Annotated in this window: 49 protein-coding genes and 1 pseudogene (1 of these 50 running past the window's edge); 34 read left to right on the forward strand and 16 right to left on the reverse strand. The window is 67.8% G+C overall.

Annotation, left to right across the window (positions count from 1 at the left end):
* Positions 1-90: 90 nt before the first annotated feature.
* Complete coding sequence (locus AAEX60_RS05995) at positions 91-552, forward strand: regulatory protein RecX (RefSeq protein ID WP_342101892.1); 462 nt, start codon at positions 91-93, stop codon at positions 550-552.
* Positions 553-604: 52 nt separating this feature from the next.
* The gene (rny, locus tag AAEX60_RS06000) at positions 605-2,242 is read left to right on the forward strand and encodes a ribonuclease Y (protein ID WP_342101893.1); all 1,638 of its coding nucleotides are present in this window, start codon (positions 605-607) and stop codon (positions 2,240-2,242) included.
* A gap of 13 nt (positions 2,243-2,255) precedes the next feature.
* Here rny and AAEX60_RS06005 read toward each other — a convergent pair whose 3' ends face one another.
* On the reverse strand, positions 2,256-3,173 hold the full coding sequence (locus tag AAEX60_RS06005; protein WP_342101895.1) for an aldose 1-epimerase family protein: 918 nt from the start codon (positions 3,171-3,173) through the stop codon (positions 2,256-2,258).
* A 76-nt stretch (positions 3,174-3,249) separates the two neighbouring features.
* Between AAEX60_RS06005 and miaB the strand changes: the two genes are divergently transcribed.
* Both miaB and AAEX60_RS06015 read left to right on the forward strand, forming a co-directional pair.
* The gene (miaB, locus tag AAEX60_RS06010) at positions 3,250-4,749 is read left to right on the forward strand and encodes a tRNA (N6-isopentenyl adenosine(37)-C2)-methylthiotransferase MiaB (RefSeq protein ID WP_342101897.1); all 1,500 of its coding nucleotides are present in this window, start codon (positions 3,250-3,252) and stop codon (positions 4,747-4,749) included.
* A 51-nt stretch (positions 4,750-4,800) separates the two neighbouring features.
* Positions 4,801-6,381 carry a glycoside hydrolase family 10 protein gene (locus AAEX60_RS06015; RefSeq protein WP_342101899.1) on the forward strand — a complete coding sequence of 527 codons (1,581 nt, stop codon included), beginning with the start codon at positions 4,801-4,803 and terminating at the stop codon, positions 6,379-6,381.
* 94 nt (positions 6,382-6,475) lie between these two features.
* Here the strand turns inward: AAEX60_RS06015 and AAEX60_RS06020 are convergent, their stop codons facing one another.
* Positions 6,476-6,703: an antitoxin gene (locus AAEX60_RS06020; protein WP_342101900.1), complete on the reverse strand. Its 228-nt coding sequence runs from the start codon at positions 6,701-6,703 to the stop codon at positions 6,476-6,478.
* A 152-nt stretch (positions 6,704-6,855) separates the two neighbouring features.
* Between AAEX60_RS06020 and miaA the strand changes: the two genes are divergently transcribed.
* The 5 genes from miaA to AAEX60_RS06045 all read left to right on the forward strand — a co-directional run bounded on the left by miaA (position 6,856) and on the right by AAEX60_RS06045 (position 12,969).
* Complete coding sequence (gene miaA, locus AAEX60_RS06025) at positions 6,856-7,797, forward strand: tRNA (adenosine(37)-N6)-dimethylallyltransferase MiaA (protein WP_342101901.1); 942 nt, start codon at positions 6,856-6,858, stop codon at positions 7,795-7,797.
* Positions 7,794-8,627, forward strand: a complete 834-nt coding sequence (gene dapF / locus AAEX60_RS06030; protein ID WP_342101902.1) for a diaminopimelate epimerase — start codon at positions 7,794-7,796, stop codon at positions 8,625-8,627. Before miaA ends, dapF begins: the two co-directional genes overlap by 4 nt.
* Before the next feature lie 59 nt (positions 8,628-8,686).
* Positions 8,687-10,189, forward strand: coding sequence for a GTPase HflX (gene hflX, locus AAEX60_RS06035; RefSeq protein WP_342101904.1), 1,503 nt, complete (start codon positions 8,687-8,689; stop codon positions 10,187-10,189).
* A gap of 126 nt (positions 10,190-10,315) precedes the next feature.
* Positions 10,316-12,253: an ATP-dependent DNA helicase gene (locus AAEX60_RS06040; RefSeq protein ID WP_342102048.1), complete on the forward strand. Its 1,938-nt coding sequence runs from the start codon at positions 10,316-10,318 to the stop codon at positions 12,251-12,253.
* Positions 12,253-12,969, forward strand: coding sequence for a hypothetical protein (locus AAEX60_RS06045; RefSeq protein ID WP_342101906.1), 717 nt, complete (start codon positions 12,253-12,255; stop codon positions 12,967-12,969). The genes AAEX60_RS06040 and AAEX60_RS06045 overlap by 1 nt, the downstream gene beginning before the upstream one ends.
* Positions 12,970-12,981: 12 nt before the next feature.
* On the opposite strand, the gene lexA is transcribed toward AAEX60_RS06045, so the two are convergent.
* Positions 12,982-13,785 (reverse strand): transcriptional repressor LexA, encoded by an 804-nt coding sequence (lexA, locus tag AAEX60_RS06050; protein WP_446721280.1) that lies wholly within the window; start codon positions 13,783-13,785, stop codon positions 12,982-12,984.
* A 278-nt stretch (positions 13,786-14,063) separates the two neighbouring features.
* Here lexA and AAEX60_RS06055 point away from each other — a divergent pair, with 278 nt between their 5' ends.
* Positions 14,064-14,468, forward strand: coding sequence for a hypothetical protein (locus AAEX60_RS06055; RefSeq protein ID WP_342101908.1), 405 nt, complete (start codon positions 14,064-14,066; stop codon positions 14,466-14,468).
* 69 nt (positions 14,469-14,537) lie between these two features.
* Here the strand turns inward: AAEX60_RS06055 and AAEX60_RS06060 are convergent, their stop codons facing one another.
* Positions 14,538-15,305, reverse strand: a complete 768-nt coding sequence (locus AAEX60_RS06060; protein ID WP_342101910.1) for an RDD family protein — start codon at positions 15,303-15,305, stop codon at positions 14,538-14,540.
* Positions 15,306-15,409: 104 nt separating this feature from the next.
* Between AAEX60_RS06060 and AAEX60_RS06065 the strand changes: the two genes are divergently transcribed.
* The 4 genes from AAEX60_RS06065 (at position 15,410) to AAEX60_RS06080 (ending at position 20,483) form a co-directional block, all read left to right on the forward strand.
* Complete coding sequence (locus AAEX60_RS06065) at positions 15,410-15,805, forward strand: DUF2752 domain-containing protein (RefSeq protein ID WP_342101912.1); 396 nt, start codon at positions 15,410-15,412, stop codon at positions 15,803-15,805.
* 201 nt (positions 15,806-16,006) lie between these two features.
* Entirely contained in the window at positions 16,007-16,492 is a 486-nt protein-coding gene (gene nrdR / locus AAEX60_RS06070) for a transcriptional regulator NrdR (RefSeq protein ID WP_342101914.1), read from the forward strand.
* 10 nt (positions 16,493-16,502) lie between these two features.
* On the forward strand, positions 16,503-19,418 hold the full coding sequence (locus tag AAEX60_RS06075; RefSeq protein ID WP_342101916.1) for a vitamin B12-dependent ribonucleotide reductase: 2,916 nt from the start codon (positions 16,503-16,505) through the stop codon (positions 19,416-19,418).
* A gap of 447 nt (positions 19,419-19,865) precedes the next feature.
* A complete protein-coding gene (locus AAEX60_RS06080; RefSeq protein ID WP_342101918.1) occupies positions 19,866-20,483 on the forward strand; it encodes a CueP family metal-binding protein in 618 nt (205 codons plus the stop codon).
* Here the strand turns inward: AAEX60_RS06080 and AAEX60_RS06085 are convergent.
* Together AAEX60_RS06085 and AAEX60_RS06090 are read right to left on the reverse strand one after the other, a co-directional pair.
* On the reverse strand, positions 20,461-21,783 hold the full coding sequence (locus AAEX60_RS06085) for an acyltransferase family protein (protein ID WP_342101919.1): 1,323 nt from the start codon (positions 21,781-21,783) through the stop codon (positions 20,461-20,463). The genes AAEX60_RS06080 and AAEX60_RS06085 overlap by 23 nt on opposite strands.
* A 31-nt stretch (positions 21,784-21,814) precedes the next feature.
* Positions 21,815-22,339 carry a ferritin gene (locus tag AAEX60_RS06090; protein ID WP_342101920.1) on the reverse strand — a complete coding sequence of 175 codons (525 nt, stop codon included), beginning with the start codon at positions 22,337-22,339 and terminating at the stop codon, positions 21,815-21,817.
* 82 nt (positions 22,340-22,421) lie between these two features.
* On the opposite strand from AAEX60_RS06090, the gene AAEX60_RS06095 reads away from it, so the two are divergent.
* The 5 genes from AAEX60_RS06095 (at position 22,422) to hrpA (ending at position 30,088) form a co-directional block, all read left to right on the forward strand.
* Complete coding sequence (locus AAEX60_RS06095) at positions 22,422-23,369, forward strand: AEC family transporter (RefSeq protein WP_342101922.1); 948 nt, start codon at positions 22,422-22,424, stop codon at positions 23,367-23,369.
* 42 nt (positions 23,370-23,411) lie between these two features.
* Positions 23,412-24,392, forward strand: a complete 981-nt coding sequence (locus tag AAEX60_RS06100; RefSeq protein WP_342101923.1) for a T3SS (YopN, CesT) and YbjN peptide-binding chaperone 1 — start codon at positions 23,412-23,414, stop codon at positions 24,390-24,392.
* A gap of 6 nt (positions 24,393-24,398) precedes the next feature.
* Positions 24,399-24,797 carry a pyridoxamine 5'-phosphate oxidase family protein gene (locus AAEX60_RS06105; RefSeq protein WP_342101924.1) on the forward strand — a complete coding sequence of 133 codons (399 nt, stop codon included), beginning with the start codon at positions 24,399-24,401 and terminating at the stop codon, positions 24,795-24,797.
* A gap of 110 nt (positions 24,798-24,907) precedes the next feature.
* On the forward strand, positions 24,908-25,768 hold the full coding sequence (locus AAEX60_RS06110; protein WP_342101925.1) for a universal stress protein: 861 nt from the start codon (positions 24,908-24,910) through the stop codon (positions 25,766-25,768).
* 393 nt (positions 25,769-26,161) lie between these two features.
* The gene (gene hrpA / locus AAEX60_RS06115) at positions 26,162-30,088 is read left to right on the forward strand and encodes an ATP-dependent RNA helicase HrpA (protein WP_342101927.1); all 3,927 of its coding nucleotides are present in this window, start codon (positions 26,162-26,164) and stop codon (positions 30,086-30,088) included.
* Positions 30,089-30,094: 6 nt separating this feature from the next.
* Here hrpA and AAEX60_RS06120 read toward each other — a convergent pair whose 3' ends face one another.
* Positions 30,095-31,009 (reverse strand): LysR family transcriptional regulator, encoded by a 915-nt coding sequence (locus AAEX60_RS06120; RefSeq protein ID WP_342101928.1) that lies wholly within the window; start codon positions 31,007-31,009, stop codon positions 30,095-30,097.
* A gap of 70 nt (positions 31,010-31,079) precedes the next feature.
* Here AAEX60_RS06120 and AAEX60_RS06125 point away from each other — a divergent pair, with 70 nt between their 5' ends.
* From AAEX60_RS06125 to AAEX60_RS06140, 4 genes are all read left to right on the forward strand, one after another.
* Positions 31,080-32,063 (forward strand): YeiH family protein, encoded by a 984-nt coding sequence (locus AAEX60_RS06125; RefSeq protein ID WP_342101929.1) that lies wholly within the window; start codon positions 31,080-31,082, stop codon positions 32,061-32,063.
* 34 nt (positions 32,064-32,097) lie between these two features.
* Entirely contained in the window at positions 32,098-32,958 is an 861-nt protein-coding gene (locus AAEX60_RS06130; protein WP_342101932.1) for an acyl-CoA thioesterase, read from the forward strand.
* A complete protein-coding gene (locus AAEX60_RS06135; RefSeq protein WP_342101934.1) occupies positions 32,955-33,263 on the forward strand; it encodes a hypothetical protein in 309 nt (102 codons plus the stop codon). The genes AAEX60_RS06130 and AAEX60_RS06135 overlap by 4 nt, the downstream gene beginning before the upstream one ends.
* 197 nt (positions 33,264-33,460) lie before the next feature.
* Entirely contained in the window at positions 33,461-34,888 is a 1,428-nt protein-coding gene (locus AAEX60_RS06140; RefSeq protein WP_342101936.1) for an HNH endonuclease signature motif containing protein, read from the forward strand.
* A 15-nt stretch (positions 34,889-34,903) separates the two neighbouring features.
* Here the strand turns inward: AAEX60_RS06140 and AAEX60_RS06145 are convergent, their stop codons facing one another.
* Positions 34,904-35,470 (reverse strand): TetR/AcrR family transcriptional regulator, encoded by a 567-nt coding sequence (locus AAEX60_RS06145; RefSeq protein ID WP_342101937.1) that lies wholly within the window; start codon positions 35,468-35,470, stop codon positions 34,904-34,906.
* A gap of 81 nt (positions 35,471-35,551) precedes the next feature.
* Between AAEX60_RS06145 and AAEX60_RS06150 the strand changes: the two genes are divergently transcribed.
* Together AAEX60_RS06150 and AAEX60_RS06155 are read left to right on the forward strand one after the other, a co-directional pair.
* Complete coding sequence (locus tag AAEX60_RS06150) at positions 35,552-35,785, forward strand: hypothetical protein (RefSeq protein WP_342101939.1); 234 nt, start codon at positions 35,552-35,554, stop codon at positions 35,783-35,785.
* Positions 35,786-35,863: 78 nt separating this feature from the next.
* Positions 35,864-36,175: a hypothetical protein gene (locus AAEX60_RS06155; RefSeq protein WP_342101940.1), complete on the forward strand. Its 312-nt coding sequence runs from the start codon at positions 35,864-35,866 to the stop codon at positions 36,173-36,175.
* Positions 36,176-36,204: 29 nt separating this feature from the next.
* Here AAEX60_RS06155 and AAEX60_RS06160 read toward each other — a convergent pair whose 3' ends face one another.
* Together AAEX60_RS06160 and AAEX60_RS06165 are read right to left on the reverse strand one after the other, a co-directional pair.
* On the reverse strand, positions 36,205-37,125 hold the full coding sequence (locus tag AAEX60_RS06160; protein WP_342101941.1) for a sigma-70 family RNA polymerase sigma factor: 921 nt from the start codon (positions 37,123-37,125) through the stop codon (positions 36,205-36,207).
* 176 nt (positions 37,126-37,301) lie between these two features.
* Positions 37,302-39,434, reverse strand: a complete 2,133-nt coding sequence (locus tag AAEX60_RS06165) for a S9 family peptidase (RefSeq protein ID WP_342101942.1) — start codon at positions 39,432-39,434, stop codon at positions 37,302-37,304.
* 185 nt (positions 39,435-39,619) lie between these two features.
* Between AAEX60_RS06165 and AAEX60_RS06170 the strand changes: the two are divergent.
* Together AAEX60_RS06170 and AAEX60_RS06175 are read left to right on the forward strand one after the other, a co-directional pair.
* Positions 39,620-40,942 (forward strand): annotated as a pseudogene (locus AAEX60_RS06170) (RNA polymerase sigma factor); the annotation flags it as partial.
* Positions 40,942-41,457, forward strand: coding sequence for a GNAT family N-acetyltransferase (locus AAEX60_RS06175; protein ID WP_342101943.1), 516 nt, complete (start codon positions 40,942-40,944; stop codon positions 41,455-41,457). The pseudogene AAEX60_RS06170 and the gene AAEX60_RS06175, both read left to right, overlap by 1 nt.
* Before the next feature lie 28 nt (positions 41,458-41,485).
* Here AAEX60_RS06175 and AAEX60_RS06180 read toward each other — a convergent pair whose 3' ends face one another.
* The gene (locus tag AAEX60_RS06180) at positions 41,486-42,922 is read right to left on the reverse strand and encodes an FUSC family protein (RefSeq protein WP_342101945.1); all 1,437 of its coding nucleotides are present in this window, start codon (positions 42,920-42,922) and stop codon (positions 41,486-41,488) included.
* 122 nt (positions 42,923-43,044) lie between these two features.
* Between AAEX60_RS06180 and AAEX60_RS06185 the strand changes: the two genes are divergently transcribed.
* The 3 genes from AAEX60_RS06185 to AAEX60_RS06195 all read left to right on the forward strand — a co-directional run bounded on the left by AAEX60_RS06185 (position 43,045) and on the right by AAEX60_RS06195 (position 46,611).
* Positions 43,045-44,061 carry an LLM class flavin-dependent oxidoreductase gene (locus AAEX60_RS06185; RefSeq protein WP_342101946.1) on the forward strand — a complete coding sequence of 339 codons (1,017 nt, stop codon included), beginning with the start codon at positions 43,045-43,047 and terminating at the stop codon, positions 44,059-44,061.
* Positions 44,062-44,134: 73 nt separating this feature from the next.
* On the forward strand, positions 44,135-46,426 hold the full coding sequence (locus tag AAEX60_RS06190) for a carbon starvation CstA family protein (protein WP_342101947.1): 2,292 nt from the start codon (positions 44,135-44,137) through the stop codon (positions 46,424-46,426).
* On the forward strand, positions 46,423-46,611 hold the full coding sequence (locus AAEX60_RS06195) for a YbdD/YjiX family protein (protein ID WP_342101949.1): 189 nt from the start codon (positions 46,423-46,425) through the stop codon (positions 46,609-46,611). Before AAEX60_RS06190 ends, AAEX60_RS06195 begins: the two co-directional genes overlap by 4 nt.
* Before the next feature lie 74 nt (positions 46,612-46,685).
* Here the strand turns inward: AAEX60_RS06195 and AAEX60_RS06200 are convergent, their stop codons facing one another.
* On the reverse strand, positions 46,686-46,883 hold the full coding sequence (locus tag AAEX60_RS06200) for a DUF7455 domain-containing protein (RefSeq protein WP_342093103.1): 198 nt from the start codon (positions 46,881-46,883) through the stop codon (positions 46,686-46,688).
* 143 nt (positions 46,884-47,026) lie between these two features.
* Between AAEX60_RS06200 and AAEX60_RS06205 the strand changes: the two genes are divergently transcribed.
* The 3 genes from AAEX60_RS06205 (at position 47,027) to AAEX60_RS06215 (ending at position 50,029) form a co-directional block, all read left to right on the forward strand.
* On the forward strand, positions 47,027-49,135 hold the full coding sequence (locus tag AAEX60_RS06205) for a DNA gyrase/topoisomerase IV subunit B (RefSeq protein WP_342101950.1): 2,109 nt from the start codon (positions 47,027-47,029) through the stop codon (positions 49,133-49,135).
* 64 nt (positions 49,136-49,199) lie between these two features.
* Positions 49,200-49,808, forward strand: coding sequence for a hypothetical protein (locus AAEX60_RS06210; protein WP_342101951.1), 609 nt, complete (start codon positions 49,200-49,202; stop codon positions 49,806-49,808).
* The gene (locus AAEX60_RS06215; RefSeq protein ID WP_342101952.1) at positions 49,808-50,029 is read left to right on the forward strand and encodes a helix-turn-helix domain-containing protein; all 222 of its coding nucleotides are present in this window, start codon (positions 49,808-49,810) and stop codon (positions 50,027-50,029) included. The genes AAEX60_RS06210 and AAEX60_RS06215 overlap by 1 nt, the downstream gene beginning before the upstream one ends.
* A gap of 15 nt (positions 50,030-50,044) precedes the next feature.
* Here the strand turns inward: AAEX60_RS06215 and AAEX60_RS06220 are convergent, their stop codons facing one another.
* Entirely contained in the window at positions 50,045-50,509 is a 465-nt protein-coding gene (locus AAEX60_RS06220) for an SRPBCC family protein (RefSeq protein WP_342101953.1), read from the reverse strand.
* Between the two features lie 91 nt (positions 50,510-50,600).
* Here AAEX60_RS06220 and AAEX60_RS06225 point away from each other — a divergent pair, with 91 nt between their 5' ends.
* The gene (locus tag AAEX60_RS06225) at positions 50,601-51,914 is read left to right on the forward strand and encodes an MFS transporter (RefSeq protein WP_342101954.1); all 1,314 of its coding nucleotides are present in this window, start codon (positions 50,601-50,603) and stop codon (positions 51,912-51,914) included.
* Between the two features lie 5 nt (positions 51,915-51,919).
* Here the strand turns inward: AAEX60_RS06225 and AAEX60_RS06230 are convergent, their stop codons facing one another.
* The 3 genes from AAEX60_RS06230 to AAEX60_RS06240 all read right to left on the reverse strand — a co-directional run.
* Positions 51,920-54,862: an NACHT domain-containing protein gene (locus AAEX60_RS06230; RefSeq protein ID WP_342101955.1), complete on the reverse strand. Its 2,943-nt coding sequence runs from the start codon at positions 54,860-54,862 to the stop codon at positions 51,920-51,922.
* A gap of 155 nt (positions 54,863-55,017) precedes the next feature.
* Positions 55,018-55,512, reverse strand: coding sequence for a beta-class carbonic anhydrase (locus tag AAEX60_RS06235; protein ID WP_342101957.1), 495 nt, complete (start codon positions 55,510-55,512; stop codon positions 55,018-55,020).
* Positions 55,513-55,585: 73 nt separating this feature from the next.
* Positions 55,586-57,671, reverse strand: the 3' portion of a protein-coding gene (locus AAEX60_RS06240; RefSeq protein WP_446721284.1) for a DNA gyrase/topoisomerase IV subunit A. 383 nt of this gene lie beyond the right edge of the window; 2,086 of the gene's 2,469 nt are visible here — the last part of the coding sequence; the start codon falls outside the window, past its right edge; its stop codon occupies positions 55,586-55,588.

A 57,671-nucleotide genomic window follows, 5' to 3' on the forward strand; every position in this document is an offset into this window, starting at 1 on the left:
TGGGTGTTTTCTTAGGAGCCGTTTTTTTTGGGGTGGGGGGGGGGGACCCCCCCCCCCCCCCCCCCCGGGCCGGACGCGGACCCGCTGAATGTGGCGCGGGAGATCGCCCTGCGCCGGCTGACCATGCGGGACCATTCCCGGCAGGAGCTGGACGAGGCGTTGGCCGCCAAGGATGTCTCGGATGATGTCCGCGCGGAGCTGTTGGACCGCTTCGAGGAGGTGGGGCTGGTCAATGACCAGAACTTCGCCGAGCAGTGGACCCGAGCGCGGCGCTCCTCGCGCAAGCTCTCGAAGGCGGCGGTCCGCCGGGAGCTGCAGCGCAAGGGTGTGGAGCGGGAGGTGATCGAGGAAGCCCTGGAGCCGATCGACCACGACAGCGAGGTGGCGCTGGCCACCGAGCTGGCCCGCAAGAAGCTGCGCAGCGTGCAGGGGCTGGACCGGCAGGTGGCCTACCGACGGATCGCCGGTGCCCTGGCCCGCAAGGGCTATGGCCCGGGCGTCGTGGCCCAGGTGGTGCGCGACGTGCTGGACGCGGACCCGGAGGACTTCTGATCCGCTTGTCAGGCCGGGATCGGGGCAATAGCCTCGGGGCAAGGAGGAATTGATGCCCACGGTCTGGATCGCCCTGACGGTGCTGGGGATTGCCCTGTGCGCCGTGTGCGCAGTGCTGTTCGTCGTACTGCGTCGGGGTGCCGGTGCGCCCGCGCCACTCGTCGACGAGGAGTCGATCGGCGCCCGGATCACCGAGGCGGTGGCGGGCCGCGAGGACCAGATCCGCACCCTGCGGGCCCGGTTGGCGGAGCAGGGTGAGAATCAGCGGTTGGCCGCCGACGCGCAGTCGCTCACGGAGCAGGCGGATCGCAAGCTGGCCGAGGCAGAGGCGGCGCGGCAGGCCGCCGACGAGTTCGCCCGTCGCGAGCGGGCCGACCTGCGGGAACTGCGCAGCCAGTTGGAGTCCCGGGAGCGTCGGCTGGGAGAGCGCGAGGAGCGCCTGGTGGCGGAGAGCCAGACCCTGGAGACCCGTTCCAACCAGCTGGTGGCGCTGCGCGGCCAGGCCGAGGAGCTGCGGGACCAGCTGAGGACGGACCGGCGTCAGGCGGCCGACGAGTTGCAGCGGATCGCGGGGATGGACCGGGAACAGGCCCGCACCGAGGTGCTTGCCCGGGTGGAGCACGAGGCCCGGTTGGAGGCCACGGCCCTGGCCCGGGACATCGAACAGGCAGCCACCCGGGAGGCCGAGGCCCGCGCCCGGAAGATCGTCGTCACCGCCATCCAGCGCCTCGCCGCGGAGCAGACCTCCGAATCGGTGGTCAGCACCCTCGACCTGCCCAGCGACGAGATGAAGGGCCGGATCATCGGGCGCGAGGGACGCAACATCCGGCACTTCGAGCAGGTGACCGGGGTGAACGTGATGATCGACGACACCCCGGGATCGGTGCTGCTCAGCTGCTTCGATCCGGTGCGTCGGGAGGTGGCCCGGCTCACCCTCGACGAGCTGGTGGCCGACGGCCGGATCCATCCTGCCCGGATCGAGGAGGTGCACGAGCGTTCCCGGGCCCGGATCGAGCAGCGGATGCTGCGCGCCGCCGAGGACGCCCTGGCCGAGGTGGGGATCTCCGATCTGGACCCGGCGCTCCTGCCCATCATCGGTGCCCTGCGGTATCGCACCAGCTATGGCCAGAATGTGCTGCGCCACTTGGTGGAGTGCGCCCACATCGCCGGGATGATGGCCGCCGAGTTGGGGCTGGAGGTGGCCACCTGCAAGCGGGCTGCCTTCCTGCACGACATCGGCAAGGCCCTCACCCATGAGGTGGAGGGCACGCACGCCATGGTGGGGGCGGAGCTTGCCCGTCGCCATGGCGAGAGCCCGGACATCGTGCACGCCATCGAGGCCCACCACAATGAGGTGGAGCCGCGCACGGTGGAGGCGGTGCTCACCCAGGCCGCCGACGCCATCTCGGGCTCCCGCCCCGGTGCTCGACGGGAGTCGCTGGAGGCCTATGTGCAGCGGCTGGACCGGCTGGAGCAGATCGCCTCGGCACATGAGGGGGTGGACCGGGTCTTCGCGATGCAGGCCGGACGCGAGGTGCGCGTGATGGTCAGCCCCGACGTGGTCGACGACGCGGCCTCCCATGCGCTCGCCCGGGAGATCGCGCACCAGATCCAGGACGAGCTGACCTACCCCGGGCAGATCCGGGTCACCGTGGTGCGCGAGTCGCGCGCCACCGAGGTGGCGCACTGACCACCCCGTCGGGTCAGGCGGCTGGTAGCACCAGCTCGCGGCGCAGCCCCCAGTGGCAGGCGAAGGACTCGCCGGGCTGCAGCAGCACCAGGTCGTCGTGGGTGGGGCCGGGGTTGTAGGCGTCGGGGCCGACGGTCATCGGTTCGACGGCGATGCTGGCCCGGTCACCCGGGGTGTAGACCTGCACCCACCCCAGTTCCGGAGAGGCCCACAGCACGGTACGGGAATCGCCACCGGCCAGCTGCGCCTGCCACTGTCCGTCGGCCAGCACGGGGGAGGTGAAGGCGGTGTCCAGTTCCAGCCCGGCCACTGGCAGCGGGCCACGACGGTCGAAGGTGGTGCCCGCCACGTCGTGCAATGCCACTGGAAGGAGCCGCTCGTCGGACTCCAGCCGCTGCGCGAAGGGCAGCACGAGCACGCACTCATCCAACGCCACCTGCGGATCCGGCGGCAGCAGGTAGGGGTGGGCGGCATAACCAAAGGGCGCGGCAGCTGTGCCCAGGTTGCGGGCCGTGACCTCCACGCCCAGACCCGCCTCGGACAGCTGATGGGTCAGCAGCAGTTCCAGGGTGCCCGGCCAGCCCTGTTCGGGCTCCAACAGCAGGCGCTGGGTGACGTGCTCGGGAGCCTGGTCAACCAGCGTCCACATCCGGTCCTTGACCAGGCCGTGGATGGCATTGCCGCGCTCGGGCTCGTTCACCGGCAGCTGGAAGTCAGCCCCGTCCAAGCTCCACTTCCCGTCGCGGATCCGGTTGGGCCAGGGCATCAACTGCTGGCCCTGGCACCCCTGGGGCCGGGTGCTCTCGGCGAAGCTGGTCACCAGCTCCCGCCCGTCGACGGCATAGCTGCGCAGGCCTGCCCCCATCTCGGTGACGACGGCCTGCTGGCCGCCCAGGCTGAGGGTGTACTGGGTTCCGGTGGGAGCACTCATGCGGTCAGCCTAGGGCCACTGCCGGACACGGCCGGATTCCCGCTCCCCGCCGCGGGCAATCTACAGTTGTCCCACCATGTCGAATGCCTCCGCTCCCACCTCCGAACAGACCAGCCCCCGCAGCTACCAGGTGATCACCTATGGCTGCCAGATGAATGTGCATGATTCCGAGCGGATCTCCGGTCTGCTGGAGGACGCCGGTTTCGTCCGCAATGAGCGCGAAGCGGCCGACGAGGGCGGCGCCGACATCGTCGTCTTCAACACCTGCGCGGTGCGGGAGAATGCCGACAACCGGCTGTACGGCACCCTGGGGCACATGGCCGCGGTCAAGCGCACCCGGCCGGGAATGCAGATTGCCGTCGGTGGCTGCATGGCACAGAAGGATCGCGACGTGATCGTCGCCAAGGCGCCCTGGGTGGACGTGGTCTTCGGCACCCACAATGTGGGCAAGCTGCCGATCCTGCTGGAACGGGCCCGGATCGAGCAGGCCAGCCAGGTGGAGATCGTCGAGGCGCTGGAGACCTTCCCGTCCAACCTGCCCACCCGGCGGGAATCGCCCTATTCGGCGTGGGTCAGCATCAGCGTCGGCTGCAACAACACCTGCACCTTCTGCATCGTTCCCCAGCTGCGCGGCAAGGAGACCGACCGTCGCCCCGGCGACATCCTCGCCGAGATCCAGGCGCTGGTCGACGAGGGGGTTCAGGAGGTCACGCTGCTGGGTCAGAATGTGAACACCTATGGCGTGGAGTTCGGTGACCGTGGTGCCTTCGCCAAGTTGCTGCGGGCCTGCGGCCAGATCGACGGACTGGAACGGGTGCGCTTCACCAGCCCCCACCCGGCCAGCTTCACCAGCGACGTGATCGACGCCATGGCCGAGACCCCCAATGTGATGCCCAGCCTGCACATGCCCCTGCAATCCGGCTCGGACAAGGTGCTGCGCGAGATGCGGCGCAGCTACCGCATTGAGCGTTTCCTGCGGATCATCGACGAGGTGCGCGCCAAGATCCCGCACGCAGCCATCACCACCGACATCATCGTCGGCTTCCCGGGGGAGACCGACGAGGACTTCGAGGACACCCTGCGGGTCACCGAGCAGGCCCGGTTCAGCGCCGCCTTCACCTTCCAGTACTCCATCCGCCCCGGCACCCCCGCCGGCGTGATGGACAACCAGGTGCCCAAGGCCGTCGTGCAGGAGCGTTACGAGCGGCTGCTGGAGCTGGTGAACCGCACGGCCTGGGAGGAGAACCAGAACCTGGAGGGCACCGAGGTGGAGGTGATGTTCGCCGCCGGGGAGGGCAAGAAGGACGACGCCACCCACCGGATGACCGGCCGTGCCCGGGACAATCGCCTGGTGCACGTCGCCGTGCCCACCGAGCCGGAGCTCAGGCCGAGGCCCGGCGACATCGCCACCACCACCATCAGCTATGCCGCGCCCCACCACCTCAATGCCGACGGTGGGATCCGTGGCCTGCGGCGCACCCGCGGCGGCGACGCCTGGCAGGCGCGGCACGACGCCCCGCCCGCTGCGCCCGGCGTCGCATTGGGCATGCCGACGATCGGGCTGCCGAACAGTTAGCATCGGTCTCGACGCGCCGGCCCCCGACGGCGCCGATCGAGAGGACCGCAGATGACCCCCCGGCGTCGTGCCGCCCGTATCCTTCCCGCCGCCTTGCTGGCATCCCTGCTGGCCGCAGGCGGCCAACCCGCGCGGGCCGAGGCAGCGCCGGTCAGCATCCAGCCCGGTGACGTGACGCAGTGCACCGTGGACCCCAAGCTGGCCAAGCGCAGCCTGCGAGCCATGTGGATCGCCTCGGTGGGCAATCTGAACTGGCCCAGTCGTACCGGGCTGACCCCGGCCCAGTCGCAGGCCGAGCTGATTGCCCAACTGGACCTGGCCAAGCGCAATGGCTTCAATGCGGTGATCCTGCAGGTGCGGCCCACCGCCGACACCTTCTGGCCCAGCCAGCGCGAGCCCTGGTCCCAGTGGTTGACCGGCAGCCAGGGCAAGAGCCCGGGGTGGGATCCGACGGCCTTCGCGGTGCAGCAGGCGCACCGGCGCGGTCTGGAGTTGCACGCCTGGGTGAATCCCTACCGGGTGGCGCAGGACGCCACGGGCAAGAAGCTGGTCTCCACCCACCCCGCCCGTCAGCACCCCGAGTGGACCGTCTCCTACGGCGGCAAGCTCTACTACAACCCCGGGATCCCGGCGGTGCGGGCGCACGTCGTGGCCACCATCACCGAGCTGGTGGCGCGCTATCCGGTGGACGCCGTGCACTTCGACGACTACTTCTACCCCTACCCAGTCTCCGGCCAGAGCTTCAACGATGCCGCGACGTATCGTCGCTACGGCGCCGGGAAGGGCCTGGCCAGCTGGCGTCGGCAGAACATCACCGCCTTGGTCACCGACGCCCGGCGGTCCATCCAGCGCACCCGGCCGGGCACCCAGCTGGGGATCTCCCCCTTTGCGGTCTGGCGCAATGTCGGCACCGACCCGCAGGGTTCCCAGACCAAGGCCGGCGTGCAGACCTACGACGACCTGTATGCCGACACCCGCGCCTGGGTCCGGGGCGGACTGGTGGACTACCTGACGCCCCAGGTCTACTGGTCCCGGACCCTGTCCGCGGCCCGCTACGGCGTGGTGGCCCAGTGGTGGGCCCAGCAGGCCGCCGCCAGCCCGCGCACCAACATCTCGCTGGGGGAGGCCAGCTACAAGGTGGGGACCACCGTTGATTCGGCGTGGACCAAGCCGCGGGAACTCGTCTCCCACCTGGAGCTGGCCAGCACCCTGAAGGACGCCAAGGGAAGGCCACTGCTGCGCGGCCACGTCTTCTTCGACTCGTCGTCGGTTCGGGCCAACAAGCTGGACGCGCAGGGGATCGTGGCCCGCGAGTGGTACCGCAAGCCCGCGCTGACTCCCGCCACGCCATGGCTGGATCGGGTGGCGCCCGGCAAGCCCACCGTGCGTCGTCAGGGCAATGACCTGCTGATCAGGTCCCGCGGGGCCCGGCAGGTGGTGGTGTATCGGGTGGACAAGGCGGCCGGCAGCGTGAGCCGGTGTGATCTGGCCGACACCCGCAATGTGGTGGCCATCGCCAACCACACTGGCCGGTGGACCATCCCGGCCTCGCTACGGACGGCGGGCGGTACGTGGCTGGTCAGCGGCGTGGATCGCGCGTCCAACGAGTCCGCCGCGACGGTGGTGCGCTGACCCGTGCCGGGAACCAAACCCAGACAGGCAAATGGCGGGGTGGCTGCCATCGCAGCCACCCCGCCATCACCAACGGCTCAGCGAGTCCCGAGGATCACGCGTTGCCGGTACGGTCCTTGATGAAGTCCTGGCCCTGATCCACCTTGTCGGCGTACTTGGCGTCGGTCCGGCCGTCGACGAAATCGCCGGCGCGGTCGACGCCCTGGTCAACCTGGGCCTCGTGGGTGTTGGCGGCGTCGCGGGCCTTGTCGGCCAGGCCACCCTCGGTGTTGCCGGCATTGTTGCCGGACAGCGCTTCCTTGGCCTTGTCGAAGATTCCCATGGCGGTCCTCCTATGTTTGAGGGGAAAGCACCCTGCTGGGTGATTCCTGTCCCTTCATGCTGGTTCAGCCGGGGCGGGAATTCAACCGCGTCCGCTGGGGGCGGAACCGCGCCGTCTTGGGTCCCCGGGCGTGTCGCCCCCACAATGGGGGCGTGCCCCTTCCCCTCGTCGTCCTCAACGGACCCACCGCCTCCGGCAAGTCCAGCCTGGCCATCCAGGTGGCGCTGCAGCTGGGCGAGGCGGGTCACCCGAGCGAGATCGTCAACGCCGACTCGATGCTGGTCTACCGCGGGATGGACATCGGCACCGCGAAACCCACCGTCGACGAGCTGGCCCAGGTGCCGCACCATCTGGTGGACATCATGGACGTCGACCAGGCCGCCTCGGTGGCCGACTTCCAGCAGCTGGCCCGCCGCACCATTGCGGACCTGCGCTCCCGCGGGGTGGTGCCCGTGCTGGTGGGCGGCTCCGCCCTGTACGTGCACGCCATCCTGGACGAGTTCAGCTTCCCCGGCACCGACCCCGCGGTGCGCGCCCGGTGGGAGCGACGGCTGGCCGAGGTCGGTCCGGAGGCGCTGCACGCCGAACTCGCTGCCCGGGACGCGGCGGTCGCCGCCGGTATCCTGCCCGGCAATGGCCGGCGGATCGTGCGCGCCCTGGAGGTGCTGGAGCTGACCGGTGGCTTCACCCCGCAGTTGCCGCAGTGGAGTTATGCCCTGCCCGACGTGCTGCAGTTCGGCCTGCAACTGGACCGGGAACGGATGGATCGCCGGATCGACGAGCGGGTGGACCAGATGTGGGCCGACGGGCTGGTGGCCGAGGTTCGGGCCCTGGCCGAGCATGGGCTGCGCGAGGGGCTCACCGCGTCGCGTGCCCTGGGTTACCGGCAGGTGCTGCAGTTCCTGGACGGCGAACTCACCGAACACGAGGCCCGGGAGCGCACCAAGAGCGGCACCCGACGCTTCGCCCGAAAACAGCTGGCCTGGTTTCGTCGCGATCCCCGGATCACCTGGTTGGAGGCCGGCCAGCCGGAGAATCCACGGGTCGTCGTGGACCAGGCCCGGCGCGCGATGGCGAGTAGCGTGGCCCCATGAGGAAGTGGACTTTCGCCAAGGGGCACGGCACCAAGAACGACTTCGTGATCCTGTGCGACCGGCACGGCATGGTGAAGCTGGACGACGCCGACGTGCGCTACCTGTGTGACCGGCGCGGCGGCATCGGGGGCGACGGACTGCTGCGCGCCACCCTGGCCAGTTCCATCCCGGAGTGGGAGGGCGACCCGGACCTGTGGTTCATGGATTACCGCAATGCCGACGGCTCGATCGCGGAGATGTGCGGCAACGGCCTGCGGGTCTTCGTCCGCTACCTGATGGAGGAGGACCTGGCCTCCGGCGAGGAGATCACCGTCGCCACCCGGGCGGGGGTGCGCCGCGCCTGGCCGCAGCGCGATGGCCGGATCCGGACCGATCTGGGCACGGTCACCCTGGCCGAGGAGCCGGTGCAGGTGACCTCGGCCGACGGCAGCTGGCAGGCCACCGAGGTAGAGGTCGGCAACCCCCACGCGGTCTGTTTCCTCACCGCGGAGCAGGAGCTGGACCAGCTCGACCTGACGCGGGAGCCCAGCTGGAGCCCCGCCGAGCGTTACCCGAACGGGACCAATGTGGAGTTCGTCCGGGTGCTGGCGGAGCGGCACATCGCCATGCGGGTACACGAGCGGGGGGCGGGGGAGACCATGAGCTGCGGCACCGGCACCGTGGCTGCGGCGGCGGCGCACGCCCGTCGCGCCGGGCTGGGTGACGGGGAGATCCGGGTGGACGTGCCCGGCGGCTGGCTGACCGTCGAACTGGCCGGTGACCAGGCAATGCTCACCGGGCCGGCCGTGGTCGTGGCCCGCGGTCATGCCTGGCTGCCCGACTCCCTGTGATCCGCTGACACCGTAATTCGTTGGCATCGGGGCGGTGCGGGTGACAAGCTTGTCCAACGATGACTCCACGCCGTTACCCCAACCCCAGCCCCGAGCCCGACGATTTCGACGACCTCTACGAGGACCTCGACGTGGAGCCCGATGACCCCGACCCCGAGGGGGATGACCCCGAGCTGCACGACTACGACCACGACGGTCTGCAGCTCGACCTGGCCGAACGCCTCTCGCTGAAGCGCGTCGCCGGCATGTCCACCCAGGTGGAGGACATCAGTGAGGTCGAGTACCGCGACCTGCAGCTGGAACGGGTCGTGCTGATCAGCGTCTGGACCTCCGGCACGGAGCAGGACGCCGAGAATGCCATGACCGAGCTGAAGGCCCTGGCCGAGACCGCCGGTGCCCAGGTTCTGGAGGGGCTGATCCAGCGCCGCAAGTCCCCGGACCCGGCCACCTACATCGGCCGCGGCAAGGTGGACGAGCTGCGCGAGGTGGTCATCGCCACCGGCGCCGACACCGTGATCTGCGACGGTGAGCTGCAGCCCGCACAGCTGCGCAATCTGGAGGATCGGGTGAAGGTCAAGGTGATTGACCGCACCGCGCTGATCCTGGACATCTTCGCCCAGCACGCCAAGAGCGTGGAGGGCAAGACCCAGGTGGAGCTCGCCCAGCTGCAGTACCTGCGCCAGCGGCTGCGTGGTTGGGGTGGCAACCTGTCCCGCCAGGCCGGTGGCCGGGCGGCCGGCGGCGCCGGGATCGGTGGCCGTGGCCCCGGTGAGACCAAGATCGAGACGGACCGTCGGCGGATCAACACCCGGGTCGCCATCCTGCGCAAGCGGATGCGGGACCTGGACGCCACCCGGGAGAACAAGCGGGCCGACCGCAAGCGCAACCGGATCCCGTCCATCGCGATCGTCGGCTACACCAATGCCGGCAAGTCCTCCCTGCTGAACCGGATGACCGACGCCGGGGTGCTGGTGGAGAATGCCCTGTTCGCCACGCTGGACCCCACCACCCGTCGGCACACCACGCCCGACGGCCGGGTCTACACCCTCACCGACACCGTCGGCTTCGTCCGGCACCTGCCGCATGACCTGGTGGAGAGCTTCAAGTCCACCCTGGAGGAGTCCGCCCAGGCTGACCTGCTGCTGCACGTGGTGGACGGTTCCGATCCGGATCCCGTCGGGCAGGTGAATGCGGTGCGTACGGTGCTGAACGACATCGGCGCGGGCACCGTGCCGGAGCAGCTGGTGGTCAACAAGACCGACGCGGCCAGCACCGAGGCGCTGCAGGTGCTGCGCACCCGGTACCCGGAGGCGATCTTCGTCTCGGCCCGCACCGGGCAGGGCGTGGAGCAGTTGCGGGCCATCGCGGAAAGTCGGTTGCCCAGCCCGGAGGTCAGCGTCGAGGCGTTGATTCCGTACCAGCGCGGGGACCTGATGGACAAGATCCACCGCAATGGCCAGTTCATCACCCAGGAACACACCGGTGAGGGCACCCGCGTGGTGGCCCGGGTGCACCCGGAGCTGGCCGGCGAGCTGGAGCCCTTCCGGATCAACGCCGGGTAGGCTTGCTCGGTGCCCGACGCCGAGAAGCAACAGCCCGAAACCTCCTCCCGCACGCACACCTCCACCGAGGTGCTGCAGGCGGCCGTGGCGGCCATCGGCGGCACCCCGCGCGAGGGCCAGCAGCGGATGGCGGAGGCCATCGAGCAGGCGATCCAGACCGGGGAGCACCTGCTGGTGCAGGCGGGCACCGGTACCGGAAAGTCCCTGGGCTACCTGGCGCCGGCGCTGCTGCACGTGCAGGGCAGCAAGCAGCGGATCGTGATTGCCACCGCCACCCTGGCGCTGCAGGCCCAGCTGGCCAACACCGACATCCCCAATGCCCTCAAGGCCGTCGCCGCCGTGACCGGCAAGCAGCCGCAGCACGCCATCCTCAAGGGCCGCACCAACTACGCGTGCCTGCTGAAGGTCCGCGACGGGATCACCCAGGAGCAGGACACCCTGCTGGGCGGGGCGGAACTGGCCGCCAACCTCAAGGAGTCCAAGGCGGACGTCGAATCCGTGCTGGGCGCCGAGGTGCTGATGCTGCGGGATTGGGCGGAGCAGGAACTCAAGGACAAGGGGTTGGCGGACAAGGACGATGCTCCGGCGCACACCCCGCGGGCCTGGGGGCTGGTCTCCATGCCGGTCCGCGAATGCCTGGGCGCCCAGCGCTGCCCCTATGGCGCCGAGTGCTTCGTCGAGGCTTCCCGGGAAAAGGCTCGCGGATCGGACCTGGTGGTCACCAATCACGCGCTGCTGGCGATCGACGCGATGCACGGCGGCACCGCGTTGCCGGAGCACGACATCGTGATCATCGACGAGGCCCACGAGCTGGTCAGCCGGGTCACCGGCGCCGCGAGCGACGAACTCAGCCCACAGACCGTGGAGCGGGTCGCCAAACGCGCCTTGCCCTGGCTGAGCGATGACCTCGGCCTGGAGTTCCTGGAGTGCGGCGACATCCTGCGGGCCGCCCTGGAGGACACCGAGCTGGCCCGGGTGACCCAGCCGGGTTCGGCCACCACTGCCTTCGAGACCATCCGGGACGTCACGCGACGCGTGGTCTCCGGCTTGGGTGGCAAGGGGGAGAAGGGCAAGAAGGACGTCGACCCGGAGCAGCAGCAGGCCGCGAGCGCGGTCAAGGAGGTCTTCGACATCGCGGAGCGGATGGCAGCGCTGTCCGCCAATGACGTCGTCTGGGTGAGTGAACGGGAACGGTTCGGCCGGCAGGCGCAGGTGGCGCCGTTGAGCGTGGCCGGGCTGATGCGGGAGCGGGTGCTGGGCGAGGCCACCACCATCCTGACGTCGGCGACGCTGAAGATCGGGGGTGACTTCAACCAGGTGGCCGGCCAGATCGGCCTGCGCAAGACCGACCGGCTGGAGGGCGACCAGCACGACGCGGACAATCCCCTGGCGTGGCGGGCGCTGGACGTCGGCACCCCGTTCAACTACCAGCGGCAGGGCATCCTGTACTGCGCCACCGGCCTGCCCAATCCGCGGCGCGACGGGATCACCCAGGAGGCACTGACCGAGATCGCGGAGCTGGTCTGGGCCGCTGACGGCCGTACCCTGGGGTTGTTCGCCTCCCAGCGCGCCGCCGAGGTGGCCGCCGCCCATGTCCGCAAGCAGCTGCCCAGGATGACCATCCTGTGCCAGGGCGACGCGCAGCTGTCCGAACTGACCCGGCGTTTCGTCGCGGAGCCGGAGGTCTGCCTGTTCGGCACCGTCAGCCTGTGGCAGGGGATCGACGTGCCGGGCGAGACCTGCGAGTTGGTGATCATCGACAAGATTCCCTTCCCGCGCCCCGACGACCCGCTGATGCAGGCCCGGCAGCAGGCCGTAGCGGAGGCCGGCGGGAATGGCTTCATGTCCGTGGCCGCCACCCATGCCGGGCTGTTGCTGGCCCAGGGGGCCGGCCGGTTGATCCGGCGGGTGACGGACAAGGGCGTGGTGGCGGTGCTGGACCCGCGCCTGGTCACCGCCCGTTATGGCGGTTTCCTGCGGGCCTCCATGCCGGACTTCTGGATGACCCGGGACCGCGAGGTGGCGGTGCAGGCGCTGCGCCGCCTGCAGGAGGCGAGGAAGTGATGTCCGAGGTGATGGTCCGCCCCGAGGGGCACGACGACGGCCCGCCCGCCGGCAGCCACTTCCAGCGGCTGGAGCACGCCCGGGTGCGCCGGTCCACCGCCGAGCTGCAGGCCCGGATCAGAAGCCGGTTCCCGAACCGCACCCTGTGGGAGGTGTGCGGGGAACTGGTGGCGCTGGTGGACGAGGTGGCCGGCCAGGACGGGCAGAGCCAGCGTCGAGTGCGGCTGGCGAGGGTGCTGTCCCGGCTGGCGGTGCTGCTGGTGGTGGTCTTCCTGGCCGGCACCATCGGGCTGGCCGCCCTGGATGTGTTGCGAGGCGGGACCTTCCAGGCCATCGACTTCCTGCCGCTGCTGGAAACCATGATCAACAACCTGGTCTTCGGCGGGCTGGCGGTGCTCTTCCTGCTGGCCGTGCCCGAGCGGATGGAGCGCGCCCGCATCCTGCGGATCCTGCACCGCTTGCGTTCGCTGGCCCACGTGATCGACATGCACCAGCTGACCAAGATCCCGGAGCGTCACGAACTGGGCGCGGCAGACCTCAAGATCTATCTGGAGCAGTGCTCCGAGATGCTCTCCCTGGTGGGCAAGACGGGCGCCCTGTTCGCCGAGGACACCACCGACGGTGACGTGCTGGACGCGGTGGAGGGGATCGAGGCCCTCACCTCCGACATGGCCCGCAAGGTCTGGCAGAAGATCGCGATCATCCAGCCGGGCTGACCCCCGCCAGGGTCAGATCCGGCGCAGGACCGCGACCACCTTGCCGAGGATGGTGGCGTGATTGCCGTCGATGGGGGAGTAGGCCTCATTGTGCGGCAGCAGCCAGACCTGACCGGGGGTCTTCTTCAGCGTCTTCACCGTGGCCTCGTCGTCCAGCAGGGCGGCGACGATCTCACCATTGTTGGCGTCGGGCTGCTGGCGGACCACCACCCAGTCACCGTCGCAGATGGCGGCCTCCACCATCGAGTCGCCGTGTACCTCCAGCATGAAGATGGTGCCGTCACCCACCAGCTGCTTGGGCAGCGCGAAGACCTCCTCCAGATGCTCCTCGGCCAGGATCGGGCCCCCGGCGGCGATCCGGCCCACCATCGGCACGTTCACCGCGGTGGGGAAGGCGTCATTGATCCCGGTGATGTCCGACGCTTCGTGGGTGGCGGCGGGTCTGGCCTCCTGCTTGGGCAGCAGGGATTCGGGCAGGTGCAGCTCCATGGCGCGCGGCTGGCCGGGCTTGCGGTGGATGAATCCCTTGAGCTCCAGCTGCTTGAGCTGGTGGGCGACGCTGGAGGAGCTGGCCAGCCCGGCGGCATCGCCGATCTCCCGGATGCTCGGCGGGTAGCCGTGCTCGGCCAGCGAGTCCCGGATGATCTCCAGCATCCGCCGCTGCCGCCCGCTCAGCCCGTCGACGTCGACCGGGCCGTCGGGCAGCATCTTGATCCGGCCCCGGCCGGCGAGCTCCCGGCGGACCTGCTCATTGGTGGGGCGCCCCACGGGGCGCTTGCCCTTCTTGGTGGTCTTCTTCTCGTCGCCTGTCGCCATGACCCAAGCCTACCCGCCGTCACGTTCGATTCAAAAGTTTGTTCGAGGTGTTTCGCAGGCTTTCCGGCGGCTTCGGCACCCGGCCCCCGAAAAATTGTCAGAGGCGCCTGTTTGACTCTGGATCGTTCCCGTTCGAGGGGCTCCGCCACCCGGCGAAGGCAATCCATTCGAACGACTGTTTGATTGGATCGAATGGGGGCGCTAGTGTTGGCATCGAACACTCGTTCGACGCTCGGATGGAGCGGCGACGGGGTTCGTCCCAGAACCAAGGAGTAACCATGAATGCATCGCTGATTGCCAAGGCCAGTGCCGTCACCCCGGCTCCGGTCCGCCGCCGCGTGCGTGAGGTGCAGCTGCGCGGGCCCCAGGCTCGTCCGCAGGGCTTGGCCGCCCCGGGTGGCCGTCCGGCCCAGCCGGTTGCTCCCGGAGGGCACGGCGCCCCCGTCCAGCTCCGGCTGGCCCCGCAGCGCTCCCGGGCGCTGTCCGCTCCGGCCACGCGGGTGGCCGCGGCCGACGGCCCGGTCCGGCTGACGGACCGCGGCATCCTGGTGATCGTGCTGGTGCTGGCGGTGATCGCCGTCGCGACGCTCGCTCTGGGTCTGGTCAAGTTCTTCGGGGTGAGTGATGCCCCGTTGGAGGAGCAGGCGCCCAGCACCAGCGTCGCCGTGAGCCTGCAGAGCTAGCTGTGCCGGCACGGCGAAGGCCCCGACCCGTCGGGGTCGAGGCCTTGGCGGTCTTGCGTTTGGTGCGCGTTACTTGGTGTTGATCACCAGGGTGTTGACGATCTTGTCCGCGATGGTCTGCCGCTTGGCATCCCACAGCGGGAAGAGGAAGCCAACCATGCAGATGATGGCGTCGACGAGATGGGCCAGCTGGCGCAGGAAGGCCTTCAGCGGGCCGATCGGCTGACCGGTGGCCTCGCTGACCAGCTTGGTTCCCACCACCTGACGGCCGACCGAGACGCCGGTCTTGCCGTCACGCCAGACCATGTTGTAGAAGAACCAGGCCCACGCGAGCACGGTCAGGATCCAGCCCATGGTGGGATTGGTGCCCGCGATGTCGATCAACTCGCCGGTCTCGAAGTCGTACTTGGAGGTGCCCATCATGGGCTCGGCGATCCGCTGCAGGATGGCCATTGGCAGGATGTCGATGATGTGGCTGCCCACGCGCTTGATCCAGGGCGTCAGGGTCGCGCCACCGTAGGGCTGCGCGTAGGCCTGCTGGCCGTAGGTCGGCTGCGCGTACGGTTCCTGCGGCATCGGCTGGCCATAGGGCTGCGCCGGCTGGCCGTACGGATTGGCCGAGGGCTGGCCGTAGGGGTCCGCGGCGGGCTGTTGCGGCTGGGCCGGCTGGCTGTAGGGATTGGCCGAGGGCTGGCCGTAGGGGTCCGCGGCGGGCTGCTGCGGCTGGGCCGGCTGGCCATAGGGGTTGGCCGGCGGCTGACCGGAGCCCTCGGGACTGCCCGCATTCTGCGGATTCCACGGGTCGTTGTTGGGGGTGTTGGTGGGGAAGTCGTTCACTGAGTTCTCCAGATCTGTGTGGTCAGGTGGCTCGTCCCCGATGCTAGGGGAGGCTGGGCGCACTTCGGGGGAGCGCGCCGAGGAGCCGCGGCACAATGTCAGGTATGGATCCCGCGCCCTTTGATGCCCGACGAGCCCTGCGGGGCGTCGGCTCGCTGGCACTGGTGTGTGCGGGCCAGGCTGCGCTGGTGTTGATCCTGGGGCGGGGAGTCCCCTGTCCGTTGCGGGTGACCACCGGGCTGCTCTGCCCGGTCTGCGGCACGACGACTGCCGGTATGCACCTGCTGCACGGGCGGTGGAACGAGGCCTGGCAGGCCAATCCGTTCACCCTGCTGATCGGTGGGGTGTTGACACTGTGCACGACGGCCTGGCTGGTGGAGGCCCTGGGCGGCCCCGCCATCCGTCCCCCGCGCTCGGTTCGCCCGGTGACGATGGATCGGATCCTGATCCTGCTGGCGGGCCCCGCCGTGGCCTTCGCGGTGTGGCGCAATCTGCTCTGAAATGCCACCCGACACGCCGTCGATGCGCCCTTCGCGAGGGTTTGACGTTGGGGTGCGAAACACCTACGGTAGCTACATCTAGTGGTTGCACCGGTGTGATTCACCCACAGCTAGTGGTTGAAGGCACAAAGAGTCGCCGCTTGTCCAGTCCACCGACGAGGCCCTCAGGGGTTGCTTGTCATGCCCGAAAGGAGTCAGGCCGTGCACTGCCCATTCTGCCGCCACTCCGATTCCCGCGTGCTCGACTCCCGGGCCACGGACGACGGCTGCAGCATCCGCCGTCGTCGCCAGTGCCCGGCCTGCGAGCGTCGCTTCACCACCATCGAACAGGTCCAGCTCTCCGTGCTGAAGAAGTCCGGAGTGCTGGAGCCGTTCAATCGGGACAAGGTGATTTCCGGGGTGCGCAAGGCCTGCAAGGGGCGCCCCGTGAGCGAGGGCGACCTGGCCCGGCTGGGTCAGCGCGTCGAGGAGACCCTGCGGGCCAGTGGCGCGGGGGAGATCCCCACCGACGAGGTCGGCATCGCCATCCTGGAGCCGCTGCGGGAGCTGGATCCCGTCGCCTATCTGCGCTTCGCCAGCGTCTACCAGCACTACCAGAGCCTGGAGGACTTCGAGGCCGAGATCGCGCATCTGCGCAGCACCAGCACCACCACGACCATGAATCACAACGAATCCGACGAGAAGTGAGAAGGCTGATATGACCGAGACCACCAGCAGGACAGCCCGCCGCACCGCCAAGAAGGCGGCCGGCCTGACCATCGAGCGGGTCTTCTCCACCGAGGGCGTGCATCCCTATGACGAGGTGACCTGGGAGAAGCGCGACGTCGTCCAGACCAACTGGAAGACCGGGGAGAGCGTCTTCGAGCAGCGTGGGGTGGAGTTCCCGGACTTCTGGAGCCTGAACGCCTCCACCATTGTCACCACCAAGTACTTCCGCGGCGCCCTGGGCACCGAGCAGCGCGAGACCGGTCTCAAGCAGCTGATCGACCGCGTCGTCACCACCTACTCCAAGGCCGGTCTGGACAACGGCTACTTCGCCACCGAGGCCGACGCCCAGGTCTTCGAGGACGAGCTGCGCTGGATGCTGCTGCACCAGTACTTCAGCTTCAACTCCCCGGTCTGGTTCAATGTCGGCACCGCCAGCCCGCAACAGGTCAGCGCCTGCTTCATCCTCTCCGTCGACGACTCGATGGAGTCCATCCTCAACTGGTACAAGGAGGAGGGCTTCATCTTCAAGGGCGGCTCCGGTGCCGGCCTGAACCTGTCCCGGATCCGGTCCTCCAAGGAACTGCTGAGCTCCGGCGGCACCGCGTCGGGCCCGGTCTCCTTCATGCGCGGCGCCGACGCCAGCGCCGGCACCATCAAGTCCGGCGGTGCCACCCGGCGCGCCGCCAAGATGGTGGTGCTGGACGTGGACCACCCGGACATCGTGGAATTCGTCGAGACCAAGGCGCGCGAGGAGGACAAGATCCGCGCCCTGCGCGACGCCGGCTTCGACATGGACCTGGGCGGCAAGGACATCACCAGCGTCCAGTACCAGAACGCCAACAACTCGGTCCGGGTCAGCGACGAGTTCATGACCGCCGTGGAGAACGACGCCATGTTCGGGCTGCGGGCGCGCGGCGAGGACCGTCGGGTGATCGAGGAGGTCAAGGCCACCGAGCTGTTCGGCAAGATCGCCACCGCGGCGTGGGAGTGCGCCGACCCGGGCATCCAGTACGACGACACCATCAATGACTGGCACACCAACCCGAACACCGGCCCGATCACCGCGTCCAACCCGTGCAGCGAGTACATGAGCCTGGACAACTCGTCCTGCAACCTGGCCAGCCTGAACCTGCTGAAGTTCCTGGACAGCGACGACGTCTTCGACGTGGAGCGCTTCACCAAGGCCGTCGAGATCATCATCACCGCGATGGACATCAGCATCTGCTTTGCCGACTTCCCGACCGAGGCGATCGGTGAGACCACCCGCAACTTCCGCCAGCTGGGGATCGGCTACGCCAACCTGGGCGCCCTGCTGATGGCGCTGGGCCTGGGCTACGACTCCGAGGGTGGCCGTCAGCTGGCCGCCGCCATCACCTCCCTGATGACCGGCACCTCCTACCGGCGCAGCGCCGAGCTGGCCGCGATCGTCGGGCCGTACAACGGTTATGCCGCCAATGCCGAGCCGCACCAGCGGGTGATGGCCAAGCACCGCGACGCCAGCGCCCAGCTCAAGCCGCTGCACAAGAACGACTCCCTGGTGGCCGAGGCGGCCGCCGCCCAGTGGGAGCAGGTGGTCAGCCTGGGTGCCAGCAATGGCTTCCGCAATGCGCAGGCCTCCGTGCTGGCCCCCACCGGCACCATCGGCTTCATGATGGACTGCGACACCACCGGCGTGGAGCCGGACTTCAGCCTGGTCAAGTTCAAGAAGCTGGTGGGTGGCGGCTCCATGCAGATCGTCAACCAGACCATCCCGCGCGCCCTGAAGAACCTGGGCTACAGCACCGCCGACGCCGACCAGATCGTCGCCTACATCGCCGAGCACGGCCACGTGATCGACGCCCCGGCCCTCAAGCCGGAGCACTACGAGGTCTTCGACTGCGCCATGGGCGCCCGCGCGATCCAGCCGATGGGTCACGTCCGGATGATGGCCGCCGTGCAGCCCTTCCTGTCCGGTGCCATCAGCAAGACGGTGAACCTGCCGGAGAGCGCCACCGTCGAGGAGATTGCCGACGTCTACCTGCAGGGCTGGAAGCTGGGCCTCAAGGCGCTGGCCGTCTACCGCGACAACTGCAAGGTGGGCCAGCCCCTCAGCGATGGCAAGAAGGGCGACGGCAAGAAGGTGGCCGACGAGGCCGCTGCCGCCGCCGCGCCCGCCCCCGCTCCGGAGCCGGAGGTGCGGATCGAGTACCGGCCGCGCCGGCGTCGCCTGCCCAAGTCCCGCCTGGGGCGCACCACCTCCTTCTCGGTGGCCGGCGCCGAGGGCTACATGACCTCCAGCGAGTACACCGACGGGCAGCTGGGCGAGGTCTTCCTCAAGCTGGGCAAGCAGGGTTCCACCCTGGCCGGCGTGATGGATGCCTTCTCCATTGCCATCTCCATCGCGCTGCAGTACGGGGTGCCGCTGGAGACCTATGTGCAGAAGTTCACCAACCAGAAGTTCGAGCCGGCCGGCATGACCGACGACCCGGACATCCGGATTGCCCAGTCGATCATGGACTACATCTTCCGCCGGCTGGCGCTGGACTACCTGTCCTTCGACGAGCGCTCCGAGCTGGGGATCTACACCTCCGCGGAACGGGCCCGCTATGTGGAGACCGGCTCCTACCTGAGCGAGGAGGACGAGGCCGCGATGCCCGAGTCCGAGTCGCTGAAGAATGACGCCGGCGACGACCTGCGGGTGGACGAGGGCGGCCCCGTCCAGCCGTCGCTGATCCAGGCCACCCCCGGCCAGGGTTCGGTGCAGCAGGAGACCGTGGGCTCGGCCCACACCACCACGGAGATGATGGAGGGCCTGACCGGGCACGCCATCGACGCGCCGCTGTGCATGACCTGCGGCACCAAGATGCGGCCCAGCGGCTCCTGCTATGTCTGCGAGGGTTGCGGCTCCACCAGCGGCTGCAGCTGAGTCAAAAACCAACGTGGGGCTGGGTGTTGCAGCACCCAGCCCCACGTGCGGGAGCAGCGTCCCGTTCCCCTTCAGGGACAAACATCGTCGCTCAGCTCCCGCTTGGAATCAAGTGGGAGGGGAGGTGATTAATGTGGCTGGAAACTCGGGTGGCCACCGTGACGGCTTCGTTCGCGAGCGCACTCAGTTCAAGTTGCCGAACGGCAACTGGGCAAAGCGTGACACCAAGACTGGTCGGATCATGGATCAGAAGCAGGATGGCGACCCCTTCAAGGGTGTTCGTCGTGAGAAGTCGTAGGCCTGACGGCAGGGCGTTCCTCAAACGCGAGGGGCGCCCTGCCTACATCTTGGGTAGGGACCCCCGGCCTGGGGAGCAGTGGATAGGCACGGTAGATTTGTTGAATATTCGACAGAACCGTTGTCCCTCCCACCCCCCAGGAGCCACGCATGAACCGTCGCCATCCCCTCGCCAACCTGCTCACCGGTGGCCTGCTGGCCGTCGGCCTGCTCTCCGTCTCCGCCTGCTCCGCCGGACAGGCGCCGCAGGCCGACCAGCCCGCCGCCAGTGCCCCCGCCTCGGCCAGCTCCGGTGACGACGTGCTGGAGCGCCTGGGCGTGCAGGGCAAGGACGCCGTCGCGACCATCGACGCGCTGGACCGCTCCCAGGACAAGCGCCCCATTGAGGGCCTCAAGGCCTCGGTCAAGGCCGACCAGCTGGTGCTCTCCGATTCCACGGGGGAGCGCAGCCTGCCGCTGCCGGCCGACGAGTTCTACCTGTCCATCGCCCCCTATCTCCAGACCACCCACGAGTGCTTTGCGCACAGCCTGTCCGGTTGTCAGGGGGAGCAGGTCAACAAGAAGATGCACGTGGTGATCACGGACCAGACGGGCAAGAAGCTGGTGGACGAGGATGTGACCACCGCCACCAATGGCTTCGTCGGCTTCTGGCTGCCGCGCGACGTCAAGGGAACCGTCACGGCGACCATGGACGGCAAGACTGGCAGCGTGCCCTTCGCCACCAATTCCGACAGCCCCACCTGCCTCACGACGCTGCGGATGGCCTGACGGGCCGGTTGGCCGCCCACGCCAGCAGCGCCGAACCGGCCCAGACACCGAGCACGCCCAGGCTAGACAGGGGCTGGGCCGGGTGCACCACCAGGCCGTGGCGCCACACTCCGACCATGGACAGGGTCAACAGCACCAGCGCCGCGAAGGCCACCGGCCCGTTCTGGCGTGCGCCCAGCGGCGGGATCATCCGCAGGTCCAGCCGGGCCACCAGCGGCACCACGACGGCGATCAGCGCCAGCGCGATGGTCAGGGTGAACAGCGGGAAGGTGGTGATCCCCGCGGCGGAGGGCACCAGCAGTGCCAGCCCGATCGCGATCCCGAAGGAGACCGCCACGCACGGCATGTGCCACAGGTAGGTGGTCATCAGCAGCGCATTGACCACTCCCATCGCCCGCTGTACGCCCGGGTGTTCCAGCACCGTGGGGCGGCGTCTGGCCAGCAGCCCCAGCATCCCGGTCTGGGCCAGCCCCAACCAGGCCATCAGCACCGTGGGTGGCTGCAGGTTGGAGATCCAGCGTGAGCCCATCCCCAGCGCCGGCACCGGCCAACCGCCCATGGTGCCGAAGTGGAGCCGCAGCAGCGCCACGATCGCGGCGCTGCCCACGACAATCGCCGCGACCGGCTGCCAGAGCGGGCCGCGCCGCAGGAAACCGCGCTGGTTGGCGATCCCGAGCTGGTGGCACAGTGGCCACACGATGACCAGGTTCCAGTAGCGGTTGTCCAGCGTCCCGGTGGTGATGGTCCACACGTCGACGGCGGTGCCCGCGGCGAACAACAGCACCGGAACCAGCCAGGGGTAGCGGTCGTGCAGCCAGACCATGGCGGGGGCGATCTGCACGATGAACAGGTAGGCCACCAGGAACCAGAGAAGCTTGGTCAGGTTGTGGCTGACGAAGACCGCCTCCTCCACCCAACCCAACCAGGCGGCCAGGCTGCTGGGCACGGCGAACAGGGTGATGAAGACCGTGGTGGGGCCCACCAGCCGTCGCCCCCGGTTGGCGAAATAGTGGGCCAGGCCGGTGCCCCGGGTGCGCATCTTGTCCACCACGACGGCGTGCGCAAAACCGCCGGCGACGAAGAAGAGCGGCATCACCATGAACAACCAGCTGCCGTACCAGCCCAGCGGCCCCAGCTCCATGGTGCGGGCCTGCCAGCCCGTCGGGGTGTCGTAGACCCGCCACAGACCGGCGTGGAAGAGGACCACCAGGCAGACGGCAAGAGCGCGAGCCGCGTCGATCAGCGGCTCGCGCTCTGGATTCTGCGTCGTCTGGGTCGTGCGTTCAGCGTGTTCGGCCACGGACCACAAGGGTAGGGCCGCGACGGGTCGCTCAGGCGCCGCCGGTGTTCTCCGTGCTGGTGACCGGCCGCTGGCCCAGCTCCTGGTCCAGCCGGAGCAGACCGGGGCCGTCGTCATTGATCATGGTGATCCGGCCGATGATCTCGCTGATGGTGGCTTCCTCCTCCAGCTGTTCGTTGATGAACCAGCTGAGCAGCGGGCGGGAGTCCAGGTCACCGGCGGCCTCACCCTCGCGGTAGAGGTTGCGGATGGATTCGGAGACCTTCTGCTCGTGTTCGAGCGCGGCGTTGAAGACGTCCAACGGGGTCATCGACGCGGCGGTCTTCGGGGCGGCCACGGCACCGATCTTGGGGTGGTTGTCCCGGTCCAGCAGGTGGTCGATGAACTTGTTGGCGTGCACCACCTCTTCGTCGGCCTGATGCCTCAGCCAGGCAGCCATGCCGGGCAGGTCCTGGGCATCCACCTCGATGGCCAGCTGCCGGTAGACCGTGGAGGCCGCCAGCTCCAGGGTGATCTGGTCATTGAACAGCTTCTCGAGTTCCTTGCTCATCTTCATGCCCCCAGCCAAGCATGAGACGGTCCCACCGCGCGAGACATTCTTCGCAGGGCGTACCGTACGGGCTCGTAGACTGCGGTCAGTGACGGGTGTTCTGGGTGGTTTCTTCACGATCTGGTCGGTGGTCGGCGTCGGCTGGCTGCTGGCCCACCTGCGCATCCTGGACACCAGCTCCCAACTGGTGCTGACCAAGCTGAGTTTCTTCGCGGGCAGCCCGGCGTTGATGCTGACCATGATGGCCAGCGCGGACCTGAAGCGGATCTTCGCCCAGAACCTGCTCGTCAGCGTGCTGGCCACCGTCGCGACCGGGCTGCTCTGCCTGGGCCTGCTGCGGTGGGTGCTGCGCGAACCGGACGGCCGTCGCCCCGGGGTGGGGCACACCGTGATCGCCACCTTCTGCGCCAGTTATGTCAATGCCGGCAACATGGGCCTGCCGATCGCCGCCTACGTGCTGCACGACGTGACTTGGATCGCACCGCTGCTGCTGGTGCAGGTGGCGGTCCTGCAACCGCTCGGGTTGGCCTTCCTGGACATCGATGCCGCCCGCGACGGCGGCCAGCGCAGTTCCTGGCGGCGTAATGCCATGATGCCGTTGCGCAACCCGATGACGCTGGGCGTGCTCACCGGTCTGGCCCTGAACCTGACCGGCGCCAACATCCCCAACTTCCTGGACGTTCCGCTGACCATGCTCGGCGGGCTGGCAGTGCCCACCATGCTGATCGCCTTCGGGGTCTCCCTGCGGCTGGGCCCGCTGCCGGGCAAGGGCCCGTTGTGGCACGAGACCCTGGTGTTGAGCGGTCTCAAGTTGTTCGTCCAGCCGCTGCTGGCCCTGGTGCTGGCCCGCCTGTTCGGGCTGGACCGGGTGACCACCATGGCGGTGCTGGTGCTGGCCGGGCTGCCGACGGCGCAGAACATCTTCAGTCACGCGGTGCGCTACCAGCGCCAGGTGGTGCTGGCCCGCGACGTGGTCTTCATCACCTCGATCGCGTCGATCGGCACCATCATGACGATGGCGCTGGTGCTGGGGTGAGTGCTGACGGGCTGGGAAACCGTCGTGTACTAGGTTGGCCGCATGAGCGAGGATGTGGGCCCCACCGAGACCTTTGACTTCGACGCCAGCACCCGGCAGGCCTGGAAGCTGTTCACGGAACGGCTGGCGGAGGTGGTCTCCGTGATCGACGACGGGGCCTCGCTGCGGGTGGGAACCCTGACCACCGAGACCGAGCCCGCGCCCTTCGTCAGCTTCACCTGCGGCGCCCGTCCGTCCCGCGACGAGCCGCCGATGATCCTGGCCGAGGCCGCCAGCAATGCGGTGCTGGGCGACGGCTTCCAGTTGGGTGCCGCGCAGCTGGACCAGCTGGCCGCCCTGGGCTGGCAGTCGCCCAGCGTCGAGGAGCCGCACCCCACCCCGAACTTCTGGGCCGAGCATGTGCAGGACGACTGCCACTGGCTGGCCGAGCTGGCGGTGAACACCCTGCGCGACGTGTTCGGCGTGCAGCACCCGGTCTTCCTGGCGCCGGACCAGCTGGCCGAGATCCTGGCCACCGAGCCGGCCGTCCGCGAGCGGCCCGGCGGCAGCGAAGCCCATGCGGGCCAGCCGGGGGAGGCACATGACTTCGTCGCCACGATGCCCGCCGACCACGCCCAGCTGCGCGAGTTCGTCCGCACGGAGCTGGCCCACATGTTCGGCCACGAGCCGATCAGCGACGAGGAGGGCGACTTCACCATCCGGGTGGGATCCTCGATGGTCTTCGTCCGCTGCACCTCCGACGCCCGGGAGGTCCTGCTGTTCAGCGCCCTGGTGCATGACCTGGAGGGCCGGGGGCGGGCCATCGAGGTGCTCAACGACCTCAACAGCGAGTCCCGCTTCGGCCGGTTCGCGCTCTACCGGGACCGGGTCTTCGTGTCCATGAGCCTGTTGACGCGGCCCTTCGTGCCATCCCACCTGCACGAGGGTGTGCGGATCATCACCCAGATCGCCGACGGGATCGACGACGAGCTGGCCGCCAAGCTGCGCGGCCGGGTCACCTTCACGGATGAGGAAGAGAGGTAGTCACGCATGGCTGAGGGGCATTTCGAGGTGCTGGATGCGGCCGAGTGCAGCCTGCTGCTGCGGGAGCAGGCGGTGGGTCGGGTCGCCTTCCAGGGGCCCGACGGCCTGACCGTCCTGCCGCTGTCCTATCTCCTGGCCGACGAGAAGATCGTGCTGCGCACCGCCCGGGACACCCAGCTGGCGGCGTTGCCCGAACAGACCCCGGTGGCCTTCGAGGTGGACGAGTTCGACGCCGGCTTCCGCAATGGCTGGAGTGTCCTGGTACGTGGCCAGCTGCACCGGGCCGGCGACGAGGACCTGGCGTCGCACGGCCCCATGCCGGAGCCCTTCGTCCCCGATGATCGGGAGCAGTTGCTGGTGATCACGCCGCGGGAGTACACCGGCCGCGCAGTGTCGTCCGACTGAGGTTCCTGCCCTCGCCACGGCGCGACGCGCGTGGAAGAATGGCATCAGGGCAAGCCACTGCCGCATTCGGCGCCGCTGCCGGGTGTGGCCCATCCGGAGAGGGACAGGCCATGAATGAGTCGGTGCAGATCCAGGGTCCACGAGTGCTGGTGGGGGTGGATGGCTCGGAGGACGGCCTGCGGGCCGTGCGCTATGGCGTCGGCGCGGCCGAGCGTCGTAATGCCACCCTGCATCTGGTGCACGCCGTCGATGACGCGGTGATGGCCGGGGCCTGGGGCGTGGTCTATGACCCCAGCGCGCTCCAGGAGGCGGGGGAGCACGCCAACCGGGCCGCCATCCAGGTGGCGCGCGAGGCGGGCCTGCCCACGGAGCGGATCCATGCCGAGGTGGTGCTGGGCAATGCCGCGGCCGTGCTGGCCCGGCTGAGCGAGGGCGCGGACCTGCTGGTGGTGGGCCGGCGTTCCGTGAGCGGGCTGGAGCGGATGTTCATCGGCTCCACCAGCGTCGCCCTGGCCGATGCCGCGCACTGTCCGGTGGTGGTGATCTCCGCGGCGGCCACCCCAGGTCTGACCGGCGGCATGGCCAGGATCGCGGTGGGCGTCGATGCCCACAACCACTCCCCGCAGACCCTGGAGTGGGCCATGGCCGAGGCCGAGGCCCGGGGAGTCAGCCTCACCGTGGTGCACGTCGCCCAGCAGAATGACACCGGTGCGGCCTTCGCGGAGGTCGAGCAGGCCGCGCGCGCGGGGATCGACGGCCTGCTGGCCCCGCTGCGCGGCCGGCATCCCGAGGTGCCGGTGGAGGTGGTGATCGCGGCGGGCACCCCGGTGGACGAGCTGGTGGACCTGTCGGCCACGGTGGACCTGCTGGTGCTGGGGGTCCAGAAGGCCAAGCTGCTGGGGATCCACCTGGGCGGTGTGATGCGCGCCGTCCTGGCTCATGCTGAGAGCCCGGTCGCCTTGGTCAAATGACCAGAAGAGAAAGTGACATTTGTCACATGTCACCTGAATGGGTGACGGAACATTGCCGCACGATCCCGCTTGGAGCTGTCCGGTGTCCCCTGATCGCGGGACATGAAGACGGGTGTTCCTGAATGGGAGCTGAATCGACGGTATTCGCCGTTCACCGTTAACTTGTCTTCAGTCGGCGGCCCGGAAATGATGGGGACATCGCCGGACGGATCTCGGGGGAGTAACTGTCGGGCGATGCCGATTCGGGGGAATCGGCAAGCCCTTACGGTCAGATCGGGGGATCGACCGCAGGGGGGGAACGAGTCGGGGGACTTGTTCCTGCAACGCAAATAGCGGGCCCGGAGGCAACAGTCTCCGGGCCCGGTTGCGTCCTGGGTCTAGTCTTGTCGGGTCATGACTGCGCAACCGCCTCGCCTGGAATTCGACCCGGCGCTTCCCATCGCCGAGCATGCCGACGAGATCGCCGAGCTGATCCGCGAGCACCAGGTGGTGGTGGTGGCCGGTGAGACGGGCTCCGGCAAGACCACCCAGCTGCCCAAGATCTGCCTGCGGTTGGGGCGGGGCCGCATCGCCCACACCCAGCCCCGACGGATCGCCGCCCGCACCGTCGCGGAACGGATCGCCGAGGAGTGTGACAGCCCGCTGGGCGAGCTGATCGGCTACCAGGTGCGCTTCACCCGCAAGGCGGGCAAGGACACCCGGGTCAAGGTGATGACCGACGGCGTGTTGCTGGCCGAGATCACCCATGACCGGGAGCTCAAGCGCTACGACACGATCATCATCGACGAGGCGCACGAGCGCAGTCTCAACATCGATTTCCTGTTGGGCTACCTCAAGCAGTTGCTGCCCCGGCGGCCGGACCTGAAGGTGATCATCACCTCGGCCACCATCGACACCGCCCGCTTCGCGGAGCACTTCAGTGACAGGGCCGGGAAGCCGGCGCCGGTGATCGAGGTCAGTGGGCGCACCTATCCCGTCGAGATGCGCTACCGGCCGCTGGTGGCCGACGGTGAGGACGCCGATTCCGGTGACCAGATCGACGGCATCTGCAAGGCCGTGACCGAGCTGTCCCGGGAAGGGATGGGCGACATTCTGGTCTTCCTCTCCGGTGAGCGGGAGATCCGTGACGCCGCGGAGGCCGTCAACGGCCTGAAACTGCCGGACACCGAGGTGTTGCCGCTCTATGCCCGGTTGTCGGCCGCGGAACAGCACCGGGTCTTCACCGCCCACACCGGGCGACGGGTGGTGCTGGCCACCAATGTGGCTGAGACCTCCATCACGGTGCCCGGGATCCGTTATGTGGTTGACCCGGGCACCGCCCGGATCTCCCGCTACTCGGCGCGCACCAAGGTGCAGCGGCTGCCGATCGAGCCGGTCAGCCAGGCCAGCGCCAACCAGCGCGCCGGCCGCTGCGGCCGCGTCGCGCCCGGCATCGCCATCCGGTTGTACAGCGAGGAGGACTTCGCGGCCCGGCCCCAGTTCACCGAGCCCGAGATCCTGCGCACCAACCTGGCCAGCGTGATCCTGCAGATGGCCGAGGCCGGGCTGGGGGACATTGGCTCCTTCCCCTTCGTCGAGGCGCCGGACCGGGGCCAGATCACCGACGGTCTGCGGCTGCTGGACGAGTTGGGGGCTCTCAAGCCCGGCAGTCATTCCCATCCGAAGCTCACCCGGATCGGCCACCGGCTGGCCCGGATCCCGCTGGACCCGCGGCTGGGCCGGATGTTGCTGGAGGCTGAGCGGCAGGGCTGTGTCCGGGAGATGCAGGTGCTGGTGGCCGGCCTGGCCATCCCCGACGTGCGCGAACGCCCCACCGAGAAGCGGGAACAGGCCGATCAGCTGCACCGTCGGTTCTGGACGCCGACCATGCCGGAGCAGGCCCCCGAACCTCCGTCGAGCGATCAGGGCCCCAAACGGCACACCGCGCACACCCGGGCCGCCGAGCGGGTGACCGCCAGCAGCGGCGGCGCGCCCGACCAGGGTGGCGATCTGATGGCGATGCTACGGCTGTGGGATTACCTGCGGGCGCAGCGCAAGACCCGCAGCGGCAACGCCTTTCGCCGGATGTGTCGCGACGAGTTCATCAACTTCCTGCGGGTGCGCGAATGGGAGGACCTGCACACCCAGCTGCGCGACATCTCCAAGGAGATCGGGCTGGAACGAAACCAGGCCCCGGCCCCGGATGACAAGGTGCTGACCGCCGTGCTGAGCGGTCTGCTGGGACACGTCGGCCTGGCCGACCTACGAGAACAGGACCAGCCCAAGAAGGACCGCTCTGGCAAGCGGCGACGCCCCGGACCCAGGGAATACCTGGGCGCCCGGGGTGCCCGGTTCGCGATTCAGCCCGGTTCCGCCCTGGCGAAGAATCCGCCGCCGCTGGTGATGGCCGTCGAGCTGGTGGAGACCAGCCGGTTGTGGGCCCGCACCGTCGCCGCGATCACCGCGGAGCAGGTGGAGGAGGTGGCTGGGGAGCTGCTCAAGCGCAGCTACTCCGAGCCGCACTGGTCCAGCAATTCCGGCTCCGTGGTGGCCTACGAGAAGGTGATGCTCTACGGCGTCCCGATCATCGCGGAGCGCCCGGTCAGCTATGCCCGGATCGATCCGGTGCTGGCGCGGGAGATCTTCATCCGGTCTGCTCTGGTGGAGGGTCAGTGGCGCACCAGGCACCACTTCTTCCACCACAACCGCAAGGTCCGCCAGGAGGCCGAGGAGCTGGAGGAGCGCAGCCGGCGTCGAGACATCACCGTCGACGACCAGCAGATCTACGAGTTCTACGACGAGCGGATCCCCGCCGAGGTGGTCAGCGGCAGCCACTTCGACGCGTGGCTGCGCCGCCAGCCGGACAAGCGGCTACTGGAGATGGGTATCGACGACCTGCTGGCGCCCCAGGCCGAGCAGGTGGACGCAGGCGACTTCCCCGACCACTGGGTGGTGCCCTCCAAGACCGGGGGAGAGCTGAGCTTCCCGATCGACTATGTCTTCGACCCCGGTTCCGGGCATGACGGCGTCTCGGTGGCCATTCCATTGGCCCAGCTCAACCAGGTGGCGGCCGAACCCTTCAGCTGGCAGGTGCCGGGGCTGCGCGAGGAGCTGGCCACCGAGCTGATCCGCGCCCTGCCCAAGAGCGTACGCACTAGCTTCGTGCCCGCCCCCAATCATGCCCGGGCCGCGCTGGACTGGCTGGACGAGATGGCCAAGGTCGGTGAAGGGCCGGACCACACCCGTCGCTTCTGCGACGAGCTGGGCCGGGCGCTGCGCCAGCTCACCTCGGTCACGGTGGAGCCGGGGCAGTGGAATCCCGACGCGGTGCCGGAGCACCTGCGGGTGGCCTTCCGGATCACCGAGAACGGCCGGGAAACCCGTCGCAGCAAGGACTTTGCGGACCTGCGGCAGGACCTGGCGCGCAAGGTCAGCCAGACCCTGACCCGGGCCAGCGCCAAGAAGGCCATCACCGGGGCCACCAGCTGGAGCATGGGAGCCATCGATCGCACGCTGCAGATGGAGAAGAGCGGCACCAGGGCGGTCGGTTTCCCGTCGCTCAAGGACGAGGGATCCAGCGTCGGCGTCGTGGTGCTGGACACCCGCGCCCGGGCCAGCCAGTCCCACGCCAAGGGGCTGCGCCGGCTGCTGGTGCTCACCCTGCCCGACCCCACCAAGTGGGTGGTCAGCCACCTGTCCAATGCCGACAAGCTGGCGCTGGGCGGCTCGCCCTACCCGAGCGTGCCCGCGCTGCTGGCCGACGCCCGGCTGAAGACCGCCGAACAGCTGGCCCGGCGCTGGGCCGCCGAGCAGGGCACCAGCCTGGACGAGGTGCGCGACGCTGGGAGTTATGACCGACTTGCCCTGTTCGTGCGGCAGGAACAAGCCGATGCGATGCGAGCGGTGGTCGCGACGGCCGCCGAGGCGTTGCGCAATACCGCCGAGGCCCGGCTGGCGATTGGTTCCTTCCCGGCCGGCGATGTCCGCGAGGACGTCACCGCCCAGCTGGAGAACCTGGTCTTCCCGAACTTCATCAGCGCCACCCCGGACCCGTGGTACGGCCACCTGCCGCGATATGTCAAGGGGATCACGCTGCGCCTGACGGGGGCCGCGGCCAGCCCGTCGCGGGACCGGCAGGGCGCCCAGCTGGTGGACGAGTTGGAGTACGAATACGCCGAGCTGTGCCGCGCCCAGCCGCCCGGCCCGCTGCCCGCCGCGGTGGAGGAGGTCGCTTTCCTGATCGAGGAATTGCGGGTGCAGCAGTTTGCCCAGCAGTTGCGCACCGCGGTCAGCGTCTCCCCCAAGCGGATCCGCAAGGCCATGACCGAGGCGCGCGGATGACCCCGCTCAGCTCTCGGGTGGGCTGATCCGCGCGGGGGAGCCCGCGACCCGAATCAGGTCCCGGGCCAGCGGTTCGGGGGTGCGGCCCAGCCAGATGGCGCGCAGTTGCCGGGTGAGCAGGTCCGGTTCGGCCAGTTCCACCTCCACCACCCGTCGGATCTGGAGCGCGGCGCGCACCGCCAGCTCGCTCAACACCGCCGGGCCGGCGCCGGCGGCGCAGGCGCCGAGCACCGCGGTGTTGCTGCTCAGCACCAGGGTCGGGGTGGCGACGTCCAGGCTGGCCAGGGCTGCTTCCAGGGTCTCCCGGGTGCCGGATCCCAGCTCGCGGACCACCAGGGAGGTGCAGGCCAGCTCGTCCAGGGTGAGCGGCCGTCGGCGTCGGGCCCACGGGTGGTGTGGGTCCACCACCACCCGCAGCCGGTCGGTGTGCACGGTCCGGCTGGTGATCCCCGACGGCAGGTCCGGGGTCTCGATGAAACCCACCGGCACCTGCCGGGTCAGCACCAGTGAGGTCACGGTGCTGGAATTGGTCACCCGCATGTGCCATCCCGCCGCCGGATCCACCTGGTGCAGCCGGGCCAGCCAGGCGGGGGCCAGGTACTCCGCGATGGTCTGGCTGGCGGCGAACTCCATCTGGCTGCCGTGCCGGCTGGTCAGCTCGGCCACCCCGTCGGTGAAGTGATGGGCCTGCTGCAACAGTGGCTCGGCCAGCTCCGCCACCTGACGGCCGACGGCCGACAGGGTGGAGCCGCGGTGGGTGCGGACCAGCAGGGTGGCGCCCAGCCGTCGTTCCAGCCGGGCGATCGAGCGGCTGGCATTGGGCTGGGCGATCCCCAGCTCCCGGGCGGCCGCAGTCAGGCTGCCCGTGCGCGCGGTGGTCACCAGGAGTTCCAGGGTGCCCAGCTCCGGCCAATCGGTCATGCGTACATGATATGACCCCATGTCAGCTTCGGTCTTCTGCATAGGCCCTTGTGCCGGAAGGATTGAGGACGTGAAATCAGTGCGTCCGCTTCTGCCCGGTCTTCTCTTCTGCGCCGCGGGCGCCGCCATTGCGGTGGTGGTGAACCGGGCGGTGCCCACCCTCAGCGCGCTGCTGGTGGCGATCCTGCTGGGCGTGCTCTACACCAACATCTTCCCGATCGGCCGGACGCTGGCGCCCGGAGTGGCCTGCTCTGCCAAGCGGGTGCTGCGGATCGGCATCGTGCTGCTCGGCCTGCAACTGGTCCTCGGCGACATCGCCAGGCTGGGGGCGGGCATGGTTCTGGTGATCATCGCCGTCGTGGCCGGTGGCATCCTGGGCAGCCTGGCGATCGGCCGAGCGTTGGGGATCGGCCGGAACCAGCGGCTGTTGATCGCGTCGGGTTTCTCCATCTGTGGCGCCGCTGCGGTGGCCGGCGTGAACTCCGTCGTCGACGCCGAGGAGGACGACGTGGCCACGGCCATCGCCCTGGTGGTGCTCTACGGCACCCTGATGATTCCGATCGTTCCGGTGCTCGCCAAGGTCTTCGGGCTGGGGGAGCTGGCCTCCGGGCTGTGGGCGGGTGGCTCCATCCATGAGGTGGCCCAGGTGGTGGCCGCGGGCGCTGCGCTCGGCCCGGCGGCGCTGAAGGTGGCCGTCGTGGTCAAGCTGGCCCGGGTGCTGATGTTGGCGCCCGTGGCCGTGGCCGTCGGTTGGTGGGTGCGGCGCGCCCAGCCGGTCAGCTCCGACGGCAAGCGTCCGCCGATCGTCCCGCTCTTCGTGGCCGGATTCGTGGCCATGGTGGTGCTGGCCTCACTGCATGTCGTGCCCGCCGAGTGGCTTCCCCTGATCAAGACGGTGCAGACCGCGCTGCTGGCCGCCGCGATGTTCGCGCTGGGGCTGGGTGTCAAGGTGCGCAACCTGATCCACGTCGGGCCCAAGCCCTTCCTGCTGGGGCTGCTCAGCACCCTGCTGGTGGGCGGGATCGCCCTGGCCGGTGTGACTCTGGTCAGCTGAGGCACACGCGGTTGAAAGGTGGAAAACTGGGCTGGTGCCTCAGACCACCGAAGAACTTGTCAGCCTGCTGGACCTGGAGGAGATCGAGCTGGGTCTCTACCGCGGGCACCAGCCCCGGACCCGGTTGCAGCGCACCTATGGCGGGCAGGTGCTCGCCCAGTCGCTGATGGCGGCCTACCGCACCGTCGGGGATGACCGGCTGTGCCATTCGCTGCACGCCTACTTCCTGCGCGGTGGCAAGACCGACCAGCCGATCATCTACGACGTGCAGACGCTGCGCGACGGGGGCAGTTTCAGCTCGCGTCGCATCCTGGCCCGGCAGGGCGGGGAGAGCATCTTCGCGATGAATGCCAACTTCCACGTCGACGAGCCCGGGCTGGACCACTCCGACCCGATGCCGCGCGGAGTGCCCGCGCCGGAGCAGTGCCCGTCGTTGATGCAGCTGATGCAGCAGCGGCTGGGTGTCTCGGCCAAGCACTTCGCGGAGTGGGACGCGCTGGACGTGCGCTTCGCCGGGGACTCCGGCGATTCCGGGATGATCACACCGGGTGCGCACCAGGCGCACATGCGGGTCTGGGTGCGCACCGCCAGCGCGCTGCCCGACGACCAGCGGCTGCACCAGGCTGTGCTGGCCTACCTCAGCGACATCACCCTGCTCAGTGTCGCCACCGTGCCGCACCAGGTGGCCTTCCTCTCCCCGCAGATGCAGGTGGCCTCGATTGATCACGCCATGTGGTTCCATCGCACTGTCCGCGCCGACGAGTGGCTCCTCTATGACCAGGTCTCCCCGTCGGCCAGCAAGGCGCTGGGCTTCTCCACCGGCCGCCTGGTCCAGGGCAATTCGCTGGTGGCCTCCTGCAGCCAGGAGGGCATGATCCGGGTCCTCCACGAGTGAGCCTTCGGCTGGCCGCCTTCGACTTCGATGGCACCCTGACCGAGATCATGGCCTTCCATCGACGGGTGGAGCAGGGGAGCGCGGATCCGCTCGCGATGCACCGGGAACGCTTCGGTGCCCTGATCGGCCGTTTCGGGTCCTCGGTGTCGGTTCTGGAGGTGGTGGACCGCTACCGGGAGGCGCTGCTGTCCCACACCCTGCCGCTGCCCGGCGCCGCGGAACTGCTGACCGGGCTGGCTGCCCGCGGGGTGCGACTGGCGACCCTCGGACAGCTCCTCCAAGAATTGTCAGACCCGGCTGCTTGACTCACTGCCAAGGCTCCAGCCACGGCGCCCGCCCTTCGACAGGCTCACGAACCGCCTGTCGAGGGGTCAATGGAGTGATTTATTAGACAAACTAATCGCTAGTCCAGCGGATGTTGGGGAACTATAATTAGAATACAGACACGAAGACTTCGGGGGAGGTTAGCATGAGCAGCACACCAGCAACCCAGACACCTCCCATGGGCGTGCCCGACGACCTCCCCGGGACTGCCCTTGCGACGATCGAGGCTCTGCGGGCGGAGCGCCGGGCCCGGCGGGAGTCCGAGGCCCGCGACTTCCGGCTGATCGCGCATCTGGCCGATCTGTACTCCGACGTCGACGAGGTGGATTCGTCCGAGCCGGCGCTGCCCGGCCGGGAACGCCTCGTCGCCCTCGGTGGAGCGGGGACTCCGGAGGTTGCGGAGGGGTGTGCGTTGGAGTTGGCCGCGGATCTGCATGTCCGGGTGGAGGAGGCCACCGCCCTGATCGCCGCCGCGTTGGATGTGCGACACCGGCTGCCGGCCCTGTGGCGGATGGTGCAGGAGCTCGACGTGCCGGTGCACCACGCTCAGCACATCGCCTTCGCCACCCGGGAGTTGGACCGGGATGCCGCCGGGTTGGTGGACCTGGAGCTGTCGCGGATGATCGTCGGAATGTCGTTCAGGCGGGTGAAGAAGACGGTGGCCGGCGTGGTGCTCCGCCACCTGCCACCCGAGGAAGCCGAACAGAAGCGTCAGGACGCCCAGGAAGTCCGGGGAGTGTGGATCGCGCAGTCCGAGGCCGGGGTTGCTGATGTTGCCGCGGTGATCGACGCGGCGGATGCCGTGCAGCTCGACGCCCAACTGGATCGGTTGGTGCAGGTGTTGCGCCGCGCCGGACACGTCGGCACCCCGAACGCGCTGCGGGCCAAGGCGCTCGGGTTGATGGCCACCCCCGCGCTGGCCACCCAGTTGTTGCAGGCCGATGCCCTGGACCAGTTGCCCGTCGGGGAGGAGTTCGAGCGGCTGTGTGAGCGGGCGGGGCAGGCCGGGCATGTCTGCGGCACCATCACCGTCGACCCCGAGAAACTGCTCCCCGCCACCCAGGTGGTGCTGCACCTGACCGACACCACCCTGCAGGCCGGCGAGGGCATCGTCCGTGGTGAGCATCTGCAGCCGTTGTTGGCGGGCTGGTTGCGGGACCTGTTTGGTCATCATCGGGTCACGGTGCGGCCGGTGATCGACCAGAACCACCAGGTCCCCTCGGATGCCTATGAGTGTCCAGCCACCATGCGGGAAGCGGTCACACTGCGCAGTCCGTATGAGGTCTTCCCGTGGTCCACCCGACAATCAACTGGTCTGGACCTCGACCACACCACTCCGTGGAAGACCCCTCGACAAGCTCGGGGACCGCTGGCCGGCCTCACCCATCCGGACAATCTTGGTCCGTTGTCCCGTCGTGCCCACCGGGCCAAGACCCACTTCGGCTGGCACCTGGCCCAACCCCTGCCCGGGATCTTCCTGTGGCAGACCCCGTTGGGCTACCGCTACCTCACCACGGCCAGCCGCACCCTGGACCTCGGCCGGCCCGACGTCGCCGCTTCCCGACGACACCTGGAAACCCAGATCCTGGAAACCACAGCGGCCTGACGCCGCCCACCGGCCTCACGCCAGGGCGGTCGTCGTGGCCTGGTGCACCAGCCGACGGCAGCGCTCCAGCGGCATCCGGTCGGGTTCCATGGCACGCGCAATGGCGATCCCGTCCAGGCTGGCCAGCAGGATCGCGGCCCGGTCCGCCGCCTCCATGGCCGGAACTCCCGCGCCCTCCAGCAATCGGGCGAGGGAATCCTCGACGGTGCGCCACAGCTGCCGGTGATGCTTGGCCACTGTCGGATCACCCAGGGCGTGGGCGACGAAGGCCAGCCACACCCTGATCGAGGGCTGCGCGTCGGCCGTCGCTCCACCCAACAGCTCGGTCAGCCGGTGCAGCGCCTCGGGCGCCGACTCCCGACCTGAAGCCGCCTCGCTCGTCTCCAGATCGGCTCTGATCTGCCCCTCGATGGCATCCACCAGTGCCAGCAGCAGGTCCGCCTTGGTGGGGAAGTGGTGCTGCACCGCGCCGATGCTGGCACCGGCCTGCGCGGCCACCGCCCGGATGGTCAGCGCCTCGAGCCCCCTCGAGGCCACCAGTTCCGCGGCGGAATGCAGCAGGTCGGTGCGCAGGGTGGTCACCCCGAACATTGTGCCCCATGGGATCGCTCCCGGCAGGGCCCCACAGGAGCTGACCCATACGCATGTATGGTATCGGCTGTGGTGAGGAGACAGGTTGGCGCCGGGCTGTGGCTGCTGAGCGCCGTGACGCTGCCGGTGGAACTGGTGGTCGGCTGGTTGACTGGCGGGCGCTACGACTGGTTGCGGCAGACCATCAGCGAGCTCGGCGTGGCGTGTGGCGAGACCTTCTGTTCGTCGGCGCACGCATGGCTGAACGGCGCACTGGTGTTGGCGGGGTCCGCCCTGGTGGTGGGTACCCTGCTGCTCGCGCCGTAGCTGGGCGCCGGATGGCGACGCATCACCGGCATCACGACGGCCCTGCTGGCCGGGGCCAGCACCGCGGCGACGGGGCTGGTGCCGCTGGACGTCGACCCCGGCCTGCACTTCCTGGTCTCGGCCCCGGCCCTCGCCCTGGCCGCGGTGCCCGCCCTGGTCTGGCTACCTCTCATTCGCAAGCGAGGCCCCCTTCGGGGCGTCCTGGTGGGCATCTTGTTGCTGGCTCTGGCGGCCGGGCTGGCCGTCGCCCTGTGGCTGGAGGCCCCGCTGCCCGGGGCGCTGGAGCGGCTCGCGGTCTGGCCCTCGACCCTACTGATCGCCCTGCTGGGCGTCCGGATCTGGAGGAGGGGCCCGGAAGAACCACACGCGCCGCCCACCCGGAATGGGTGAGCGGCGCGTGCGGGTGGCGGAAGGGAAGCTCAGGCGGCTTCCCGAAGCTGCGCGAGCGCATTGCGCTCAATCTGGCGGACCCGCTCGGCGGTGATGCCCCAGACGGCGCCGATGTCGGCCAGCTTGGCCTGACGGCCGTCGGAGAGGCCGTAGCGACGCCGGACCACGTCGGCGGAACGCTCATCCAGACCGCCCAGCATGTTGTCCAGCACCTGCCGTTCCTCGGCGTCCAGCACCATCTCGTCGGGGCCGGGCGCGGTCTCACGGGCAATCAGGTCACCCAGCGAGGTGTCGCCGGACTCCTCGACGGGGGCATCCAGGGAGACGTGCTCGCGGCTGTAGCGGATCAGGTCCACCACCCGCTCCTCCTCCAGGGCCAGCTCGGCGGCGATCTCGGCCACCTCCGGCTCGCGACCCAGCTGGCGCTCCAGGTTGCGACGCACCGCATTGACCTGGTTCACCTGCTCCGCGACGTGCACCGGCAGCCGCACGATCCGCCCCTGCTGGGCGATGCCGCGGCTGATCGCCTGCCGCACCCACCAGGTGGCATAGGTGGAGAACTTGAACCCCTTGGTGTAGTCGAACTTCTCGACGGCACGGATCAGGCCGGTATTGCCCTCCTGCACCAGGTCCAGCAGGGGCATCTGGGCCCGGCCGAACTTGCGTGCGACGGAGACCACCAGTCGCAGATTGGCCTGCACGAAGCGCTGCATCGCGGCCTCGCCCTCGTCGACCATCTGCTGCAGCTCGTCGGTGGAGACCTTCTTGCGCGTCTTCAGCTCACCGTCGAGCAGCGCCTTGGCGTACAGCCCCAACTCGATGGTGCGGGCCAGCTCAACCTCGTCCTCGGCAGTGAGCAGGGGAGTGCGGGCGATGGTCTCGAGATAGAGGCCGACGGAATCCTTGCCGTCGATGCCCTCGCTGCTGCGCACTCGCGTTCGTGTGTCCATCTGGGTCACCTTTCACCGTTTCTCACCCCTGACAACGCACAAGGTTCCCGAAACGATCCACGAAAGTGCCCATGATCAGCCAAATCACGCTCTGAGCGGACAAGACCATACCCAGGGGGTAGATCCTGCCCGCCCAGCTCAGGGTTTTCCCTGAGGGGAAGGCTCGGTGGAAGCCCTCAGGCCTGGTGGTCCTGGCTGATCTGGCTGATGATCCACGCCAGCTCGAAGGCTTCCTCCCGCCAGGACCCGTACCGGCCGCTGACCCCGCCATGCCCGGCCACCATCTCGGTCTTCAGCAGGATGGGCCGTTCCGGGTCGGCGACGACGGTCTCCCGCAGCCTGGCCACCCACTTGGCCGGCTCGGTGAACAACACCCGGGTGTCGTTGAGGCTGGTGGTGGCCAGGATCGCCGGATACCGCTCCGCCCGGATGTTCTCGTACGGGGTGTAGCTCTTCATGCAGGCGTAGACCTCGGGATCCTCGATCGGGTTGCCCCATTCCTCCCACTCGACGACGGTCAGCGGCAGCTCCGGCTTGAGGATGCTGGTCAGGGCGTCGACGAAGGGCACCCCGGCGTGCACCGCCCGGAACAGCTCGGGCGCCAGGTTGGTGATGGCGCCCATCAGCAGGCCGCCGGCGCTGCGCCCCCGGGCCGCCAGCCGGTCCGGGGAGGTCCATCCCTGCTCCACCAGGTGCCGCCCGCAGGTCACGAAGTCACTGAAGCTGTTCGGCTTGGTCAGCTGCTTTCCCTGGTCATACCAGGCGCGTCCCATCTCCCCGCCGCCGCGCACGTGCGCGATGGCGAACACGATCCCGCGCTGCAGCAGGCTCAGCCGGGCAATCGAGAAGCTCGGCGGAATCGACACCTCGTAGGAGCCGTAGCCATAGAGCAGGCACGGGGCGCTGCCGTCGGGGACGACGTCCCTACGGTGCACCAGGCTGATCGGGATCCGGGTCCCGTCCTCGGCGGTGGCCCACAGCCGTCGCTGCACATAGTCGGCCGGATCGTAGGCGCCGTGGGTCGGGTGCTCCAGCACCGGGGTGCGCCGCAGCAGAGTGGTGTCGCCACTGGTCAGGTCCAGTTCCAGCACGCTGGCCGGGGTGATCAGGGAGGTGTACTGCAGCCGCACCGTGGTGCTGCCCCAGTCGGGTTCGCTGTAGGGCTGCACGTCGTAGAGTTCCTCGTCGAAGTCCACCCACCGCGGTTCGCCGAAGCCCTCGCCCGCCCGGTCCAGGATCGCGACGGTGCTCAACCCGTCGCGGCGTGCCGTCAGCACCGCATGACCGGCATAGGCCTCGACGGACTCCAGCCGCACCCCGGGCTGTCCCGCCACGACGGTGGTCCAGTGCTCGGCGCCGGGGGAGTGCAGCGGCGCCGTGGCCAGGCTGTAGTCCGCGCAGTCCCGGTTGTGCAGCACCAGCACCTGGTCACCGGCTGGTTCCACCTGGTACTCGACGTTCTCCACCCGGCCGGCAACCGAGGTCGGCGTGCCTTCGGGATCATCGGTGGGCAGCAGCCAGCACTCGCTGGTCAGTTTGGAACCGGCCATGAAGAGCAGGTGGTTGCGGTCCCGGGACTCGTCGACGCCCAGCCAGAAGCGCTCGTCGTCCTCCTGCAGCAGCAGCACGTCCTTGCTGGGATCGGTCTGCAACCGATGGCTCCACACCTGGAAGGGTCGCCACGCCTCGTCCACCAGGGAGTAGACGATGTGCTGGTTGCCGGCCCAGCACAGGCCGTGGGACAGGTCGGTGTGGATCGGCCCGAAGTCCTCACCGCTGTCCAGGTCTCGCAGGTAGGAGGTGAACCGCTCGTCGCCGGCATGGTCCACCGACCAGGCCAGCAACTGGCCGTCGGGGGAGACGCTGAACCCGCCCAGGGCGAAGAACTCGTGCCCCTCGGCCTCGGCATTGCCGTCCAGCAGCACCTGCTCCCCGGCCACCTCACCGGACAGGTCCGGCCGAACGCCGCTCAGGTCCGCCACCCGGCAGTGGATCGGGTAGTCCTTGCCCTCGACCGTCCGGCTGTAGTACCACCAGCCCTGCTCCCCATCGTCGTCGACGTGGGTGACGTGCGCGGGCACCGACAGGTCGGTCTGCTGGGTCCGGGCCGAGATGTCGTCGAAGATCTCCTGCCGCAGCCCCGCCAGCGGGGCGGCCAGGGCATCGGCGTAGGCATTCTCGGCCTCCAGGTGGGCGATCACCTCGGGGTTGGTCTTGTCCCGGAGCCACTCGTAGTCATCCACGAAGTCGTCGCCGTGGAAGGAGCGGGTGACGGGGTGCTTGGCTGCGACTGGAGGCTTCAGTGACATGCCGACAGCCTAGTGCGGCACCCGGTTTGGGTTGTGACCCCGAGCGTGCCAAGATGTCTGCGGGAGTACTCTTGACTTTCACCGGCTTGACCACGCCCTGAAATCAGCAGCCTTCCATTCCTTGCCCGCAGCTTGCGGCCAGGAAAGCTTTCCCGGACTCCCGAGAGGATCCTTCGTTGACGCCCAGCTCTTCCAAGAAGGCAACCGAGACCACCGACGAGACCGTCGAGGCCCCGGCCGCCGCCAAGAAGACCACCGCCCGCAAGACCGCCGCCAAGAAGACGACGGCCAAGAGCGCGGCCAAGAAGACCACCGCCAAGCGCACCACCAAGAAGACCGCCGCCGAGGAAGAGGTGGTGACCATCGGGGGCGCCGTGGAGGGCGAGAACCTCGAGGTGCACGTCAAGCGTGATGGTGACGACGTGGTGCTCACCGTCGGTGGCAAGAAGCGGACCTTGGACGACGTCGACGAGGCGGACTTCAAGCCGGAGGAGACCGCCAAGGAGGAGAAGGAGCTCGTCGAGGAGTCCCAGGGTTTCGTCGTCTCCGACGCCGACGACACCGACGAGCCCGAGCAGCAGGTGATGGTGGCCGGCGCCACCGCGGACCCGGTCAAGGACTACCTGAAGCAGATCGGCAAGGTGGCCCTGCTGAATGCCGAGATGGAGGTGGAGCTGGCCAAGCGGATCGAGGCGGGCCTGTTCGCCGAGGAGCAGCTCAACGACGACTCGATCAAGGTCAAGGCCGCCGATGTCGAGGACTTCGAGTGGATTGCCGAGGACGGCAAGCGCGCCAAGAACCACCTGCTGGAGGCCAACCTGCGCCTGGTGGTCAGCCTGGCCAAGCGCTACACCGGCCGCGGCATGCTCTTCCTGGACCTGATCCAGGAGGGCAACCTGGGCCTGATTCGCGCCGTCGAGAAGTTCGACTACACCAAGGGTTACAAGTTCTCCACCTATGCCACCTGGTGGATCAAGCAGGCCATCACCCGCGCCATGGCGGACCAGGCCCGCACCATCCGCATCCCCGTGCACATGGTGGAGGTCATCAACAAGCTGGCCCGCGTGCAGCGCCAGATGCTGCAGGACCTCGGCCGGGAACCCACCCCGGAGGAGCTGGCCAAGGAACTCGACATGACCCCGGAGAAGGTCGTCGAGGTGCAGAAGTACGGCCGCGAGCCCATCTCCCTGCACACCCCGCTGGGCGAGGACGGCGACTCCGAGTTCGGCGACCTGATCGAGGACTCCGAGGCGATCGTCCCGGCCGACGCCGTGAACTTCACCCTGTTGCAGGAGCAGTTGCACGACGTGCTGGACACCCTGAGTGAGCGGGAGGCTGGCGTGGTCAGCATGCGCTTCGGCCTGACCGACGGCCAGCCCAAGACGCTGGACGAGATCGGCAAGGTCTACGGCGTCACCCGGGAGCGGATCCGCCAGATCGAGTCCAAGACCATGAGCAAGCTGCGCCACCCGTCGCGTTCGCAGGTGCTGCGGGACTACCTCGACTGATGGGCAAGACCCCCTACCGGATCAAGCGAGCCGAGCACCCCGCCGAGATCGAGGGCGCCGTGCGCGCCTGTGCGCAGGCCTGGCGGGAGTCCTACCAGGGCCTGCTGTCCGAGGAGATCATCGACGCCCGTGAGCGGGAGGGCGCCATCCAGCGCCGCACCATGGAGTGGGCCGTCGCCACTCAGAACGACGTCTGGTTCTGGATCCTGCTGGACTCCCGGGATCAGCGCGTCGTGGGGATGGCCTGCGCCCTGCCCGCACGCGACGCGAATCCTCCGGAGATCTTGGAGCTGGTCAGTCTGCACTTGACAGACGAGGTGAAGGGCACCGGCGCCGCCGACCGGCTGCTGGAGATGGCCGTCGGGGACATGGACTGCTACCTGTGGGTGCTGCAGGGCAATGACCGGGCCGTCGCCTTCTACCGGCGCAATGGCTTCGAGCTGGATGGCGCCGAGCGCACCAATCCGGACCTGGCCGGGGCCACCGAGTTGCGGATGGTCCGGCACGCCGACTGACCCTGCACGGTCTGTCGCGACGCCGGGCTCAGCGGACCAGCTTGCGCAGCCGCCCTCGATCGCGTTTCGGCTTGTCCCGTTCCAGTTGGGCCAGGGTCTCGGCGTCCAGCTTGGGGATCACCTGGGTCTTCTCGTCATCGCCCAGGAAGTCGGTGACCACCGGCGCCGTGTGTCGACGCCGCAACCCGCGGGCCCGCATCCGCTCGTGCCGGAAACGGTCGACGGGATTGGTCCGCGGCCCGATCTGCCCCTCGGCCAGGCGACGCCCCAGCTGGGAGGCCTTCCACCGGTCCCGTACTCGCACCCGCGCGTCGACGTCCAGCTGCTGCAACACCTGGTCCAGTGAGGCCAGGATGCCGCTGCTGAGCAGCCACTGGTCGCCCAGGCTGTCGGCCGCCGCCAAGAGCTCCGCCATGTCGGCCCGGGCCTCGCGCAGCTGCCGGTAGTTGCTGACGAAGACCTCGTGCGCCTTGTCCTCATTGCCATTGGCCTCGGCCTCCACCATGGTCCCGAAGGCATCCAGGCAGTCGCCCAACCGGCGCAGCATCATGGCGACCGCCTGCTGCACGTCGTCGTCGAAGGGCTGTTCCGGCGTGTGGGCCAGGCCCAGCGACGGGTGGACCGGCGCGGGGGCGTGCCGCTCCATCACCAGGAAGATTGCGCGCAGGCTGAGCAGGCAGCTCTCCAGGCTGTTCAGCCCGCTGGTCAGGATCGGCGCGATGTCCGCCCGGCCCATGGCACGGGAGTTGAACTTGCGCAGGTCGGTCAGCTCGGTGATCTGGTTCTGCGCCTCGATCACCTGCTGGGTCACCTTGCGCGCCTGGTCGATCCAACCGGAGACCATCGCCTTGTTGACCGCGCCCTCCTCCATCGCCTCGGCGGCCCTGTGCAGCACGTCGCGCTGCTTGCTGGCCACCCGGCGCACCGCGGAGGAGGCCGACCGGAAGGGGACGGCCGGTGGCAGGACCAGCGGGAAGATGATGCCGACGGCCGCGCCGATCACGGTGGAGACAATCCGGGTCTCGGCGGCCACGTCGCCCTGGGTGGAGCCCAGGATCAGCATGGCGCTGATGGGCATCTCCAGGCTGGCATTGCCCAGGTGCAGGATCCGGGCCAGCACCAGCGCGCTGAAGATGACCAGCCCCAGGCTCCACCAGTGCATGCCCAGGTATCCGGCGGTGAGCAGCGCCAGCCCGACGCCGGTGGTCACCGAGACCATGCGCAGCAGGCCCATCTTGAAGGAACCAGCCGCCGAGGCCTGGATCACCAGCAGGGCGGTCAGGGCCGAGGTCAGGTCGATCGGGCCGCTCACCAGCCACCGGGTGAGCCCAAAGGCCAGCACCGACGCCGTCGCGAGCCGCGCCAGGTTGCCCAGCACCGGAAGGGCGCGCGCCAGCATCTCCCGGCGGCCCGCCGGGCGGGACGGCCAGAGGAAGTTCAACAGGCGGGTGAGGTGGTGGCGCATTTGCCGCCCAGTCTAGGAGTGCGGTCTGACAGATTTCTGTGTGCAAGCTGGCCGCCAGCTGAGCACCACCGCCAGCACCAACCCAGCGGAATAGCACCGCTTGCGTGCGGGTTCCAGACGGTATGAGCAATCCGATTCCGCTGAGCGTGCTGGACCTGGTCACAGTCACCGAGAACACCAACACCCCGCAGGCCCTGCAGCGTTCCATTCGGCTGGCGCAGGCTGCCGACCAGCTGGACTACCGCCGCTACTGGGTGGCCGAGCACCACAACATGCCCGCCGTCGCCTCCACCAACCCGCCGGTGATCATCGCTGCGCTGGGGGCGCACACGTCGAAGATCCGGGTGGGTTCGGGCGGCGTGATGCTGCCCAACCACGCCCCCTACGTCGTCGCGGAGCAGTTCGCCCTGCTGGAGGGCCTCTACCCGAATCGGATCGACCTCGGGCTGGGGCGCGCGCCCGGCACGGACCAGCGGACGGCCGCGGCGCTTCGTCGCAGTTCCGACGCGCTGGGGGTGCAGGAATTCCCGCAGCACGTGCTGGAACTGCTCAGCTGGCTGGGGGACAACCGGCTGGAGGAGCCGCTGTCGGCGTCGCTGGCCGCCACCCCGAAGGCCGAGACCCACCCCGAGGTCTGGCTGCTGGGCAGCTCCGCCTACTCCGCGCAGCTGGCCGGCATGCTGGGCCTGCGCTACTGCTACGCCCACCACTTCGGCCAGATGGACGAGGTGGCGGTGATGGAGGCCTACCGCGGCCGCTTCGAGCCCTCGCCGGCCCTGGCCGAGCCGCACGCCATGATCGCCACCAGCGTCATCACCGACGCCGACGCCGAGCGGGCTGAATACCTGGCCGGCCCGGCCAAGCAGATGGCCCTGGCGCTGCGCACCAACCGGCTCACTCCTGTCGTCTCGCCCGAGACCGCCGCCGAGCGGGGGATCAATCCGCTGGATGCCCAGATGCTGACGCACCTGCCCGCCACCAAGTTCGTCGGCACGCCCGACGAGGTCAAGCCCCAGCTGCCGGACCTGGTCACCCGCACCGGGGTGCAGGAGCTGATGTTGGCCGCCACCACCTACGACGTCCAGACGCGGATCGACACCTTGCGCGACGTCCACGCCATGGAATTGACCACCAAGTGAGACGCGTGTCTTGAAATCTGGGCGTCGTCGATAGGCTCCGGCCGTCATCGACGACGTCCAGAAAGGCGACAGCGTGTCCACCAGCCCACCACCCCAGCCGGCCACCGGCCCCCTGCCACCCGTCGCGGTGGTCCCCGACGACCAGATCTCCGGCCGCGAGAAGCTGATCTTCGGCGTGATCGGCGTGCTGGCCGCGGTGGCCTGGTTCGTGATCGCCGTCCAGCGTGGTGAGCGGGTCAGCGCCGCCTGGTTCGTGCTGGCCGCCGTCGGCAGCTACCTGCTGGCGCTGCGCTTCTACGGCAAGCTGATCGAGCGCAAGATCCACCGTCCCGACGACACCCGCGCCACCCCGGCCGAGGAGTTCGCCAACGGCAAGGACTTCATGCCCACCCACCGGGTGGTGCTGTTCGGGCACCACTTCGCGGCCATCGCTGGTGCCGGGCCCCTGGTCGGACCCGTGCTCGCCGCCCAGATGGGGTACCTGCCCGGCACGCTGTGGATCGTCTTCGGCGTGATCCTGGCCGGCGCCGTGCAGGACTACATGGTGCTGCACCTGTCCATCCGTCGGCGGGGACGCTCCTTGGGCCAGATGGCCAAGGACGAACTCGGAGCGGTCGGCGGCTGGTTCGCCATCCTCGGCGTGACCACCATCATGATCATCCTGATCGCGGTGCTCGCCATCGTCATCATCGGTGCCCTGGCGCACAGCCCGTGGGGTGTCTTCTCGATTGCCATGACCATCCCGATCGCCCTGTTCATGGGCATCTACATGCGCTACCTCCGCCCCGGCGCAGTGGGGGAGACCTCGGCGATCGGCATCGTGCTGCTGGTGGCCGCGATCGTCGGCGGATCGTGGGTCAGTCACCATCCGTCGCTGGCCCAGGTCTTCACCCTGAGCCCCGTGCAGCTGGCCTACGCCATTGCCATCTACGGCTTCTTTGCCGCGGTCCTGCCGGTGTGGCTGCTGCTGGCGCCCCGTGACTACCTGAGCACCTTCATGAAGGTGGGCACGATTGCCTTCCTGGCACTGTCCATCCTGGTGGTGCTGCCCGTGATGAGCATGCCCGCGGTCACCACCTTCGCCCGCACCGGCACCGGCCCGGCCTTCGCCGGAGACCTGTTCCCCTTCCTGTTCATCACCATCGCCTGTGGGGCGCTGAGCGGCTTCCACGCCCTGATCAGCTCCGGGACCACGCCGAAGATGATCCAGAAGGAGTCCCAGGCCCGCATCATCGGCTACGGCGGCATGCTCACCGAGAGCTTCGTCGCCATGGCGGCCATGATCACCGCCTGCGTGATTGACCAGCACATGTACTTCGGCATGAACGCGCCGCTCGGCCTGACCGGCGGCACGCCGGAGACCGTCGCCAAGTACACCAACGGTCTGGGACTGGTCAGCCCCGGCGGCCAGCCGCTGCCCGCCGCCACCCCGGAGATGTTCAGCCAGGCCGCGCACGAGGTGGGGGAGACCACCATCATCTCCCGCACCGGCGGTGCCCCGACGCTGGCCTTCGGCATGGCCCAGATCTTCGGCGACATCCCCCTGATCGGTGCCGCCAAGGCCTTCTGGTACCACTTCGCCGTGATGTTCGAGGCGCTGTTCATCCTGACCACTATCGACGCCGGAACCCGGGTGGCCCGGTTCATGATTGGCGACCTGCTGGCCAATGTCCCCGGCCTCAAGCGGTTCAGCGACCCGTCCTGGCGGGCCGGCGCCTGGATCACCACCCTGCTCACCGTGGTGGCGTGGGGGTCCATCGTCGTGATGGGTGTCACCGATCCGCTGGGCGGCATCAACATGCTCTTCCCGCTGTTCGGCATCGCCAACCAGCTGCTGGCCGCCATCGCGCTGACCCTGGTCTTCGTCGTCGTGATGAAGAAGGGACTGTTCAAGTGGGCCTGGATCCCGGGCCTGCCGCTGGCCTGGGATGTGCTGATCACCATGTGGGCCAGCTACCAGAAGATCTTCTCCAGCAACCCGAAGATCGGTTACTGGAGCAACCATGCCGCCGCGAAGGCGGCCAAGGAGGCGGGCCAGGCCACGTACCTGACGGCGAAGACGCCGCACGAGATCGACATGGTGATCCGCAACACCTTCGTGCAGGGCACGCTGAGCATCGTCTACGCGGCACTGGTGCTGGTGGTACTGGGAATCGGTCTGCGGATCGCCTGGCAGGCCTGGCGCAAGGGTGGCCTGCCCGACGCGGAGGCCCCGCGGGTGGATTCGGAGATCTTTGCCCCGGCCAGCTTCTTCGCCACCCAGCAGGAGAAGCAGGTGTTGGCGCAGTGGCGGGCGGCCGGGCGGGACGCCAGCGGCGAGCACCTGGACCACCGTGCCCACGCCCACGAGGTGGCGACGTCATGACCGCCCGTGAGGCCGCGCACCTGCTGGCCCGGGTGTGGAAGGGAATGAGCGGCCTGGACGCCTATGAGCGCTACCTGGCGCATCATCGCCATGCCCATCCGGGAACACGCGCCCCCAGCAAGGCGGAGTTCTACCGGGCCAAGTGGGACCAGGAGTCCCGCACCCCGACGGCCCGCTGCTGCTGAGGTGCACAAAGCGCCCCCACCGCACGGGTGGGGGCGCTTCGCTGTCTTCTGGGCTGGATCTCAGGGGATCCGGGTCAGCCGATCTTGGCGGTCTCGTCCTGGATCTTGAGCGCGACCTGCTGCAGCTTGTCCTGATGGGCGCGGGCGTGGTGCGCGCAGAACAGCAGTTCCCCGCCGGAGGCCAGGATGACGCGCAGGTAGGCCTGGGCGCCGCAACGGTCGCAGCGGTCGGTCGCGTCCAGCGAACGATCCTCGATGACTGTGGTGGTCACTGTGGCCTCCAATGGTTTGGCGGGCCAGCGGCCCGCGGAATCTCGAACACCAGGTGCAACGCCGACGCTGCACCGCTTGTTCCCTGCCAGCCTACCCGGCGTGCGGTCCGGACAATGTCTGCCACGGCGAGTACCCTTTCGGGGTGCCTTCCGCGAACACTCCTGCCACCAAGACCGCCGCCAAGAACGCAGCCCAGGCCGGCCGCGACTACGAGGCCAAGCACCTGCTGGTACTCGAAGGGCTGGAGGCGGTGCGCAAGCGCCCCGCGATGTACATCGGCTCCACCGACACCAAGGGGTTGATGCACTGCCTGTGGGAGATCATCGACAATGCCATCGACGAGGCGCTGGGCGGCAGTGGTGATGAGATCGAGATCTACCTCAATGCCGACGGCTCGGTTCAGGTGGACGACCACGCCCGCGGCATGCCGGTGGACACCGAGCCGCGCACCGGGCTGAGCGGCGTCGAGGTGATCTTCACCAAGCTGCACGCCGGCGGCAAGTTCGGCGGCGGCGCCTACAACGCCACCGGCGGTCTGCACGGCGTCGGCGCCTCGGTGGTGAACGCCCTCAGCGCCCGCCTGGACGTGCAGGTGGACCGGGCGGGCAAGACGTATGAGATGAGCTTCCGGCGCGGCAAGCCCGGGGTCTTCGACGGCCCCGGGCCGGACGCCGAGTTCACCCCGCAGAGCGGCCTGCGCGTCGTCGGCAAGGCCAAGCGCGGCGTCACCGGCACCCGGGTGCGCTACTGGCCGGACCGGCAGATCTTCCTCAAGGACGCCCAGCTGAACGTTGACTCGCTGCTGGCGCGCGCCCGGCAGTCCTCCTTCCTGGTGCCCGGGCTGAAGTTCACCGTCACGGACCAGCGCGACGGCGCCAATGACGTCGAGGTCTTCCATCACCAGGGTGGGATCAGCGAGTTCTGTGACTACCTCAGCCAGGGCCAACCGCTGACCGACGTGCTGCGGCTGCAGGGCTCCGACGTGTTCACCGAAACGGTGCCGATGATGGACGCTGAGACGGGCGCCATGACCCCGCAGGACGTGGAGCGGGAACTGCACGTGGACATCGCGCTGCGCTGGAGCAATTCCTACGACACGACGGTCAAGAGCTTCGTCAACATCATCTCCACGCCCAAGGGCGGCACTCACGTCCAGGGCTTCGAACGCGCCCTGACCAGGACCTTCACCAAGGCGATGGAGGGCACCCGGCTGATGAAGGCCGGCGACGACATCATCAAGGACGACTGCCTGGAGGGTGTCACCGCGGTGGTCACCGTGCGGCTGGCCGAGCCGCAGTTTGAGGGCCAGACCAAGGAGGTGCTGGGCACCCCACCCGCCACCCGGATCGTCCAGCGCGTCGTGGAGCGGGAGCTGGGGGAATTCCTGGGATCCTCCAAGCCGGCGCTGAAGTCGCAGGCCCGGCAAGTGATGGAGAAGGTGATCGGGGCGTCGCGGACCCGCGTCGCAGCCCGGGCTCACAAGGAGAACCAGCGACGCAAGAATGCGCTGGAGAGCTCCAGCCTGCCGCCCAAGCTGAAGGACTGCCGCAGCAACGACTCCGAGCTGACTGAGCTGTTCATTGTCGAGGGTGACTCGGCGCTGGGCACCGCCGGCCGTGCCCGCAATTCCGAGCACCAGGCGCTGCTGCCGATCCGGGGCAAGATCCTCAACGTGCAGAAGGCCTCGGTGGGGGACATGCTCAAGAATGCCGAGTGCGCCGCCATCATCCAGGTGGTGGGGGCCGGCTCCGGGCGCACCTTCGACGTGGACCAGGCCCGCTATGGCAAGGTGATCTTCATGGCCGACGCCGACTCCGACGGCGCCCACATCCGTTGTCTGCTGGCCACCCTCTTCTTCCGCTACATGCGGCCGATGGTGGAGGCCGGCCGGGTCTACTCGGCCGTACCGCCACTGCACCGCTTCGAGCTGACTAATCCCAAGCGCGGGATGGACAAGTACATCTACACCTATTCCGATGCCGAGTACCAGCGAAAGATGGCCGAGCTGACCAAGAAGGGGATCAACTTCAAGGAACCGCAGCGCTACAAGGGCCTGGGCGAGATGGACGCCGACCAGCTCAAGGAGACCACGATGGACCCCCGGCATCGGGCGCTGCGCCGGATCACCGTCGACGACGCCGAGGCCGCCGAGCGCACCTTCGAGATCCTGATGGGCAATGAGGTGGCCCCGCGCAAGGAGTTCATCGTCGAGGGCGCCTACCGCCTGGACGCAGAGCAGATCGACGCCTGAGCCTTGCCAGCGAGCTCCATAGCGAATATCGTTAATAACGAAATTCGCTATGGAGGGAGTTGTCGTGGAACTTTCGGAGCACCGGGGCCAGGTCCGTCAGGGACGTCTGGACGGACCCAGCATCATGGCCCTCATTTTCGCAGGGATCGTGCTGCTGTACGCGGCAGGCAATGCAGTGGCCGTAGTCATGGCGGGCGAGGTGGGCCTGCGCGTCCAGAATGGCGGCGGTGAACTGGCGCTGGCGAACCTACCGGCGGGTGTGGCGCTCGTCTGGCCCTACCAGCTCTCCGTCCCGGTGGCGCTGGCTCCGCTGGGCAGTGTGGTGCTGCTCAAGCTCGCCGAGGCACTCATCCCGCTGCTGTGGGGCGGGGTACTGCTCGGGATCGGGCTGCTGCTCAGGGAGGCCTCCCACGTGGACACCATCTTTGACGGGGGAGTGGCGCGTCGTGTCGCCACCGTTCGCTGGCTGTTGGTGGTGCTCGCCGTCGTGCCCTACGGACTGCGGGTGCTGGGCTCCAACTGGGTCCTCGGGAGCCTGGGTACTGGCTTGTCCACGTCCACCAGGTTGGGTGACATGTTCATCCCGTTGTTCGGCTTCTACCTGTGTCTGGCCTTCGAGTTCGTCCTGCGGCGTGGCGAGGAGCTGCAGGGTGAGCTCGACGAGGTGATCTGATGCCGGCCGACGAACACCGCGTCGTCTGCCACATCGACGAACTGCTCACGGCGCGCGGGATGACGCTCACCGAGCTGGCCGAACGGGTCGGGTTGAGCGTGGTGAACCTGTCCATCCTGAAGAACAACCGCGCCAAGGCGGTCAGGTTCACCACGCTCACCGCGCTGTGCGACGCGCTGGGCTGTGCCCCGGGGGACCTGTTCAGCGTCGACGAAGGGTGAGCAGACCCGTCAGGCTCAGGCCAGGACTTCGGCGATCTTGGCCAGCGAGTCATCCAGCTGGGACTCGACGGCGAACTTCTCCTTGGCCATGGCCTGGATCTGCGGATCGGTGATCTCGCTGGGATCGTAGGTCAGCGTGAGCTTGGTGGTGCCGGCATCGACGGGCTCCAGCTCGTAGAGCCACTTGGAACCCACCTCGACATCCTTGGTCACATTGCGCTTGTTCTGCCAGCCGATCACCCGGCCGTCGACGAAGGCGAAAACCTCGTTGTCGGTCTGGTACTCGGATCCGTCGGCCTTGACCATGTTCATCCGGAAGGTGTCGCCGACGGCCTTGAGCCGCTCACCCTTGTCGGTGGAGACGACGGAGCCGGCCGGGTCGGTCTCGGCATGCCGCGCCGGGTTGCTGAGCAGGTCGAAGATGTCCTGCGGGGCGGCGGAAATCTCGCGGCTGGCGGTGGTCTTGGTGATCTCGGTCATGTCTCCACGCAACCATGCCCGGGGCCCGGCTTCCAGCACTTTCGCGGGTGGCGGACACCCATTGGTCACCTGGTGCGGCTAGCGTGCCCCTGTGACCACCCCGATCAACACCGCCCCGAGCGGCACCGCGCTGGACGAGACCCCGGCTCCCCGGAAGGTCGTCGCGGCGTGGAGCGCCTATGACTTCGGCGGCAATGCCTTCAACACCGTGATGCTGAGCTTTGTCTACTCGGTCTACGTCACCGGGACGGTGGCCGACGACCCGGCGCACGGGCAGGTGGTCTGGTCCAACTTCCAGACCATCGCCGGGCTGGTGCTGGCCCTGTTGGCGCCGCTGATGGGGGCCTGGGCGGACCGGGTGCGGCGTCGTCGGCTGATGTTGGCGGTCTCCACCCTGATCACCGTCACAGCCATGGCCGGCTGCTTCTTCGTCAAGCCGGAGAATGCCTACCTGCTGCTGGGTGCGGGGCTGCTCTCCTTCGCCAGCGTCAGCCAGGACATCGCGGGCGTCTTCTACAACGGGATGCTGCCGCACGTCTCCACCCCGAAGACGGTCGGCCGGATCTCCGGCACCGCCTGGGCGCTGGGCTACCTGGGCGGCGTGGTCTGCCTGGTGGCGGCCCTGTTTGGCTTCATCCTCAAGGGCGGTCTGCTGGGCCTGCCCACCGACGCCGCCTTCAACGTGCGCTGCGTGGCGCTGTTCTGTGCGGTCTTCATGCTGGCCTTCAGCCTGCCGATCATGATCCTGGGGCCCGACGGCGAACCCCGGCCGGGGGAGCGGTTCAGCGTCGGCGCCGCCTACCGCGACATCGGCCGTCGCCTGGCCCGGATGTGGCGCGACGAGCGCGGCCTGCTGCACTTCCTGGTCTCCGCGGCCATCTACCGCGACGGGCTGAACGCCGTCTTCGCCTTCGCCGGCGTGATCGCCGCCAGCGCCTACGGCTTCAGCAAGGAGGAAGTGATCTACTTCGGCCTGGCCGCCAGCGTCTCGGCCGCCCTGGGCACCTGGATCTTCGGCCGGCTGGACGACAAGCTGGGCCCGCGGCCGGTGATCCTGGCCAGCCTGGCCGCCATCATCGGCTTCGGGCTGGCAATCGTCGTCGCCAACCGCACCGACGTCTTCTGGGTTGGCGGGATGTTGATCAGCTTCATGGTGGGGCCGGTGCAGTCGGCCAGCCGCACCCTGCTCACCCGGATCATCCCCGAGGGCGAGGAGAACGAGACCTTCGGCCTGTACGCCACCGTCGGCCGGGTGGTGAGCTTCATCGCCCCCGCCCTGATTGGGCTGTTCACCGCCGCCTTCGGGGTGCGCTGGGGAATCATGGGGATCGTGGTGACCCTGGCGCTCGGGTTGGCCGCCTTCTGGCCGCTCCGGATCGCCGGCGTGACGCACGGGAAAAGATGAGGAGATCATCGAATTTCCAAGTATTCTTCGAGCGCGACCCTTTCATCTCTAGAGAGGCTGAGGCCAGAAAGTCGGTCCTTATCTTCCCCAACGGCATCCTGCACCGGGTACTGAATCTGTTCTATGGTCTCTGCTCGATCAGGTTGATTGTGGCGAAAGAGCTGAATTGCGGATTCAACGAAGGGTTGGTCTTTGCGGCATAAGAGCTTGAGCGCGAAGGCGCCACCCAAGCTACTTAATCCGGATGCTGGCGAGATTTCTCCGCTGCAGCCTTCAGCGCCGAGTCGCCCCAGAGAGCCTGCTAGATCGTCGATGTTCCCCGAAGCAAGATACCGTGAAAGCGGCGCGAGAATTTCAGGGGATAGCTGTGAACGAGTAGGTGGGGGAGTTTTCAACTGAATCCCGAAAACAGCGGCTACTACGTAGTGACATAGGCTTGGTGACCCGATCTCTGATTCACCAAATGGTCCAGTTGTAAATATCTCGCCAGGTAAGGCAAATATTGTTTCTTCTGGATGGATATCTCCCAAACAAATAGATCGAAGGATATCTGACTGGCGAAGTGATTCTCTGGGGAGACAATCGATCAGGTTAGAACGGGTTTGAGAGAAGGAATTATCGAGATTATCCCAGCCGTTCCAGGGCGAGAAATCTTCCGAGAGTTCTCGCGATCGCTCCGCTTCTTCGAACTCTACTGCTGCGGCGATGTATTGAAAGTTGGAAACCAAGCTGAACGTCGTCTCAGGATCACTGCTTGAGAGCTTTTCGAGAAGATCCTCGAGCAGGTGGGTATAGTGAGCGGTTTCGTCGCTCTTTACTCGGCGGAACCCACGAAGCAATTCCCCGCATTCTAGCAGCGTCTTCCGAGGGGGATTGGTTGACCGAATGAGTGTCCCATGAGCCGCTCCACCCTGTTTGAACCTCATGGCCATCTGCTGGAGGATGCATAGGAAGAGCCTAGCTCGTTGATCTACGGAGCACTTTCGAAGGATGTGAAGGCTGGATGCGACATACTCTGCGAGCCTCGAGGATATTGAGTACTCCTCAGCCTCGCCGTGCTCCTCGATACGTCCTAGCGCACAGGCCATGACATCTTCGGATCGAGGTCGTGATGATCGACAGTACATTTCGAGCGCCAAGTCCGCCACGACACTACCGGTGGAATTAATTATGAGCGGCTCGATTTGTGTCCAGAGATCCTCACCGCAGCCAGAGTTGTTTGCTATCGACTCTGCGGCGAAGAACTCAAGAAATGTTCTGTGGGTGAATCTAAGGTAGGCGTCTTGGTGGTCGGTGCCGACCTTCGTCAGAATCCAACGCCGGCCGGACCAAATCTGCAAGGCCGCTCTGCTGAAGCTCATCGCGTCCGCTAATTTCGTTCCCGGCTCCAACAGGTAGAATTCTTCGAGTTCATCGATTAGCCATTTCTCCGTGAACTCTTCTTCTCCCTCGCGGAACACTTTCAGTGCGAATTCGTCGATGGCTTCGCGTGTTCTCGTCTCATCAGGAACGAGAACCTCTATGCCACGGCTGGCGTCCCAATCTGAATAAAGCAAGTCGGCGCACTTGCTATAGAGGTCCAGTCGGCCCTCGGGTAAACGCTTTCCCTGCAGATGCATACTGCAAAGCAATCCCAGCATAAGAGGGTTCTTGCGCAACTCGGACATGGGAAGGGATTGGCGGAGGAACTCGGAGCTGCGACGATGGTTCGGATCGTCGGCGAAGAACTCAAAATACTGGTGCGTAAACTGAGCTATCTGCTGTTCGTTCAACTCTTGGAGTCGCCATAATTCAAAAGCGCTTCCCAGGGGCGCTTCAAAGTATCCTTGAATTCTGGTCGACACAACGAAATTATTGATCGCATAGATTGTGCAGAAGGATGATATTTTCGCGGAGATCTTCTTTCGGAGGCGCACGTCAATAACCTCGTCGAGGCCATCGAGGAAGAGGGTGACTCGACCGGTTTGCAGCAAGTATCGTATCGTGTTAACGCCGACTTCGACATCCATGGCATTAATGGTTTCATGGATGAACTCGATCAGCTGGAGGTTTGGATTTGTTTCCAAATCCCGAGCGAGGTGTCGAAGTTCTAGCAGGATAGGAATCGAGTCCGTTGCGCCTGTGATTACTGCGCTACTCAGAGTCCACGCGCAATATCGAATCTCGGTGGTCTTCCCTTCACCGGGGTTTCCAGCGATTATCAGTCTGCAGGACCCATCCATGAGTCTCAGTAGCGAATCGCTGTGGATCTCTTCGGATATCAAGGTGCGATCAATTCTGATTTCGGAGATTGGCCCCCGATGTGACCCCCCGATTCCGGGAACCTCAATCTCGCGGAGCCCGAGTTCGGTTGCCACAGCAAGACGCGTGATCTGCTCCCTGACGTCAATGGGGAAGTCAAGAGCAAGGTTTCGTAAGGCTTGGGCGTTCTTTCCGAGCGTCGCAATTGGGCGTAACTGCGCCTGTCGTTTGTAGTGTCTTGTAACCAAGGACCAGAGTTCTCGGTCCTTCTTTGCCAGTCGCTGTAGACGTTGTTCGATGAGGTTGTATGTCGTGGTAGTGATAGCTTGACATGCCTTCGTATGAAAGGCGAATGTTTGTCTGTCAAATAGACCAAATAGCGCCGCTCCATTCTCGGTTAACGGATTACGCTTCTGTTCACTGTTGATCGAATTTGGAGCGCCAATGGCGTAGGTGGCTATGAGTGCCAGGAAGACTTTTCCTTCTGGTGCTTGCAGAAATTGATTGCAGCGTTCAGCTTCTGCGATGGACACGCCCATCTCCGAGAGGCTTGCGGTATAAGACAGTGCGTCTTCGCGCGGGTCCTGACGTTCCAGTATCTCCAGTATCTCCATGGCTGATTCTTGGGAGTTCCGCCTTGAGTGTGCTGGGACTGCAGTGATCAGAACATCGGCCAGAATGGTAAGTACTGCTTCTCCGATAGCCATGTGTTCAGTCCTTTCGATCTGATTGCAATGGCTTGAGAAGACTTGAGGGCTGCTGAGCGAGGCGTAGCTGTGCGGTGTCAGCCTAGGTCTTCAGTTGCTCTCGAGCTTCTGGTGACCGGCCTGAGAATACTGGAATTCGCAGGCCGAGAATCAGATCAGTGGATCTGGGTCAGCTTGCCGCTGTCCACGTCGTAGATGAAGCCGCCGATCTTGGTGCGGGCCTTGATTGCCGGATGGGAGCGCAGCAGCCGGACGTCGAAGTCCAGGGTGCGTTCCTGTTGCGGATTGGCGCCGAAGGTCATGCCGCGCAGGTCCATCTTGCTGGCCTCGATGATCTTGTCGGCGACCTCCTCGTCGGTGCCCGAGGCCATCGCGCAGCGGGTGTGCTGCACCACCATGATCCGGTTCACGTTCAGCAGGTGCGATCCGACGATGCAGCCGGTGAGCACGTCCGGGGTCACCCGACCGCCGGGGCTGCGCAGGATCTTGGCGTCGCCCAGCTTCAGCCCGAGCATGCCCAACGGCTCGATCCGGGAGTCCATGCAGGTCAGCACCAACACCCCGGCCCTGGCGATGCCATCGAAGCCGCCGTCGTTGAAGGTCTCCGCGTAGCGGTCATTTGCTTCCAGTAGATCGTTGAAATCACCCATGGGAAAAACCTACTGCCGCCGGGGCTGGCCCGGCGGCAGTGTTCAGCAGAAAATCATCGCGCAGTCGAACAGCTCAGATCAGGGTGTCCTGTTCCGGGTCCCCGGCCGACTGCTCGGCGATCTCGTCCTGCCTGTCGTCTGCGGTCTGGGCGGCCTCGTCGGCGCTGGTCCGCTGGCCCACCTCCCGGCTGGCCACGGCGGCGATCGGCTGCAGGGTCGGCGTCCCGGAGCCATCCCGACGCCCGGTGGCCGGCGGCAGGTCGATCGCGGAACCGCTGGTGGCCGCGGCGATGGCGGGATTGGGGCCCACCCAGCCGAGCACGAGGGCATCCTCGCCCTTCAGGAAGCGGTGGCAGCGCACGCCGCCGGTGGCTCGGCCCTTGGCGGGATACTCGTCGAAGGGGGTCAACTTCACCGAGCCCACCTCGGTGCCGGGGATGGCATCCGACGATCCGGAGACGGTCACCAGCACCGCGTCGTGGGTGGGGGTGGCGCCGAACCAGACGGCCCGGCAGTCCTTGCCCAGCTTGATCCCGGCCACGCCGCCGCCCGATCGGCCCTGCGGCCGGACCAGCGAGGCGGGGAAGTGCAGCAGGCTGGCGTCGCTGGAGACGAAGACCAGGTGGTGGTTGGCGTCGGTGAGTTCCACCGCGCCCACCAGCTCGTCGCCGTCGTCCAGCCGGATGATCTCCCAGGAGTCCTTGTTCAACACATCGGGATTGACCCGCTTCACCACGCCCTTGCGGGTACCGACGGCCAGACCCAGCGAGTGCGGATCCAGCGTGGTCAGAGCCAGCGGCCGTTCGCCCTTGTCAAAGCTGTACAGTTCCGACGCGCGGGAGCCGCCCTTGAGATTGGGTGAGCTGGCGGTGGCAACGACGGTAGGCAATTCGATCGCCCGGGCCCGGATCAACCGGCCGTGGTTGGTGATGACCCCGAATTCGGCGTGGCTGGTGGCGCGGATGGCGGAGACGATCACGTCGTGCTGCGCCCGGCCACCGCCGACGCTGATCTCATCGGCGGTGTCCATCCGGGCCAGCAGCCCGGCGGAACTCATCATCACCCAGCAGGGCTCGTCGGGCACCTCCAGCGGGGTGGCCTTGGCGCTGGTCACCTCGCCGGAGGAGGCGAGCAGCACGGTGCGGCGCGGGTCGCCATAGGTCTTGGCCACCTCGGCCAGCTCGGAGCTGACCAGCTTGCTGAGGACGTCGTGGTTCTCGATGATCTCGGTCAGCTGCTCGATGGTGCGCTGGAGTTCCTCACGCTCCTTCTCCAGCTCGATCACGCTGAACTTGGTCAGCCGGCGCAGCGGGATGTCCAGGATGTCATTGGCCTGCACCTCAGTGAGTTCGAAGGCATCCATCAACCGGGTTCGGGCCTCGGCGACGTCGTCGGAGCTGCGGATGATGGCGATCACGTCGTCGATGTCGACGATGGCCAGCAGCCGCCCCTCGACGATGTGCAGCCGGTCGGTGGCCTTGGACAGCCGGAACTGGGTGCGGCGCAGGGTCACGTCGAAGCGGTGCTGGAGGTAGACCTCCATCAGCTCCTTGAGCCCCATGGTGCGCGGCTGGCCGTCCACCAGCGCCACATTGTTGATGCCGAAGGAGTCCTCCAGCTTGGTGCTCTTGTACAGCTGCTGCAGGATTGCCTCGGGGTTGATCCCGTTCTTGACCTCGATCACCAGCCGGGTGTGGTTGTTGATGTCGGACAGGTCCTTGATGTCCGCAATACCGGTGATCTTCTTGCCCTGCACCAGGGTCTTGACCTGCTCGATGATCTTCTCCGGGCCCACCGCGTAGGGCAGCTCGGTGACCACGATTCCCTTGCGACGCGGGGTGACCTGCTCGATCCGGGCGGTGGCGCGGATCTTGAAGGAGCCGCGGCCCGTGGCGTACGCGTCGGCGATGCCGTCCAACCCGATGATCTTGCCGCCGGTGGGCAGGTCCGGGCCGGGGATGAAGCGCATCAGCTCGGCCAGCTCGGCGTCGGGGTGCTTGATCAGGTGCCGCAACCCCTGCACCACCTCCACCAAGTTGTGTGGCGGCATGTTGGTGGCCATGCCCACCGCGATGCCGGTGGCGCCATTGACCAGCAGGTTGGGGAAGGCCGACGGCAGCACAGAGGGCTCGTCCTGCTTGCCGTCGTAGTTGGGCTTG

The sequence above is a fragment of the Luteococcus sp. H101 genome, from assembly GCF_038433155.1.
Lineage (GTDB): Bacteria > Actinomycetota > Actinomycetes > Propionibacteriales > Propionibacteriaceae > Luteococcus.

Bases quoted from the DNA above. Each gene is read 5' to 3' on its own strand.
- AAEX60_RS06120 (WP_342101928.1), bottom strand. From the start codon at position 31,009: ATGACCGATTGGCCGGAGCTGGGCACCCTGGAACTCCTGGTGACCACC.
- AAEX60_RS06055 (WP_342101908.1), top strand. From the start codon at position 14,064: ATGAATGCATCGCTGATTGCCAAGGCCAGTGCCGTCACCCCGGCTCCG.
- AAEX60_RS06175 (WP_342101943.1), top strand. From the start codon at position 40,942: ATGGGCAAGACCCCCTACCGGATCAAGCGAGCCGAGCACCCCGCCGAG.
- AAEX60_RS06100 (WP_342101923.1), top strand. From the start codon at position 23,412: ATGAGCGAGGATGTGGGCCCCACCGAGACCTTTGACTTCGACGCCAGC.
- AAEX60_RS06020 (WP_342101900.1), bottom strand. From the start codon at position 6,703: ATGGGAATCTTCGACAAGGCCAAGGAAGCGCTGTCCGGCAACAATGCC.
- rny (WP_342101893.1), top strand. From the start codon at position 605: ATGCCCACGGTCTGGATCGCCCTGACGGTGCTGGGGATTGCCCTGTGC.
- AAEX60_RS06045 (WP_342101906.1), top strand. From the start codon at position 12,253: ATGTCCGAGGTGATGGTCCGCCCCGAGGGGCACGACGACGGCCCGCCC.
- AAEX60_RS06235 (WP_342101957.1), bottom strand. From the start codon at position 55,512: ATGGGTGATTTCAACGATCTACTGGAAGCAAATGACCGCTACGCGGAG.
- AAEX60_RS06160 (WP_342101941.1), bottom strand. From the start codon at position 37,125: ATGGACACACGAACGCGAGTGCGCAGCAGCGAGGGCATCGACGGCAAG.
- lexA (WP_446721280.1), bottom strand. From the start codon at position 13,785: ATGGCGACAGGCGACGAGAAGAAGACCACCAAGAAGGGCAAGCGCCCC.
- AAEX60_RS06090 (WP_342101920.1), bottom strand. From the start codon at position 22,339: ATGAAGATGAGCAAGGAACTCGAGAAGCTGTTCAATGACCAGATCACC.
- AAEX60_RS06215 (WP_342101952.1), top strand. From the start codon at position 49,808: ATGCCGGCCGACGAACACCGCGTCGTCTGCCACATCGACGAACTGCTC.
- AAEX60_RS06105 (WP_342101924.1), top strand. From the start codon at position 24,399: ATGGCTGAGGGGCATTTCGAGGTGCTGGATGCGGCCGAGTGCAGCCTG.
- AAEX60_RS06140 (WP_342101936.1), top strand. From the start codon at position 33,461: ATGGGCGTGCCCGACGACCTCCCCGGGACTGCCCTTGCGACGATCGAG.
- AAEX60_RS06220 (WP_342101953.1), bottom strand. From the start codon at position 50,509: ATGACCGAGATCACCAAGACCACCGCCAGCCGCGAGATTTCCGCCGCC.
- AAEX60_RS06040 (WP_342102048.1), top strand. From the start codon at position 10,316: ATGGCGGAGGCCATCGAGCAGGCGATCCAGACCGGGGAGCACCTGCTG.
- AAEX60_RS06180 (WP_342101945.1), bottom strand. From the start codon at position 42,922: ATGCGCCACCACCTCACCCGCCTGTTGAACTTCCTCTGGCCGTCCCGC.
- hflX (WP_342101904.1), top strand. From the start codon at position 8,687: ATGACTCCACGCCGTTACCCCAACCCCAGCCCCGAGCCCGACGATTTC.
- AAEX60_RS06165 (WP_342101942.1), bottom strand. From the start codon at position 39,434: ATGTCACTGAAGCCTCCAGTCGCAGCCAAGCACCCCGTCACCCGCTCC.
- AAEX60_RS06230 (WP_342101955.1), bottom strand. From the start codon at position 54,862: ATGGCTATCGGAGAAGCAGTACTTACCATTCTGGCCGATGTTCTGATC.
- miaB (WP_342101897.1), top strand. From the start codon at position 3,250: ATGTCGAATGCCTCCGCTCCCACCTCCGAACAGACCAGCCCCCGCAGC.
- AAEX60_RS06110 (WP_342101925.1), top strand. From the start codon at position 24,908: ATGAATGAGTCGGTGCAGATCCAGGGTCCACGAGTGCTGGTGGGGGTG.
- AAEX60_RS06075 (WP_342101916.1), top strand. From the start codon at position 16,503: ATGACCGAGACCACCAGCAGGACAGCCCGCCGCACCGCCAAGAAGGCG.
- AAEX60_RS06195 (WP_342101949.1), top strand. From the start codon at position 46,423: ATGACCGCCCGTGAGGCCGCGCACCTGCTGGCCCGGGTGTGGAAGGGA.
- AAEX60_RS06005 (WP_342101895.1), bottom strand. From the start codon at position 3,173: ATGAGTGCTCCCACCGGAACCCAGTACACCCTCAGCCTGGGCGGCCAG.
- AAEX60_RS06065 (WP_342101912.1), top strand. From the start codon at position 15,410: ATGGATCCCGCGCCCTTTGATGCCCGACGAGCCCTGCGGGGCGTCGGC.
- dapF (WP_342101902.1), top strand. From the start codon at position 7,794: ATGAGGAAGTGGACTTTCGCCAAGGGGCACGGCACCAAGAACGACTTC.
- hrpA (WP_342101927.1), top strand. From the start codon at position 26,162: ATGACTGCGCAACCGCCTCGCCTGGAATTCGACCCGGCGCTTCCCATC.
- AAEX60_RS06185 (WP_342101946.1), top strand. From the start codon at position 43,045: ATGAGCAATCCGATTCCGCTGAGCGTGCTGGACCTGGTCACAGTCACC.
- AAEX60_RS06080 (WP_342101918.1), top strand. From the start codon at position 19,866: ATGAACCGTCGCCATCCCCTCGCCAACCTGCTCACCGGTGGCCTGCTG.
- AAEX60_RS06015 (WP_342101899.1), top strand. From the start codon at position 4,801: ATGACCCCCCGGCGTCGTGCCGCCCGTATCCTTCCCGCCGCCTTGCTG.